43 protein-coding genes and 1 riboswitch are annotated in these 47,099 nt (G+C 29.4%); of the genes, 25 read left to right on the top strand and 18 right to left on the bottom strand.

Annotation, left to right across the window (positions count from 1 at the left end; translation table 11 throughout):
- Positions 1–378: 378 nt before the first annotated feature.
- The 3 genes from HXZ69_RS10680 to HXZ69_RS10670 all read left to right on the top strand — a co-directional run bounded on the left by HXZ69_RS10680 (position 379) and on the right by HXZ69_RS10670 (position 3,162).
- Positions 379–873, top strand: coding sequence for a hypothetical protein (locus HXZ69_RS10680; protein ID WP_038330389.1), 495 nt, complete (start codon positions 379–381; stop codon positions 871–873).
- Between the two features lie 320 nt (positions 874–1,193).
- Positions 1,194–2,492 (top strand): AAA family ATPase, encoded by a 1,299-nt coding sequence (locus tag HXZ69_RS10675; RefSeq protein WP_038330387.1) that lies wholly within the window; start codon positions 1,194–1,196, stop codon positions 2,490–2,492.
- A complete protein-coding gene (locus HXZ69_RS10670; protein ID WP_038330386.1) occupies positions 2,476–3,162 on the top strand; it encodes an RloB family protein in 687 nt (228 codons plus the stop codon). Before HXZ69_RS10675 ends, HXZ69_RS10670 begins: the two co-directional genes overlap by 17 nt.
- Positions 3,163–3,327: 165 nt before the next feature.
- On the opposite strand, the gene HXZ69_RS10665 is transcribed toward HXZ69_RS10670, so the two are convergent.
- A complete protein-coding gene (locus HXZ69_RS10665) occupies positions 3,328–3,948 on the bottom strand; it encodes a master DNA invertase Mpi family serine-type recombinase (RefSeq protein ID WP_038330384.1) in 621 nt (206 codons plus the stop codon).
- A gap of 122 nt (positions 3,949–4,070) precedes the next feature.
- Between HXZ69_RS10665 and HXZ69_RS10660 the strand changes: the two genes are divergently transcribed.
- Positions 4,071–4,679: a TaqI-like C-terminal specificity domain-containing protein gene (locus HXZ69_RS10660; protein ID WP_221854693.1), complete on the top strand. Its 609-nt coding sequence runs from the start codon at positions 4,071–4,073 to the stop codon at positions 4,677–4,679.
- Here the strand turns inward: HXZ69_RS10660 and HXZ69_RS10655 are convergent.
- Positions 4,663–8,388, bottom strand: coding sequence for a DUF7149 domain-containing protein (locus HXZ69_RS10655; RefSeq protein WP_286495930.1), 3,726 nt, complete (start codon positions 8,386–8,388; stop codon positions 4,663–4,665). The two genes, HXZ69_RS10660 and HXZ69_RS10655, sit on opposite strands and share 17 nt — an antisense overlap.
- Positions 8,389–8,690: 302 nt before the next feature.
- Positions 8,691–8,969 carry a hypothetical protein gene (locus tag HXZ69_RS10650; protein ID WP_038330380.1) on the bottom strand — a complete coding sequence of 93 codons (279 nt, stop codon included), beginning with the start codon at positions 8,967–8,969 and terminating at the stop codon, positions 8,691–8,693.
- Positions 8,970–9,036: 67 nt separating this feature from the next.
- Here HXZ69_RS10650 and HXZ69_RS10645 point away from each other — a divergent pair, with 67 nt between their 5' ends.
- Positions 9,037–9,621 carry an SOS response-associated peptidase gene (locus HXZ69_RS10645; RefSeq protein ID WP_286495929.1) on the top strand — a complete coding sequence of 195 codons (585 nt, stop codon included), beginning with the start codon at positions 9,037–9,039 and terminating at the stop codon, positions 9,619–9,621.
- Here the strand turns inward: HXZ69_RS10645 and HXZ69_RS10640 are convergent.
- The gene (locus tag HXZ69_RS10640; RefSeq protein ID WP_286495928.1) at positions 9,610–10,416 is read right to left on the bottom strand and encodes a GIY-YIG nuclease family protein; all 807 of its coding nucleotides are present in this window, start codon (positions 10,414–10,416) and stop codon (positions 9,610–9,612) included. The genes HXZ69_RS10645 and HXZ69_RS10640 overlap by 12 nt on opposite strands.
- Positions 10,417–10,506: 90 nt before the next feature.
- Between HXZ69_RS10640 and HXZ69_RS10635 the strand changes: the two genes are divergently transcribed.
- The 3 genes from HXZ69_RS10635 to HXZ69_RS10625 all read left to right on the top strand — a co-directional run bounded on the left by HXZ69_RS10635 (position 10,507) and on the right by HXZ69_RS10625 (position 12,662).
- A complete protein-coding gene (locus HXZ69_RS10635) occupies positions 10,507–11,775 on the top strand; it encodes a Y-family DNA polymerase (RefSeq protein WP_313349096.1) in 1,269 nt (422 codons plus the stop codon).
- Positions 11,776–12,234 (top strand): LexA family protein, encoded by a 459-nt coding sequence (locus tag HXZ69_RS10630; protein WP_038330372.1) that lies wholly within the window; start codon positions 11,776–11,778, stop codon positions 12,232–12,234.
- Between the two features lie 44 nt (positions 12,235–12,278).
- Positions 12,279–12,373, top strand: a riboswitch (SAM-I-IV-variant riboswitch).
- A 49-nt stretch (positions 12,374–12,422) separates the two neighbouring features.
- Positions 12,423–12,662 carry a hypothetical protein gene (locus HXZ69_RS10625; protein ID WP_038330370.1) on the top strand — a complete coding sequence of 80 codons (240 nt, stop codon included), beginning with the start codon at positions 12,423–12,425 and terminating at the stop codon, positions 12,660–12,662.
- A 45-nt stretch (positions 12,663–12,707) separates the two neighbouring features.
- On the opposite strand, the gene HXZ69_RS10620 is transcribed toward HXZ69_RS10625, so the two are convergent.
- The gene (locus tag HXZ69_RS10620) at positions 12,708–13,115 is read right to left on the bottom strand and encodes a hypothetical protein (protein ID WP_286495927.1); all 408 of its coding nucleotides are present in this window, start codon (positions 13,113–13,115) and stop codon (positions 12,708–12,710) included.
- A gap of 223 nt (positions 13,116–13,338) precedes the next feature.
- On the opposite strand from HXZ69_RS10620, the gene HXZ69_RS10615 reads away from it, so the two are divergent.
- The 10 genes from HXZ69_RS10615 to HXZ69_RS10570 all read left to right on the top strand — a co-directional run bounded on the left by HXZ69_RS10615 (position 13,339) and on the right by HXZ69_RS10570 (position 28,145).
- Complete coding sequence (locus HXZ69_RS10615; RefSeq protein WP_286495926.1) at positions 13,339–14,898, top strand: type I restriction-modification system subunit M; 1,560 nt, start codon at positions 13,339–13,341, stop codon at positions 14,896–14,898.
- The gene (locus HXZ69_RS10610; RefSeq protein WP_286495925.1) at positions 14,888–16,111 is read left to right on the top strand and encodes a restriction endonuclease subunit S; all 1,224 of its coding nucleotides are present in this window, start codon (positions 14,888–14,890) and stop codon (positions 16,109–16,111) included. Before HXZ69_RS10615 ends, HXZ69_RS10610 begins: the two co-directional genes overlap by 11 nt.
- A gap of 37 nt (positions 16,112–16,148) precedes the next feature.
- Positions 16,149–16,613 carry a DUF6998 domain-containing protein gene (locus HXZ69_RS10605; RefSeq protein ID WP_121934672.1) on the top strand — a complete coding sequence of 155 codons (465 nt, stop codon included), beginning with the start codon at positions 16,149–16,151 and terminating at the stop codon, positions 16,611–16,613.
- 94 nt (positions 16,614–16,707) lie between these two features.
- On the top strand, positions 16,708–17,049 hold the full coding sequence (locus HXZ69_RS10600; RefSeq protein ID WP_125350695.1) for a DUF3024 domain-containing protein: 342 nt from the start codon (positions 16,708–16,710) through the stop codon (positions 17,047–17,049).
- 96 nt (positions 17,050–17,145) lie between these two features.
- Positions 17,146–18,288 (top strand): PDDEXK-like family protein, encoded by a 1,143-nt coding sequence (locus tag HXZ69_RS10595; protein ID WP_286495924.1) that lies wholly within the window; start codon positions 17,146–17,148, stop codon positions 18,286–18,288.
- Positions 18,289–18,391: 103 nt separating this feature from the next.
- A complete protein-coding gene (locus HXZ69_RS10590) occupies positions 18,392–19,276 on the top strand; it encodes a HamA C-terminal domain-containing protein (RefSeq protein WP_286495923.1) in 885 nt (294 codons plus the stop codon).
- Between the two features lie 80 nt (positions 19,277–19,356).
- Complete coding sequence (locus tag HXZ69_RS10585) at positions 19,357–21,819, top strand: DEAD/DEAH box helicase (RefSeq protein WP_286495922.1); 2,463 nt, start codon at positions 19,357–19,359, stop codon at positions 21,817–21,819.
- A gap of 3 nt (positions 21,820–21,822) precedes the next feature.
- Positions 21,823–24,984 carry a type I restriction endonuclease subunit R gene (locus tag HXZ69_RS10580; RefSeq protein WP_286495921.1) on the top strand — a complete coding sequence of 1,054 codons (3,162 nt, stop codon included), beginning with the start codon at positions 21,823–21,825 and terminating at the stop codon, positions 24,982–24,984.
- On the top strand, positions 24,962–26,878 hold the full coding sequence (locus HXZ69_RS10575) for an McrB family protein (protein WP_286495920.1): 1,917 nt from the start codon (positions 24,962–24,964) through the stop codon (positions 26,876–26,878). Before HXZ69_RS10580 ends, HXZ69_RS10575 begins: the two co-directional genes overlap by 23 nt.
- A gap of 4 nt (positions 26,879–26,882) precedes the next feature.
- On the top strand, positions 26,883–28,145 hold the full coding sequence (locus HXZ69_RS10570; RefSeq protein ID WP_286495919.1) for an McrC family protein: 1,263 nt from the start codon (positions 26,883–26,885) through the stop codon (positions 28,143–28,145).
- Between the two features lie 56 nt (positions 28,146–28,201).
- Here HXZ69_RS10570 and HXZ69_RS10565 read toward each other — a convergent pair whose 3' ends face one another.
- From HXZ69_RS10565 to HXZ69_RS10540, 6 genes are read right to left on the bottom strand one after another with little or no spacing between them, the layout of a single operon-like run.
- Positions 28,202–28,522, bottom strand: a complete 321-nt coding sequence (locus HXZ69_RS10565; protein WP_286495918.1) for a hypothetical protein — start codon at positions 28,520–28,522, stop codon at positions 28,202–28,204.
- Positions 28,523–28,542: 20 nt separating this feature from the next.
- Positions 28,543–28,848, bottom strand: a complete 306-nt coding sequence (locus HXZ69_RS10560) for a cyclic-phosphate processing receiver domain-containing protein (protein WP_286495917.1) — start codon at positions 28,846–28,848, stop codon at positions 28,543–28,545.
- Positions 28,849–28,878: 30 nt separating this feature from the next.
- Positions 28,879–29,247: a hypothetical protein gene (locus HXZ69_RS10555; protein WP_286495916.1), complete on the bottom strand. Its 369-nt coding sequence runs from the start codon at positions 29,245–29,247 to the stop codon at positions 28,879–28,881.
- Between the two features lie 49 nt (positions 29,248–29,296).
- Complete coding sequence (locus HXZ69_RS10550) at positions 29,297–29,698, bottom strand: hypothetical protein (protein ID WP_286495915.1); 402 nt, start codon at positions 29,696–29,698, stop codon at positions 29,297–29,299.
- Positions 29,699–29,755: 57 nt separating this feature from the next.
- On the bottom strand, positions 29,756–31,000 hold the full coding sequence (locus tag HXZ69_RS10545) for a PD-(D/E)XK nuclease family protein (protein WP_286495914.1): 1,245 nt from the start codon (positions 30,998–31,000) through the stop codon (positions 29,756–29,758).
- Between the two features lie 10 nt (positions 31,001–31,010).
- The gene (locus tag HXZ69_RS10540; protein WP_286495913.1) at positions 31,011–31,895 is read right to left on the bottom strand and encodes a helix-turn-helix transcriptional regulator; all 885 of its coding nucleotides are present in this window, start codon (positions 31,893–31,895) and stop codon (positions 31,011–31,013) included.
- 83 nt (positions 31,896–31,978) lie between these two features.
- On the opposite strand from HXZ69_RS10540, the gene HXZ69_RS10535 reads away from it, so the two are divergent.
- The 3 genes from HXZ69_RS10535 to HXZ69_RS10525 all read left to right on the top strand — a co-directional run bounded on the left by HXZ69_RS10535 (position 31,979) and on the right by HXZ69_RS10525 (position 34,029).
- Entirely contained in the window at positions 31,979–32,332 is a 354-nt protein-coding gene (locus HXZ69_RS10535; RefSeq protein ID WP_286495912.1) for a beta propeller repeat protein, read from the top strand.
- 91 nt (positions 32,333–32,423) lie between these two features.
- Positions 32,424–33,029, top strand: coding sequence for a DUF6088 family protein (locus HXZ69_RS10530; RefSeq protein WP_286495911.1), 606 nt, complete (start codon positions 32,424–32,426; stop codon positions 33,027–33,029).
- A gap of 1 nt (position 33,030) precedes the next feature.
- Positions 33,031–34,029: a nucleotidyl transferase AbiEii/AbiGii toxin family protein gene (locus HXZ69_RS10525; protein WP_286495909.1), complete on the top strand. Its 999-nt coding sequence runs from the start codon at positions 33,031–33,033 to the stop codon at positions 34,027–34,029.
- Positions 34,030–34,101: 72 nt separating this feature from the next.
- Here HXZ69_RS10525 and HXZ69_RS10520 read toward each other — a convergent pair whose 3' ends face one another.
- Entirely contained in the window at positions 34,102–35,013 is a 912-nt protein-coding gene (locus HXZ69_RS10520; RefSeq protein WP_286495908.1) for an IS481 family transposase, read from the bottom strand.
- Between the two features lie 276 nt (positions 35,014–35,289).
- On the opposite strand from HXZ69_RS10520, the gene HXZ69_RS10515 reads away from it, so the two are divergent.
- Entirely contained in the window at positions 35,290–37,074 is a 1,785-nt protein-coding gene (locus tag HXZ69_RS10515) for a metallophosphoesterase family protein (RefSeq protein ID WP_286495907.1), read from the top strand.
- A 141-nt stretch (positions 37,075–37,215) separates the two neighbouring features.
- On the opposite strand, the gene HXZ69_RS10510 is transcribed toward HXZ69_RS10515, so the two are convergent.
- A complete protein-coding gene (locus HXZ69_RS10510; RefSeq protein WP_286495906.1) occupies positions 37,216–38,289 on the bottom strand; it encodes a phosphatidylinositol-specific phospholipase C1-like protein in 1,074 nt (357 codons plus the stop codon).
- A 295-nt stretch (positions 38,290–38,584) separates the two neighbouring features.
- On the opposite strand from HXZ69_RS10510, the gene HXZ69_RS10505 reads away from it, so the two are divergent.
- Together HXZ69_RS10505 and HXZ69_RS10500 are read left to right on the top strand one after the other, a co-directional pair.
- Complete coding sequence (locus tag HXZ69_RS10505) at positions 38,585–41,638, top strand: SusC/RagA family TonB-linked outer membrane protein (protein ID WP_286495905.1); 3,054 nt, start codon at positions 38,585–38,587, stop codon at positions 41,636–41,638.
- A gap of 17 nt (positions 41,639–41,655) precedes the next feature.
- Positions 41,656–43,419, top strand: a complete 1,764-nt coding sequence (locus HXZ69_RS10500) for a RagB/SusD family nutrient uptake outer membrane protein (RefSeq protein ID WP_286495903.1) — start codon at positions 41,656–41,658, stop codon at positions 43,417–43,419.
- Positions 43,420–43,486: 67 nt separating this feature from the next.
- Here the strand turns inward: HXZ69_RS10500 and ytxJ are convergent, their stop codons facing one another.
- The 4 genes from ytxJ to HXZ69_RS10480 form a co-directional block, all read right to left on the bottom strand.
- Positions 43,487–43,819, bottom strand: a complete 333-nt coding sequence (gene ytxJ / locus HXZ69_RS10495) for a bacillithiol system redox-active protein YtxJ (RefSeq protein WP_286495902.1) — start codon at positions 43,817–43,819, stop codon at positions 43,487–43,489.
- A 122-nt stretch (positions 43,820–43,941) separates the two neighbouring features.
- Positions 43,942–44,922: a type II toxin-antitoxin system HipA family toxin gene (locus tag HXZ69_RS10490; RefSeq protein ID WP_286495901.1), complete on the bottom strand. Its 981-nt coding sequence runs from the start codon at positions 44,920–44,922 to the stop codon at positions 43,942–43,944.
- 1 nt (position 44,923) lies between these two features.
- Positions 44,924–45,244, bottom strand: a complete 321-nt coding sequence (locus HXZ69_RS10485; protein ID WP_286495900.1) for a HipA N-terminal domain-containing protein — start codon at positions 45,242–45,244, stop codon at positions 44,924–44,926.
- Positions 45,244–45,450 (bottom strand): helix-turn-helix transcriptional regulator, encoded by a 207-nt coding sequence (locus HXZ69_RS10480; RefSeq protein ID WP_286495899.1) that lies wholly within the window; start codon positions 45,448–45,450, stop codon positions 45,244–45,246. The genes HXZ69_RS10485 and HXZ69_RS10480 overlap by 1 nt, the downstream gene beginning before the upstream one ends.
- 607 nt (positions 45,451–46,057) lie before the next feature.
- Between HXZ69_RS10480 and HXZ69_RS10475 the strand changes: the two genes are divergently transcribed.
- Complete coding sequence (locus HXZ69_RS10475) at positions 46,058–46,564, top strand: DUF6088 family protein (RefSeq protein ID WP_353655964.1); 507 nt, start codon at positions 46,058–46,060, stop codon at positions 46,562–46,564.
- 215 nt (positions 46,565–46,779) lie between these two features.
- Here HXZ69_RS10475 and HXZ69_RS10470 read toward each other — a convergent pair.
- Positions 46,780–47,099: integrase core domain-containing protein (locus HXZ69_RS10470; RefSeq protein ID WP_286495898.1), on the bottom strand; the 320-nt coding region annotated here is incomplete at its 5' end.

Raw genomic sequence — 47,099 nt, 5'->3', positions numbered from 1 at the left:
ATTTTTTATTCCTTTCATAATTGTAAGATAAGTATTATATACCTTTTCTTACTCTGGAACTTTCGTTAGGATATCCATTTGTTATTTATACGAAAGAATAGATATAGAGAGTTTTTTACGAAACTTGACTATATTTTACTTCGTAAATTACGATGATGTGACGCAATTCTCCGCTATGCTACGAATCGCGTCACATCGGTTGACGGATTACATCCGATAATGTACACATTTCATCGCTATCGCTCCGAACTGCGTACATCATCGAATTTGCTAAATAAAAAATACACGCAACTTCGTTGCTATATTTTTTATTTAGCAAATCCGTCAACCGTTAGCAGCAAGCTTTCTAAAACATTACTCTAAAATAATATTACTTTTATGTTTGAATTAATTTGGATTTTATTAAATATAGCAATATTTATATATTTCTTATTTATATGCTTTGAAGTATTAAAGTATATTAAAAACAAAATAGGAATTCTAAAAACTGTAATTTTAACGATTGGATTAATTTCTATAATTTCACAAAATTCATCAAATGAATATAATTTCATTGACTTATCAAATAAATCTAATACATATACAGAAAAGTTTAAAATTGATGAATTAATTGAAAATAAAATTATCTCAAAAATAAATCTATCTATATTCTATATTAAGAAAGATAATGAAATAAAATTTACAGATGTAAAAACAGAAAAGTTAGGTATTATTGGTGGTACAGAATTGGAAATTCATTCTATAGCTTTTAATAAAACTGAAATTAGTAAACAATACAATTATCGTTTGTATGCATCAAAAATATGGAAAATTCTTGGGTTTAGAATTTATACAGAAAGTAAAGAATATGACGGCGAGTTTATAATAAAATGATAAAAGCCAGCAGCTAACATAGGTAATTGTTGCACAACTCCAATTTTAGCTACAAAAACACAATATAGTACAAATAACAACCTCACTAAGTGTTTTAAGCGAGGTTTTTTGTATTACACAACAAGGTGTAAAATATAGTTTTTTTTATATATTTGAGTTTAATTTTACGAAATTTTTCTTATTATTTATTTCGTAAATTACGATGTTAGCGAAATACTTTAAGTATAAACATCCAAATTATTTAACATCCAAATATAGTACATATCCCAAAGCTTATTCTTATATTTGTAAAAAAAATACAAATTTTAAAATAAGAAGAAATGATTGAAGAATTTAATTTCGGAAACTTTTGGTCATTTAAGGATGAACAAACCTTAAATATGACTGCTGCAAAAATTAAATCATTTCATCCGTCAATTGATAAGCGTAATGTAATTGAAATTGATGATAAAATGTCATTAATTAAATCCAAAGCAATTTATGGTGCAAATGCTAGTGGTAAAAGTAATATTATTAAAGCATTAGTTACTTTTATTCGTATTGTAACATCATCTGTAAAAGACGATAAAATTTTAAATATTATTGAGCCTTTTAAATTATCAGTAGATAAATTAAAAGAGCCAACTTTTTTCCAATTGGTATTTAGAATTAAAAATATAAAATACAGATATGGATTCGAGGCAGATGAAAATTGCATTAAAAGTGAATGGTTATTCTATACTCCTAATAAACGAGAACAAACTTTGTTTATTAGAGAAGAACAAGAAATTCTAGAAGTCAATGATAAGCATTTTGAAGAAGGCAGTAAATTCATTTCGTTACTTGACGACGATGAAAATACTATTTTTAGAACTAATTCTTTGTTCTTAACATCATTAGCTTCATTTGGCTTTGGTAAAATGTCTAAATCAGTAATTAAAGCAATTTCTTCAATTATTGTGATCAATGGTTTAGGGCATAGTGGTATGTACTCAGCTGCTGGTGATGCATTGGATGATTTAAATAAAAAGAAATTTATTTTAGACTTTTTAAAAAATGCTGATACGGGGATTAATGATATTGAAAATATTGAAATAACTAAAGATAATTTACCAGAAGATGCTGATGATGATTTAAAAAAAGAATTTAAAAAGGGAAATATCATCGTTTCTAGTCGTAGTCAATATGAAGGAAATAAAAAAGTTGGCAACGTTCCATTTGTATTAAGTGGACAAGAATCAGAAGGAACTATCAAAATGTTTGAATTAAGTCCATTCATCTTTAATGCATTAAATGAAGGTCGCACTTTAATTATTGATGAATTTGATTCAAGATTTCATCCACTTTTAACTAAAAAAATTGTTGAACTTTTCAACTCTGAATCAAATAAAAATTCACAATTAATTTTTACAACTCACGATACAAATCTCTTAAGTTCAGAAATTTTACGAAGAGACCAAATCGACTTTGTAGAAAAAGACAAATATGGTGCAAGTCATTTATATACTTTAGTTGAAATTAAAGGTGTTAGAAACAATGCATCTTTTGAAAAGGATTATATTCAAGGTAAATATGGAGCTATTCCATTCTTAGGTAATTTTTCATCTCTATTAAATTTTGATTATGCCGAAACCAACTAGAGCTGTAAAAAAGACAGATAAGAACAAAGCTTGGAATAGAAAAGCTAAACCAAGTAGTTATCAAATAGAAACTATACCGATAAGAAAATCTATTTTAATAGTTTGTGAAGGCCAAACTGAAAAATTATATTTTGAATCATTTCCAGTTCTAGGTTTGAAGGTTGAAGCTGTAGATTTGGGAGGTCAATCAAAAACTAAGCTAGTTGATAGCACACAAAAAATAATAGAAAGCTCAGAATATGAATATGATGAAGTATGGTGTGTATTTGATATGGATTTTAAAAATGGTGCTGATGAATATGCTGATTTTGACAATGCAATTGAAAAAGCAAATACACTAGGTAACGAAGTTGCATATTCAAATGATTCTTTTGAATTATGGTTTTATTTACATTATAATAAAATCGAAGCTCAACAATTAAGAACATTTTATTATGAGCAATTGAGCCAAAAATTTGGTATTAATTACGAAAGAGAAGGAAAAAAATATGCATTTTGTCAAAAAGTTTATTCTATTCTATTAAATGATGAACATGCCTCTCAAGAAAGAGCAATCAAAAATGCTGATGAGTTATATGAGAGTCAAAAACATTTGATATATCATAAACAAAATCCAGTTACAACAGTATATAAATTAGTACAAACTCTGAATGAGAATGTAAGAAAATAAGTTCTTCCGCTAATAACTAAGCTTTCTTCTAGCCCGGAGGGGATGAGATGTTTTGCAAAATTATTTAAGACAGAAAATAATAAAATATAAACCTCGCTTAAAAACTCTAGCGAGGTTTTTTTACATTAATAACTAAAAATATAGTTAGATAATTTAGATGATTCCCTAAAAATCTGATTTATATGCTAATACTTCTGGGTTGTTTTTTATAAAAGATGTTACTGTTAATCTATGGACACCTAATATGCGACCGATGGCACTGTATGAAACATTCTTTTCTAATAACTCTTTAATTTGTTTTTCTTGCCCTGTTAATTTCGTTTTAGACGACTTTCTGCCTTTAGGGCGTCCAAGTATAACACCTTCTGCTTTTTTGCGTGCTAAAGCTTCTTTGGTACGTTGAGAAATTAAATTACGTTCTATTTCAGCAGAAAGACCAAAAGCAAAAGCTAATACTTTTGAATTAATGTCGCTACCTAATCTGTAATTATCTTTAATAGTCCATACTTGTATGTCTCTATTCATACATTCGTTTAGTACCCCCATTATCATTAGCAAGTTACGTCCTAAACGAGATAATTCGGAACATACTAAAATGTCGCCAGGTTTCATTTTTTTTAATAATTTACCTAATTTACGATCTTCTACTTGCTTGGCTCCTGATATTGTTTCTTCTATCCATTTGGTTACGAATAATTGTTGATTATCGCAGAACTGATTGATCTCGAATCGTTGATTTTCTACTGTTTGTTTGTCTGTACTTACTCTGATGTATCCGTAAATCATTCTTCATTTAATTTGATGCAAAAATGATGAGAAATTGTCTAAAAAAAATAAAGACTATTTTTTTATACAGAAATGAAACTACTTTAATTATTCAATAAAAAACTGATTAAAATAATCGACCTATTTTACGAGGCAGGGACATCAAAAAATACAGTTATGATTTTGCTGATTTATGGTTAATTACGTCCCATAATGGGATCAAAGAAAAGGGCATAAAACCAATAGATATAAATAATTACCCTGCGATTAAAGCACATTTAGATCAATTTTATTCTCAACTTGAAAAAAGATCAGATAAAGGAGATACACCTTACAACTTAAGGAACTGTGCTTATATGGACGATTTTTTTATGCAGAAAATCATATGGAAAAGAATAGGTTCTATTATACGATTTTCTTTCGATGAAAATCAAAATTACGGACTTGACAGTACTTGTATCTTAACAGGTAATATTAATCTTAAATATTTAGTTCTATTATTGAATTCTAAAATAGGGCATTATCAACTACGTGATGCACCCAAAACAGGAACTGGTGATTTACTTATTAGTGTTCAAGCTATACAACCTTTAAAATTTCCTTTATTTGATAATAAAGATGAATCAAAAGTAGATGATTTATATAATGGGATTAAGAATCAAAGAAAGAATATTGAATCAGATATCAATTATTTTATATATCAAAAATTTGAGTTTGATTCAAATGAAATAGAATTTATAGACTCTCAATAAATTCTATTTCATTTTCATTTAAATTATATAGATTATACAATAAATTATCAATTTTTAAATCCAATTCATCTGTTTTAATTTCATTATTTCTGTATTTATCAATTAGTACATTAATTTCATAATTGATATTATTTGAAACTTCTAATACTTTAATTTTTTCAAAAAAAATCTTACTTAATTCTCTAGTTCCCCCTTGAAGTTCTGGGAAGTTATCCTTAAAACAACATTTAAAAATTTTAGAATTAAAAAATGCAGTCAGATAAGCTATATTTTCACCTGTGATAATAAAACATTTTTGATTTACATAAACACCATCTAAGTCATATACAAAAGGTAAAAATTTTGTCATATTAGGATATATAATTTTTTGTATAGAAAAATCGTCCCAATAACTTATACTATCTTGGGTTTCAAACCACTTATTATTTGTCTTTTTTCGACATCCTTTATCTCCAGTTTGTTTTAATCTATCGTATCCAAAACTTAAAAGATGCTCTTTTACAGCAGGATATAGTTCAATATCTATTTTTAGGCTAGGATAGGTTGTTATAATGTATAAATCCGCAAAATCATAAGAATAACGCTTAATATCACGTCCACGTAGTAACGGTCGTATAATTTCGGCAGATTTTGGGTCTTGCTTAATCAGTTCTTCACGCTTTTTTCCATCAATAATAAAGGCATCATTAAATCCAGTTTTAATCCCGTAATTTATTCTAATATCCCAATCCTTTAAAGGTGTGCCAACTGCCTCAATTTTAGCTTTTATGCTTTGCTCTATAGGTGATAAAACTACCCAACTGTCAGATGAATTGAAGTCGATTAATGTTTGGTTTTGTCTAAAATAATCCCCCAAATTATTTATTACTTTTTCTTTTACGATACAAGCAAGAGTTCGGTATTGATTCTGTTGTTTTTTAAACATTAGAATATTAGTATCAACTGTTGCAGAATCAAATATTTGAATTCCTCCAAAATCAATTAAGACTTTAGGATTTGTTTGCTCAATAAAATATTTTCTTAAACTCTCTCCATAGGCAGCACGCATCCACTTATTGGAAGTAATAAAAATTAAGCATCCATTTTGTTTTAAAATATTATTTCCTAATTCGTAAAACAAACTATAGATGTCTCCCGTTTTTGCAAATGAAGCATAATTTAATTTTTGAAGCATATTACTTGCTTCTTTCATTTTTTGTAATTGAATATAAGGCGGATTCCCGATGATGACATCAAATCCTAGGTAAGAACCATCATCTGCTAATACTTCAGGAAACTCGAAGCGCCACTCGAAACTATTCTGAAACATGACATTGTCCAAAATTTCTTGTTTCTCTTTGGTTAATTTCTCTGCTTTTAGTTTCAATTTTTTTAAATTGTCTCTATCTGCTTTTTTAATCTTTTCTCCGAATAATGTTAAGTTATCTAAGCGTAATTTTTCGTTTTCATATTCACCTACGGCTTTAGATATTTTTTCTTTGATTTTAGCATCTAAAGTTGTTCTAAAATTATTTTTGATGTTTCGGATAATGGTTTCTACTTCAGCTTTTTTTGCTTTACTATTCGTGTGTTTGTACTCACTAACTGCAGTTTTATAGTCGTTTATTGAATATGTAACTTCTTTATTTTTAAACGCTTGTTTTAAACTGTCGTCTAACTTAAATCGGTGAACTAACGAATTACCACATTTAATATTGATATCGATATTTGGTAATGTTTGCAATTCGCCTTCAGTTGTGTAATATGCATTCTTTAACAGCTCTATCCATAGACGTAAACGACAAATATTTACCGAATTGGGATTGATGTCTACACCAAATAAACAATTCTCAATTAGGGTTTGTTTTTCATGAAACAATGTTTTTTGAATATGAAGACTATTAACATCTTGTCGATTATACTCGAATAATTCACCCTCGTTATAAGCAATATATAACTCATCATTTTCTATTGAAACTTCACACGGTATTCTTTCACCTTGTTCATTAGAAAGGATTCCTAATTCACTTTTTACAGCAATTAATTCATTTAAAGCAGAAACTAAAAAGTGCCCAGAACCTACAGCGGGATCACATATTTTTAAAGTATTGATGGTGTTATTTAATTTGATTCTATCCTCTTTTTTAAAGAAACTTTGACAATAAGCTTTTACATCTTCAAAAGTTTCGATAGAATGATGGTATTCTGCTTTGAATTTATCTACCACAGCCTCTCTAATCGCTTCTTTACACATAAACATTGTAATGTACCCAGGTGTATAGAATGAGCCGTCTTTGTATCCATTAATTTTCTCGAAGATTAGACCCAAAACCGAAGCATTAATTAAGGTTTTTCCATTTTGTTCATCTTCAATATCTGTATTGGCATCAGCCGAAAAATCGTATGAATCTAAAAATCGGAAGATATAATCGAGCGTATTTAATTTACCATTTAATTTTTTACCGTTATTATCTTTTAAAATTGTACCTGAAAAAACTTGCATTTCTTCATCTTTCAGTGCAGTAATATCAAATGTTAAACGCTCCATTTCACTATGTTCAAACAAACTACTGTTTAGATAAGGGATATTCTTGAAACGTTCCTTGTTTTTATCGTGTCTTTCATTTAATGGTCTTGCTAATGCTGAAAAGAATAAATCGTTTAAAGCATCATAACCATTTAGAAAATTAAAATTTAAGAATTTGTATTCTTTGGATTTGTTATAACTGACTAACTGTGATTCTAGTAATTTAAGAAATAGAATACGGTTGATCCAATTAATACATAACTCTAACCCTACATTGAAAGCTTTCTCTGGAGAATTTGGTATATTCGTTATACGATCTAGATAACTTTTATCTTCTAATGTATAAATTGTATTTTCTAGTATAGAAGCATAATCACGTTCTTTAGGATCTTTTCTTACAATTATCTTTTTAGACCCTGTTTTCTCTTTTATTTCTTCTAAACCGATAATATGAAGTAACTCTTTATAGAAATCATTGTTTAGCTTATTACTATCATTACCAAATGATTTACCTAATAAATGCGTATCAGAAAATAATTTATATAGGTTACTAATTTTAGTATCATTGTATTTTGTTATTTCTTTCGTGTCTAATTTAATGTGTACATAGGGAAGTTTGTCTTTTACCTTCTCAATATAAATTGCGGCTATTTCTTTATAGAATAGCTCGTTTTTAGCAGTGTCTTTTAATCCATCACGGAAACGCGCATATTCTTTTATTAATTCTGTATTTTTATAAAAATAATCGTAAAAGTCTTCCCCTTTGAAAAAGAACCATTCAATCCCATTGGTAACTATAATTTGCTTTATGTTATTATTCTTATAATCTATGCGTTCGCGTAAATAATATAATAAAACTTCTTGTAACGCTTTTTTATTGATATTATTCGTTGAAATAAATTCGGCTTTATTACTCGGTCTTTTGGCTTCTATAATAACACCAACATCACTTTTAGCTGTCTTATCTAAATAAATAGCTAAATCAATTCGATCTTTGGTATTGATTAAATTCTTTTGATAAAATGTATTGGTTAAGAACTTCTTTATAGGTTCTTTTAAATGTTCTTCAGATTCATTTCTACTATCACTAATTCCAATCGATTCTAAGCAAGCTAATAATTCAGATTTGAAATTTTCAACTTCTTTGCGGATTGGCTTAAATTGGCGATAAGCGGGATTTAATGCTTTAACGATAGATATCATTTCATATTAGTTTAGTTATTAAATATAACAATATATCTATAAAGAAATAAAATTTTAACATATAAAACTATCTAATAATTACTTATAAAGTTTAGTGTTTTTAAATATTTATCTCTATAATAATATTGTTATAATATTTTGGCCGCATCAAGAATGAATAAAACTAAGATTTATATCAAAAATGCTTAAAAAGCTCTTATCCTATAATTTTTTAGATATTCATCATAATTGGTGAGTTTGTTTAAAATGCACGAATTACATCAAACTCGTTGGAAATTCTTCTTCAATCATTTCAATTGATTCTATAGTTGATTTTCTTTTTCTGTTTTTATATAGTATTCTACATCTATTATTCCGTTATATCTAGTTAGATTAGAGTTCAATTCAGAATTACTATTTTCTAAACTAATAATCTTTTTTTCGAGTTCAGAAATTTTATCAAATTCTTTCTTTTTTAAAAAATCAAATATTCCCATCGCAATTAATTTTCTTGATACAACAAAACTACATAGAGCGTTACAATCTGATTTACGTGAAACCGTAAGTTTATAAAAAATTCGTTTTAATTCTTCTACAATCATTTTAATTAATTCAATTTTTAATTGTTCTTATAGTCGTAATCATTATCTTTATTCCAAAGTTGATGCTATGTGTTTTCATGTAAAAGTGACCAAAACAAAAGAACAGATTGAAAAGAAATCAAGGTTGAAATTCAAACCTGAAGTTACATTTGCGCCAAATCCTCATTTCAAAGGTTTTGATCATCCGAAATTACCTGTGATTACCAATCAACAAGATTATATTCATTTGTTGGAATGGGGTTTAATTCCGCATTGGGCTGGAAATGATTTTAATTCGAATAACACCTTAAACGCACGCATTGAAACTATAGATGAAAAACCATCTTTTCGAGATGCTTACACCAATCGTTGTGTGATATTGGTTGATGGCTTTTATGAGTGGCGACACGAAGGCAAAGACAAAATCAAATATGATATCGGAATCAACAATAATTTGATGTGTTTAGCAGGATTATATTCTGATGATACGTTTACGATTGTTACGACTGAAGCTGTCGGCATTATGGATTATATCCACAATACAAAACATCGTATGCCTGTAGTTTTAAATGATGATGAAAACTTAATGAATTGGTTAGATTGTAAACCAATTGTTCCGTTTACTGATTTCAGCTACCAGCGTGAAGATGGTCAAGTGAGTTTATTTGGATAATTCGGATTTTATATGTCGAAATAAGATTTTTCGGACATCCTTATTATCTTGTTTTTGTTCAATAAATGATTTCATTTCGTCTAGATTCTCAATTAAATGATCGCAATAGCCAAATCCTTTGTAAACTCCTTTTTCAATTAATACAATACCTTTTTCATTTTCAGTTCTTCCAACCAATTCAAATAAAAAGTCCTTTTTGGGTAAATGTATTGTTTTCAAAAATTGACGAACTCTTTTGTTGTAAAGTTTCACATCTTCCCTATTTATACAAGCTCCGTTACATTCTTCTAAACTATATTGAAAACAACTTGATTTGGTTTTATATAAACCATTTATTTTTTGACAAAGCTTATATTTATCTGTAATGTAAAATAAATAATCTTTTGCTTCATTTAACGATGTAAATGAGATAATTTCGTTCCCAGAGTTATCAATTTTCTTCACAATTAATGCATGATAACCATCCGAATTTATTTCTTTGTTCAAAGCATAGAAAAACTTAATTTTTCGTTGAGCTCGATTAAATAGTGGTAGATTTTGCTTAATTAGTTCAGATTCTCTCAACAAAGCAATTAATTCATTTCCTGTATTTTCAAATTGAATGGAATGCGTAAAATACTGTAGTTTGATTTCTTTTTTGTCAAGTGATTTGAAGTGCTGAATCAATCGTTTTCTAATGTCAATACTTTTTCCAATGTAGATAATATCTTGCTTGTCGTTGTATAAATAATACACGCCACAAATATTTTTTGGAACTTGGTCAACCAACATTTTCAATCTATCATTCAGTACCATGGCACAAATTTACTGAATCAATTTCTAATTATTATTTTTTAACACTTTTCCGCGACACCTTGTAGCGCTTTATTTGCTCAACTTTGTAACATGATGTATGCTTTAGTTGACTGCAATAATTTTTATGCTTCGTGCGAACGAGTTTTTAATCCAACCCTAAATGGAAAGCCAGTTGTGGTACTTTCTAACAATGATGGTTGTGTAATTGCACGTTCTAATGAAGCAAAAGATTTAGGCATTCCAATGGGTGCTCCTGCTTTTGAATACGAGAATAATTTTAGATTAAATAAAATTAATGTATTCTCATCCAATTATCCCTTATATGCGGATATGAGTAATCGCGTGATGATGATTTTAAAATCCTATTGTCCTGATATAGAAATTTATTCGATTGATGAATCTTTTCTTCTTTTCAAAGGCTTTGATAACTATGATTTGGTAAAGTACGCCCAAGAAATTAAACAAAAAATATATACCATTACCAAAATTCCAGTTTGTATTGGTATTGCTCCTACAAAGGCTTTAGCTAAAGTAGCAAATCGAATTGCGAAGAAATTTCCGAAACATCATAACGGCGTTTATATGATTGATTCGAAAGAGAAAATAAACAAAGCCTTAAAATGGTTAAAATGTGAGGATATCTGGGGAATTGGGCGACGTTTAGCTAAACGTTTATCTTATATCGGATGTCGTAATGCATATGATTTCACCTTGCTTGAAGATGAATACATCAAACGTAATTTCTCCATCGTCGAATTGCGTTTGAAAAAAGAATTATTAGGCGAAAGCGTTTTAAAATTAGATGAAGTTCAACGCAAAAAATCAATTGCGACCACTCGTAGTTTTGAGAAAACAATCAATGATTATGAAAATCTGAAAGAGCGTGTTTCTACTTTTGCTGTTTCTTGTGCCGAAAAGCTTAGAAAAGAACAATCTAAATGCAACATTATTACTGTTTTTGTGATGACCAATCGTTTTGATGAAAAGCAATCATTTGTTTCAAACTCATTAAGTACAACCTTAGATTTTGATTCGAATTCGAGTATCGTTTTGTCCAAATCTGCTTTATTTTTATTGGATAAATTGGTTCCTGCTGAAGGCAAAGTTCCTGATTATAAAAAAGCAGGCGTTATTGTTTCCGCAATTACGCCCGATAATCAAGCACAGATGAATTTATTTCATACAGAATCTCCAAAACATAAAGCGTTGATGAGTGTGATGGATAAATTAAATGCGAATTATGGCGATCATATGCTAAAATTAGCTTCGCAAGATGTTCGTAGAAAATGGAAAATGAAGCAAGAACGTTTATCACCTTGCTACACAACAAGATTTACAGATATTTTAAATGTTTATTAAATGGTACATTTTATTCAAGTTCCCAAATTCTCAGAAGAGTTAATCAATATCCCTATCAAAACAGATGGTGAAAAACGATTTGTTCAATTTTTTGGTGATGTTTCAGCAGGTTTCCCCTCTCCTGCTGCTGATTTTGTACAAAATAATATTAGTTTAGATGAAATTTTACTGAATCATCCCGAAGCAACTTATCTTAATCGTGTGGGTGGCGAAAGTATGTATCCTGAATATCTGAAAGGTGATTTACTTATCATTCGATCTGATATCGAACCCAGACATCATGATGATATTGTAGTATCGGTCAACAATTCCGAATATACTTTCAAACGTTATGATGCCATCAACAAACAATTGATTTCTCTTAATCCGAAATACAAAAATTGTATTCAATTACAAGATGAAGATGTTGTCATTATTTTGGGAGTTGTAACTGATTTGGTGAGGCATAAGAGGAATTAAATTAATTTTGAATATTAAATCATAATTAATACTTTTATAAAAGATTCAATCATCAAGAGTACATTAAGTACACCAACCGAGTTTAACAAACCACGGTGGTAAAGCGATGAGGGCTGTTCAGTCAAAAAATTGTCACTCTCTAAATTCTTAATGATTGATACTGTTTAATAAATTAAAGTATCAAAACAATGGAAAATTTAACTGAAAAATTTGAAAAAAACTTGATTTCACTTTCAGATCAAGAAGTAATTAACTCCTTCAATAAAGAGGTGGGTAATACTGGATGGGTAGCTGCACGAGCTCACTTTCTAAAAGCACTAACTAATCAATTCGAATCAAGAGAAATTGACTATTCAATCATTAAAAATGAAAATACAATTTCTTTCGCGAAAAAGGTTTTACTAAAGGAAAAAAAATTACACTATTAAAAAACATGAGCCGATTAGCATAAATAATCGGCTCATTTTATAAATTTATAACAATTCGTAAAGCTTTACCTCTCCTCCATTTTTTTCTTCGTAACTATTCGCCCAAGTAAAATAATCATATTCAATTTCTGACCAACTATTAGCTTCATATTCGAACCCATAGTTTAGGTTTACTTGATTCAATTCAATCGAAACGTGTAACCGATCTTTGTCTTCAAAATCAATTGATTTATCAAACAGCGTATTGTTATTTAGTTTTTTTAGTACAAGTTCAACCAAATTATTTGGATTATAATTTTTCAACATATCATCTAACATTATTTCGCCGACAATTACAAGGTCTAACGCTTCATTGAAACGATACAAAACCCAGTAATTTTTTAATGATTGAACTTGATCGATTTCAAAATCAGAACAGGTACAAAACGTGACATCAGAATAAACTTGACACATCAATTTAAGTTTTGATAAATATACTTTTTTATTTCAAAAGCTTCTATCCTATTCTACCTTTTTATTCGTTGTTTATTATCATAGCGTCTTATTTTGTCGCTATACTTCATTATATTTGAAAAAAAAGTACAAATATGGTTTTACGTAAAGTTTTATCCCTTAATAAGACTTTATTTGCAGTTATTGTATTTGTATATTTACAACAAAGAATTGATAAACAATTATGGCTAAAAAAGTACAAACCAAAAGTACAGAAGAAATCCTTTGGGATGCAGCAAATAAATTACGTGGTTCGATAGAACCGTCAGAATATAAACACGTGGTATTGAGTTTAATCTTCTTGAAATTTGCAAGTGATAAATTCATCAAACGCAGAGAAGAATTGATTGCAGAAGGTAAAGAAGCCTTCTTAGAAATACCCGAATTTTATCAGGCTGAAAACGTATTCTATCTTCCAGAAGAATCACGTTGGACGTACATCATCGAAAATGCCAAACAAGAAGACATTACCTTAAAAGTTGATACTGCACTTAAAACCATAGAACGTACCAACAAATCATTGGAAGGTGCGTTGCCAGATAATTATTTCTCAAGATTGGGATTGGATCAATCTAAGTTTTCGGCTTTATTGGATACCATCAACAACATCGATACGCTTCGTGATGAAGCCCAAGATATCGTGGGACGTGTGTACGAATATTTCTTAAGCAAATTTGCTATTGCCGAAGGAAAAGGAAAAGGTGAATTCTATACGCCGAAGTCGATTGTAAACTTGATTGCTGAAATGATTGAACCGTACAAGGGAAAAATCTATGACCCTTCTTGTGGTTCGGGTGGTATGTTTGTGCAATCGTTGAAGTTTATTGAGAAACACCAAGGAAACAAAAAAGACATTTCCATCTACGGACAAGAGTTAACGAATACCACATTTAAACTGGCTAAAATGAACTTAGCCATTCGTGGGATTTCTGCCAATTTAGGAAACAAAGCGGCCGATACATTTAGTGACGATCAGCACAAAGAACTGAAAGCCGATTACATCATGGCGAATCCGCCGTTCAACTTAAAAGATTGGCGCGCTGAAAACGAATTAACGGATGATCCACGTTGGACAGGTTACGAAGTTCCTCCAAAATCCAATGCCAACTATGCGTGGATTTTGAACATGATTTCTAAACTTTCCCAAAACGGTGTAGCTGGTTTTATCTTAGCGAATGGCGCTCTTTCGGGTGGTGGTGAAGAATACAAAATCCGTAAACAAATTATAGAAAACGACTTGGTAGAAGCAATTCTGATTTTGCCAGGAAGTATGTTTTATTCTACCGATATTAGTGTTTCTATGTGGATTATCAATAGAAACAAATTAGAACGTACTGTTGAGTTAAATGATGTTACAAAACATTATAGAGATAGAAGAAATGAAGTCTTATTCTTTGATTTAAGAAGAGAGGGAGTTCCTTTTGAAAAGAAATTTATCGAATTTGATGAAGTTACAATTTCTAAAATTTCACAAACCTATCATGATTGGCAACAAAAGGATTTTGAATCAACCTATCAAAATATTGAAGAGTTCTGTAAAAGTGTTCATATAGATGAAATTCGTAAGAAAGATTATTCTTTAGTTCCTAGTAAATTCATTGACTTCAAAAACATTGAAGAGAATTTCAATTTTGATGAAAAAATGAATGAAATTAAAACAGAACTATCATCTTTATTTGAACAAGAACAAACTTTAAAGAATGATGTAGTAAACGTATTTAAATCATTAGGTTATGAATTATAAACGACTTGGTGATTATATCATTGAAAAGGTTGAATTCAATGAGGGAAATAAATACGATTTATTACAAGGAGTAAGTAACAATAAATATTTTCAGAAAGCTAAGACAAACACAATAGGAGTAGATTTGTCAAAATATCGCGTGGCTCATCATAACCAATTTGTCTTTAACAGAGCTACTACTCGTAATGGAGATAAAATATCAATTGCATTAAGAAAAGGAGAAAGTTGTATTGTATCTCCTTCATATCGAATTTTTGAGGTTAAAGATGAAAATGTTTTAAATCCAGATTATTTATTGATGTGGTTTAAACGCCCAGAATTTGACCGATATGCACGATTTAAATCTCATGGTAGTGCCCATGAATTCTTTGATATGGATGAGATGAATGATGTAGAATTACCCATTCCATCCATCGAAAAACAACGCGAAATTGTAGCCCAATACCAAGCGGTAGCAAACAAAATAAAAGTCAACGAACGAATCTGTGAGAAGTTGGAAGCCACCGCTCAAACCTTATACAAACAATGGTTTGTCGATTTTGAGTTCCCGAACGAAGAAGGACAACCTTATAAATCTTCTGGCGGTGCAATGGTGTACAACCAAGAATTAGAAAAGGAAATCCCTGAGGGTTGGGAGGTTGGAACCTTAAAAGATATTTGTAATGTTTTAAATGGGTTTGCATTCGATAGCGATTTTTATTCTTTTGAAAATGGTATTAAAGTTTTAAGAGGAGAAAATGTTACTGAAAGAGCATTAAGATGGGATACATTGAAATATTATGATGGAGAAATGAATCCAAGAATTGAGAGATGTTTCTTAAAAACTAATGATATTGTAATTGGAATGGACGGTTCTAAAGTTGGTAAAAATTGGTCTTTAATAGGCGAGCATGAATTGCCTATGATTTTAGCGCAGCGAGTAGCATGCTTAAGAAGTGATTCACATATTCAAAATTTTATTTATCAAACATTAATTAATTTGAACTTTGAATATTATTGCTCACAAGTTCATACAGGAACTTCTATTCCTCATATAAGTAGTAAACAAATTGAACAATTTGAATTATTAATTCCAAATGAATTTATCACAGGATTATTTGAAAACACAATTTCAAAATTAAGAGATATAATAAATATTCACATCAGTGAAAACCAAAAACTGACTCAACTTCAATCGCTGTTGTTAAGTCGCTTAGCAACGTTGGAGGGGTAATTATGAATAATAAACTACTTAAAATTTATTAAAACTTATGAAAGATGAATTAGAGCAATTTTTTATAGCCATAGAAAAGTTACAACAAAAATATAGCCATCATAACAAGAAATTTACTTTAGATGGTAAGCTTGTAGGTGATATCGGTGAAGTTTTAGCCGCAGAATATTATGGTATTACCCTACATAAAGATAATAAAGCGGTATATGATGGTTTTCTTACCAGTGACTCAACTAAGGAAGTTCAAATTAAATCTTCATTCAACAACTATTTCTATTTTCCAAAGGACTTAACAAAAATGCCTGACTACTTTATTGCCATTAATATAAATAAGGATGGGACTTTTGAAGAAATCTTTAATGGACGTGGTGATATAATTTATAAACATTTGTTGTCTCACTTACCAACTGAAAGGAAGTATCCTTATCGATTATCTTTAAATAAATTGAAGGAGTTAAATTTATCGGACTTTAATATTGATAGAATAAATAGAATAGCATAATCAAAAACTCACACAACTTCAATCGTTGTTGTTAAGTCGCTTGGCAACGTTGGAGGGGTAAAGAAAAACTAAACTACTATAAAAATCAACACAAATGGGAAAAGAAATTAGTATTAGCGAAGCATATATTAAACAATTTGTAGAAGGCTTACGACCAGAAGATCACGAGATACGCAAACAATTAGATTTTGGGTATTCTTGGGAAAAGAATACTGCCATTTTATATACGATTCGTCCATTTTGGAATAATCCGAATGAGTTAATTCAGTCCGATTTTGCAAAAATACGTTTTACGAAAACCACAAATGAATGGAGACTGTATTGGATGCGAGCTTCTGGTAAATGGGAATTGTACGATCCACACCCAATTGCTGATAATTTACAAGATTTATTAGCGATTATAAAAGAAGATAAGTTCCATTGCTTCTTTGGATAAAAAATACAAAACACTCCCAACTTCAATCGTTGTTGTTAAGTCGCTTGGCGAGGTTGGGGAAAAACTAAAAACTAACTACTAAAAAAATACTTATATATGAATAATATTGACCAATTACTGAATGAAGTAAAATGGTTTAACAAACACAAGGAATTAAAATCTTCTGCTAATGGAGAAGATTTTAATATGTTTCGTATTTGTGGTGTGGATCATTATGAAAATACACATTCAGCTATTCTAGCAGAAATACTTAATCCGAAAGGTTCGCACAACTTTGGGGCTAAATTTCTAGAAGCTTTTGTTGAAACGCTTAAAAGAAGTGGATTAATCGAGGATAGTTTCGATTTTGGTATGCAAAATGTAGCCGTAATTACAGAAGACGCTTCTGTGTTTGGGCGTTTAGATATTTTAATTCGTAATTCGCAAAGTCAAGCTTTATTATTAGAAAATAAAATATATGCTGGCGATCAACATGATCAGTTATTGCGTTATCAAAATTTTGGAAAACGAGAATTTGGTGATCAATTCAAGTTACTTTATTTAACTCTACAAGGTAATGAATCAAGTAATGCTGATAAAGAGATTGTAGATTATATACAAGTTTCTTATAGCGAAGTAATATTGGATTGGTTAGAGCGTTGCATCGAGATTTCGGCTCGTTCTCCTATCGTTAGAGAAACACTTATACAATATGCTAATCATGTTAAATCATTAACTAACAACACAACTGCTAATACCATGTCACAAGAATTAATCGATAAACTATCTACATTAGAAAATTTAGAAGCTGCTTATACCATTGCAAATAATTTAAGTAAAGTAAGAAATAACATTATTAATACGGTATTAATACCTCAATTAAACGAATTAGCTGATGAATTAGGAATCATATTCGATAGTACAGAAGGAGATTATGTTAATACATCTTGGGCTGGTTTTAAATTTATTATTCCACATTATAAAAACTATAATATTTTCACAGAATTCGGAAAAAGAGGACTTGAAAATCATATTATTGGCTTTATGCCTAAAAGTAAAACAGGAGATAATACTTCTTTTTATAAGATCAAAGAAAAAGTTGGAGGAGGAAACAATAGATATGCTTTTCAGAAATTTCCAATGTATCCAAATTGGCATGCAGATGCGATGAAAGCAATTTTAACGGGTGAAATGAAGACAATCTTTAAAGATAAAATCCAAAACCTTTTGGAGGTTACAAAAGAGATTGAAAATATATAGCTTATGACTCACTCAACTTCAATCGTTGTTGTTAAAACGATTAGCGAGATTGGAAGGGTAGACTAAAACTAAACTACTATTAACTTAAGAAACACTATGAATTATGGATAAGTATTTAACTAATACTGAAAAATTAGTAAATCATATTTATTGGTTTTATGAAGATTTAGAAACGCTTCCAAAGAAAAAACATTATGGTTTATCTATAAATTACACAGATTTAAAAGAAAGAAAAGATGATTTCCTTTCAGAATTAATAAATACAGTTGTTAGTTGGGTTTATAACAATAATAAATCAAAAGAATTATTAAATAGTAGACTTGAAGAAACCAAAGACATAGGAAATGCAATGAATTTTGTAACAAATCAAGCCTACAAAAAATTTAGAAAAGGATATCCGCAAGGTCAATTCGGAGAATTGCTATTATTCAATTTAATACAGTATTATTATAAAGCGATACCGATTTTAAGAAAACAAAGAATTACAACCTCTGTTGGTCACGAGAGGTTCGGTGCTGATGCTATTCACTACAAAAAAGATGGCAATGATAATATTTTTATTTTAGGGGAGTCTAAATGTTATGAAAGTAAATATGGTTTTAATTCAGCATTTGAAACGTCATTAAATAGTGTAATAAATACTTTCAATTTGTTAGATAAAGAAATTGACCTATATCTCTATGACGATTTCATAGAATCTGAGTTGGAATCTGTGGTTAAGGCATACAAAGCTGGAGAATTAGAATCTGTTAAATTTGAATTAGTCTGTATGGTTGCTTACAATGAAACTAATAAAATTAGTGGTGATAACGAAACAAGTATTAAAAAAGCAATAAAAAAAATTATCAAAGATCGTTGCAAAAATTTTGATCAGAAAAAGTTTGAAATTATAAATAAAGCTCTGTTAACTCGGATAAATTATATAGTATTTCCAATCTGGGAATTAGATTTATTGTTAGATACATTTCAATCAAAAGTTGGTTCATAATGACACTTTTACCAAATATATGTGATAGGCACAAAGACTTAATTTATTATCTACTGAATTTTGAACACAGATCAGTGGCAATGAAATTAGGCTTTATTGAAGAATGTGATATTGTAATTACGGACGGGCGGTTATTTCAAGCTATTGGTGTCATAGATTATTATTCGAGAAATTCTGACGAAGAATCAAAGCAAATGGTTATTGTTTTATCTTCAATACTTTATACTTACAAACAAAACCATTGGACTGGATTGAATGAATTTTTAGTAATTGTTTTGTCAAGAATCGGATTTGCTCCATCAGCTATTATGGTTGATGAAAGCTATGATAAGGAAAGCAATCAATTCAGTGCATTGAGTAGTTTCATTAGTCAAATTAGCGCAACCATAAATCAACTAAAGAATGAGATTTTTATTAAGAATCAATTATATCTTTTAACAGATTTTCAAAAAAGGATTTGGGACATTAGCGCTAAGTCAAAATTTTTAGGGATATCTGCACCAACATCTGCAGGAAAATCATTTGTTATCCTTTTAAAGTGTATAGATAATATTATTAAGAAGGGGGGAAATATTGTTTATATTGTACCTACTTTAAGCTTAATTAATCAAGTTGTAAATGACTTCCATGACAAACTAAATGAGTTCTCTTTAGATGATTATGAAATACTTACCACTTATAATGAACAAAGAAATAGTAATATTATTTATGTTTTAACACCAGAGAGAGCTATTTCCGCTTATAATGAAGATACACTACCTTTTGGTAAAGTTAATTCTTTTATTGTCGACGAAATACAAAATATTGAGCGTCTTGAGAATAAGGAAGATGAGAGATCTAAAATATTATTTGATAGTTTGATTGAGTTAAGTTTTAGTTATAGTCCAGATTTAATTATTTTCAGTGGACCACGTGTATCAGGTCTTAAAAATATGGGATTTGATATTTTTCAAGAATTGAATTCAAACGAATTGAACACAATTTCTTCTCCTGTAACGAATTTCACATATAGTATTCTAAAAAAAGGAAATAAATATTATTTTAAACAATATTCTCAGATTAATAAGAACCATTCCTCGATTGAGATTCTAAATACAGACTATATTAAGATCGGAGGGAAACAGTACGATGATAAGTATTTATCATACCTTAGCAATATTATCAATAAATTAGGGATAGATAGTAAAAATATTATTTTTTCTCCCACTTCTGGAACTGCACGAAAAATAGCTATAGATTTAGCAAATAATAATGCTGTTGTAAATTCTAATAACAGATTGAAAAGCTTAATAAAATATGTGTCTTCTACCGTACATCCTAATTATGATTTAATTAAAACTTTAGATAATGGTATTGCTTATCATCACGGCAAAGTACCTTCACATATAAGAAATGTTTTAGAATATGCAATAAAAGAAAAAATGATTGATACCACTGTTTGTACAACTACATTAATGCAAGGAGTTAACTTGCCTGCACAAAATGTTATTATGCGAAATGGATATCTTTCTACAAGAAATATTGGAGGTGATATGCCGAAACTAACAAATTATGAGATTTCTAATTTAAGAGGGCGTGCTGGAAGACTTCTGAAAGATTTTGTTGGACGAACTTTTGTTTTAGATGAGAATGCTTTTGTTAATCAAACTGAAATACAAGGAGATTTATTTAAAGATGAAAATAAAGATCTACAGAGTGGATATGGCAAAATATTCACAAGTAATAAACGAACTATAACTGACGCTGTATTTAATAACAAGAGCAATGAAAACTTACCAAATGAGATTGGAAAAGATGGTAAGTTTTTAATAACCTATATCCGATTTAATATTTTAAAGCATGGTATGGAATGTTTGAAAAGATTAGATTCTGTCGGCATTGATTTTACAAGTGACGATATAAAATTAATAAAATATGAATTAGAGCAAGAACTCGAGGTTCCTACATCAATCTGTTTAAAGAACAGATATATTGATCCTTTAGTTATAAATGACATTTATATGAATATAAATTCTTTTATCATTCCTACTAATATTAATGAAAACAATCTATCTCATCAATTTTTTAAGCTAGTTAAACAAATTAAATCTAAATATCCTAATTATTATAGTAATTACTTTGATAGTGAATTGACTGAGTCATTTTTTTATACAGTTACAGATTGGATGAAAGAAAAACCTCTTAATAAAATTTTATCAGGAAATTATTTCAATGATTCTAATAATATAGATTCAAAAATTAATTCTATACAAAAGAAAATATGTTTTGATTTAACGTCTATGCTAAAGCCTTTTTATTCCATTAAAAATTCAGAATCAAACATTTTAAGTTGTATAGAAATGGGTGGATATAAACCACTTACATTACTATTAATTAGCTTAAATATTCCAAGAGAAGTTGCCTTAATCCTTAGCAAAACAATTTTTTCAAAATTAGATCTTAATATTGAAAGTTTAGACGATGCTTTTGTAAAAACATATATAAAAGAAAATATTAATAATATAGATTTTTGGAATAGAATCCAGTTACAACACTTATTATAACCTATGAAATACACTGAATCACAATTAGAACAGGCTTTTATAAGTCTTTTGGAAACAGAAGGCTACAACTATATCAATGGAAAAGGATTAACAAGAACATCTAACCAAGAGGTTTTACTCAAAGATAATTTACGTGCTTTTCTTTTCAACAGCTATCCTGACTTAGAAGAAATAGAAGCTGAAACTTTAATCAATGAGTTGGCTTTTCAGTCTACTTCTACCCTATACGAATCTAATAAGACAATTTGTAAGCTTTTGGCAGATGGTTTGATTTTTAAACGCAACGATCCATCAAAAAAAGATTTACATATTCGTTATATTGATATTGAAAATATCAATAAAAACTCATTCAAAATAGTCAATCAATTAGAAATTCAAGGTTCAGAACTGCGTATTCCTGATCTAATTTTGTACATCAACGGAATACCTCTGGTGGTTTTTGAGTTCAAAACAGCTATAGAAGAAGAAATTACCATTCACGATGCTTACAAACAATTAACGGTTCGTTACCGCCGTGATATTCCTGAACTGATGAAATATAATGTATTTTGCGTGATTTCGGATGGCGTGAATAATAAAGCAGGAACGGTATTTTCACCTTACGAATTTTACTACGGTTGGAATAAAATTACGGGAGAAGAGAAAAAAGCCTTATCGGGGATTGAAACTACAACATCTATTGTGCATGGAATGTTGAACCATAGTCGATTGGTAGATATCATTCACAACTTTGTTTTGTTCCCTGATAATTCAAAAAACGAACTAAAAATTTTGACGCGTTATCCGCAGTATTATGCGTCTAACAAATTGTATCAAAACATCTTGAAACATCGTAAACCTGAAGGCGACGGAAAAGGCGGAACCTATTTTGGAGCAACAGGTTGTGGGAAGAGTTATACGATGTTGTATTTATCGCGATTGTTGATGCGTTCTACAGAATTTTCAAGTCCTACGATAATCATTATTTCAGACCGTACGGATTTAGACGACCAATTATCAAAGGATTTTACAAATGCCAAAAAATTTATTGGTGATGAAAACATCATCAATATCGAATCAAGAGCCGATTTAAGAGATCGTTTGCGAGGTCTTGAAAGTGGAGGCGTTTATTTAACAACGGTTCAAAAGTTTGCTGAAGACGATGAAATCTTGTCTGATAGAACGAATATCATTTGTATTTCTGATGAAGCCCATCGTTCACAAGTCAATTTAGACTTAAAAGTAAAAATTGACGAAGAAAAAGGTGTAACCAAATCCTATGGTTTTGCCAAGTATTTACACGATTCTTTGCCCAATGCTACTTATGTTGGCTTTACAGGAACACCCATTGATAAAACCTTAGAAGTATTTGGAGATGTGGTGGATCAATACACCATGTTCGAATCGGTAAACGATGAAATCACCGTTCGTTTGGTGTATGAAGGTCGAGCTGCAAAAGTGAATTTAGATTACAATAAAGTTCAAGAAATTGAAAACTATTATAATAATGCTGTTGCTGAAGGAGCTTCGGAATATCATGTAGAAGCCAGCCAAAAAGCCATTGCGAAAATGGAGGTCGTTTTAGGAGATACCGATCGTATCAAAGCCATTGCTAAAGATTTCATCGATCATTACGAAAATCGCATAGAAGAAAATGCTACTGTTGCAGGAAAAGCCATGTTTGTGTGTGCTTCTCGTACCATTGCTTATAAATTGTACCAAGAGATTTTGGCTTTACGTCCTGAATGGGGAAAATTGATGTTACCAGAGGATCTAAGCGAAAAAGAGCAAAAGGAAATAAAACCAATTGAGCGTGTAAAAATGATTATGACACGCAATAAAGATGATGAAAAGGATTTGTGGGATTTATTAGGAAGTAAAGATGATCGTAAAGAATTGGATCGACAATTCAAACAAATAAAATCCAATTTCAAAATTGCCATTGTAGTTGATATGTGGCTAACAGGTTTCGATGTTCCTTTCTTAGATACGATTTACATTGATAAACCTTTGCAAACGCATAACTTAATACAAACCATTTCTCGTGTTAATCGTAAATACCAAGGAAAAGACAGAGGTTTAGTGGTCGATTATATTGGGATTAAAAAGAATTTGAATCACGCTTTGGGATTATTTAATAATCAAACAGCAGAGGACGATTTTGAAGATTTAGATCAAGCAGAAATTATTGTACGTGATCAGTTGGATTTGTTGCGACAATTTTTCCATCAATTTGATACAAAAGATTATTATGAAGGTAATCCTGTTGAACGTTTACAATGTTTAAATAAAGCTTCTGAATTAGTTTTAAAGACTGAAGAATCAGAGAAGTTCTTTGTTAATATAACGAAGAAATTAAAATCGGCTTATAATTTAGTCAGTGGTTCAGAATTGTTTACGCCGAAAGAAGTAGATGAAATTCATTTCTATTTTGCCGTGAAATCTATTGTGGTAAAATTGACAAAAGGTGAAGCACCTGATACCGCTCAAATGAATGCGAAAGTGGCTAAATTGGTAGAAGAAGCTATCATTTCGGAAGGAGTTGAAGAAATATTTAAGCTCGATGATAATAAGGCAAATGCGATTGATTTATTCAACGATAAATTCATTGAGAAAATCTCTAACCTAGAATTACCGAATACCAAAATTAAAATCTTAGAACGTTTATTAAAACAAACCATCAACGATTTTAAAAAGGTGAATAAAGTAAAAGGACAAGATTTTTCAGAACGTTTACAATCCATCATCAACCGTTACAACGAACGTAGCGAAGGTGATATTTTAGATTATGAAGGCATTCAGTTTGATACAGCAGAACAAATGTTGGACTTAATTATCAAACTTCGAGTTGAAATGGATTCGTTCCAAGATTTAGGCATCGACTATGAAGAAAAAGCTTTTTACGATATTTTGGACATGATTTGCAAACAATACGGTTTTGAATTCGATAACGACAAAATGCTAGAGCTTGCTCGTGAAATAAAAATAATTGTAGAAAATACAGCCAAATATCCCGATTGGTGCGACCGTGATGATATTAAAGCACAACTTAAGATGGATATCATCGTTAAATTACATCAATACGGCTACCCTCCTATTACGCAGGATGATGTGTATAAGAATGTATTAGAACAAGCAGAAAATTTTAAGAAGAATAGTAAAAATGGAACAGAAAAAATTACTTGAGATTTCAGATGAATTATTGGATTTACTTCTTGATTTTAAGAAAGATCATCCAGATTTTACTTTTTCACTAAGAGAAAGAGATAGCCCGCAAGCAAAAGATGTAAAACGATTAGAAAAAGGTCAATGGTTTCAAGGTTCAAACTATATTTATGTACCACTTTTCAGAAAAGGGGATAATGCGCGTAAAATAAAAACAATTGGATTTGTTGTAGGTTCAAATAAAGAAGGAGAACAAACTAATTATATCGAAATTTCATTTAAAAAAGGAAACTTTACAAACGAAGAAATTAATTTCCATAAAGAACTCTCTGAAATTTTCGACATAAAGCTAAATAACGAAAATGTGGGATATTTTCTATTCGACGATCCTAAAAACTATATTGAAAATCTTGGCTTTTACTTAAACGAGTTTAGATCTAAAGCTTTAGAATTATTAAAATCATATAAATTAGAAGATCGATTTTTAATCACAGAAGATAATTTTCAAAAAAGATTAGAGAAGATTAATGAAATTAAGAAAGTTTTAGGTGATCCTAGTTATAGTATAAACAATCTAAATACAATTATTAAAGAATCTGAAGAAAAAATAATGAAACAGCCTCTTAACCAAATACTTTACGGTCCTCCTGGAACAGGAAAAACGTATTCTTTAAAACAAAAATTCTTTGATTTATTTACCGTACGAGAAAACTCGTTATCTAGAGAGCAGTTTTTGAATGAATTAGTTAAACCTTTGAGTTGGTGGCAAGTTATTACAATTGTATTATTAGATATTAATAAAGCAAGAGTAACTGAAATATATGATCATGAACTAATTAAAATTAAAGAGTCTCAATCTGCATCAAAGACAATAGTTCCAACAATTTGGGGACAATTACAAGCTCATACAATAAAGGAATGTCAGCATGTTAATGTAGAAAAGAGACAAAACCCTTTATATTTTTCAAAGGACGAGAATTCAAATTGGACAATTGATATTAAGCTAGTTGAAGAATTATATCCTGAAATTATTGAAATATTTAATTCTTTTAAAAATTTTAATCCTTCTCCAAATAAATTAATAAATAACTATGAGTTCGTTACTTTTCATCAATCTTTTACTTATGAAGATTTTATAGAAGGTATAAAACCTGATTTAGAAAATGAAGATAGTGAACTAAAATATAAAATTGAAGATGGTATATTTAAACGTGTTGCTGATAGAGCTAAACGTGATCCATTTAATAAGTATGCACTTTTCATCGATGAAATAAACAGAGGAAATGTATCACAGATTTTTGGTGAATTAATTACATTAATTGAAGAAGATAAAAGGTTAGGAAATGACGAAGCAATTGAAGTTACTTTACCTTATTCGAAAGAGAAATTTGGTGTTCCGCGTAATCTTTATATTATTGGAACAATGAACACAGCAGATCGTAGTGTTGAAGCACTAGACACTGCTCTTAGACGCCGTTTTGTTTTTGAAGAAATTCCTCCAAAATATAACTTAGAAGGTTTACAACAAGATTTATTTGGATTTACAGCATCTCACCTATTAGAAACAATTAATAAAAGAATTGAAAAATTACTAGATAAAGATCACCAAATTGGACATGCCTATTTTTTAAATAAAGACGAAAACACAATTGTCAATTCTTTTTACAAAAATATTATTCCTCTTTTACAAGAATATTTTTTTGGTGATTATGGGAAAATTGGATTGGTTTTAGGTTCTGGATTTGTTGATGTTGATAATCAAAATCAAGAAAATCAAAGAAAATCAATTTTTGCAAGTTTTGGATATGAGGACGATATTTCAGCTTATGAAGAAAGAAAATCTTATAAAATCTTAGGCTTAAATGATGAAGACTTTGACTTTGGAAGTGCAATCAAATTATTAATGAATCAATAGAATTTTGACTAAACAAAATCTCATCACTGTATTTGAACATGAAAAACTTTTCTTTAATCTAAAAAATGAGCAAGAAAAGCAACTTCATGATGCTTTAGAAATTTACCATGGTCACCAAACTCCTTTCTTTAAATTGATTAGAAATGGTGTGCAATTCAATGAACATGTAGGTATTATTCAAATAGGTAAAACGACCATTGAAGTTTTACCAAAAGCAGATAAGTCTGGTGAAGAAAAATGGCGTGATTTATTGATTGGAATGATCAAAACAGTTTGGGGATTTGATGTTAAATCAACGGGTTCAAGTTCATTGAAGTTAAAATCAAATTCAATTTTAGAGCTTTATTTTGAATTGTTTATTTCAAAAGTAGAATACTTACTTCATAGAGGTTTGATTAAAAGATACCGTAAAAATGAAGGAAATCAGACTTCATTAAAAGATGCTTTACAGTTCTCAAAACATATTGCTCATAATTTGGTTCATAAAGAACGTTTTTATGTGTCTTATACGCAATATTCTCAAGAACATACAATACATGAAATTCTTTTTAAAACCATAAAACTTTTAGCTCATATAAATTCCAACTCTCTTTTAAAAGGAAGAATTGGTGCATTGACTTTAGACTTCCCTGAAATGAAAGAGATTAAAGTAAATGAATCTACATTCAAAAAAATAGTTTTTGACCGAAAAAATCAGCATTATAAAACTGCTTTAGAAATTTCTAAATTATTATTGTTAAACTATCATCCTGATATTTCCAAAGGTCGAAATGATATATTGGCTTTAATGTTTGATATGAATAGTTTATGGGAACAGTTTATTTTAGTGACGTTGAAAAGAAAATTAAAAACACATCTTGTTTCATCACAAGTAACAAAGAGTTTTTGGAAACCAACTTCGGGATATTCATCAAAAATGCGACCTGACATTATTTTAAAATGTAAAGAATCTCAAGAGAATTACGTCTTAGATACGAAATGGAAGAATCTTAACGGTTATAATCCATCGCCTGAAGACCTTCGTCAGATGTATGTATATCATCGATTTTATCAAGCTAAGAAAGTAGCACTTGTCTATCCTTCTGATCAACATTTCATTCAGAACGGAAATTACTACAACTCTAATAATCAACTTGAAATGTCAGATAAAGAATGTAGTATTATGCAAATTGCTACATCAACGGATATTAAAACTTGGCAAGAGGAGATTGTGAAAAACATATCGAAATTGTTTTTATCAAAGAGAGATTCTAACTCTATAAATTAAAAAATAGTAAAGCTGATAATAAATTATCAGCTTTACATTAATCACTTTTTGAAGAATTATTTCTCTAATAAATATCGAATTTCTATTTCGTAAGTACCAATTTCGGCAAGAGGCTTTTCTTCAATATTCATAACCATTGAAGCTTGATTACCAATTCCTTTCTGAATTGCATCATGAATCAAACCAATTTCATCCATTGTTACTTCCCTAGATGGGTCATTTTTTATATTTAAAATAATTAGGTTTTTGAATTTATTCTCAAGTTGAGCATCAATGAAAAATGAATTCATTTCATCAATTATTTGTTCTATTGTCCCAATAAAGGATTTTTTTAAACCGTTTTCTAATACGTTTTTTTCAAGTTCTTCGTTCATCATTTTTTATTTTTATTAATATATTATTTGTTTAGTTTTCGAAAATTATAAAGTAGTTTTTCAATATTCTCTTTTCCTACAGGATTTTGACTATGTACAGTAAAATTTGGGATTGTAAGATTATGATCTAAACAATATTCGACCAAAAATTTCGCACAATCATAACCCGTTTCTTCGATTCCTAAATCGTGATCAAAAGATATAAAGTCAGGAATTCCGTTATTCAGAATATACTTTACGAACTCCTTAAAAGAGTAAACTCGCAAATATCCGTTTGGAGTTGGACGCAAATCGTCAAGATATAACTTTACCAATACATTGTTCTTCATTTTCAGCATATCTTTTATTTACCAATTCCATTAAATGTTTTTTTTATGCCGTTCTTTATAAGCTAATTCATATTGTTGCAACTTAATTAATCGGGTTAATTCTTCTTGATTATATTCTTTTTGATTTTCAATTTTATCTATCATTCTTGATTGATAATTCTTTTGATCAAAATACCTATAAATATCCTCGAATAACTGAAAATTATTTACAGTAATAGATTCGTTTAACACATAATTCCAAAGTTTAATTTGTTCATAATAAATAATACGTTCTACTTTCCGAATTTGTATGTGCAAATTTCTCGCTCTCGAGTAACATCTTATTTGTAAAGCGTATTTTTTTTCAGACTGTAATTCTGTTTTCAAAAGCTCCAAATGTCTTATCTTAATAGTATCCATACTTTTTAAAAGATTAATTAAAAGACCATTTTTAATCAAAAAAGAGCTACTAATGAAGCTCTTTTTCTGATATAAATTTTCTTAATTGTTGAAGTTCATTAATTTTAATCGTTGATTTTTCGAGATTATCTTGTAAAAAAAGATCATCTATTTCTTTATTAACAATTGATAATTGAGCTAATATTTTACCGTATAACAACGATTTATAATTAAACTGATCAAAGTATTTGTAAATTTCAATTAGATAATCAATACTATATGTGTTTACTTTTACCGATAAAGTATAATTCCAAAGCTTGTTTTGTTCTTGATTGATTGTATTATTTATGTTTTTAAGCCTGATATGACAATCCCTTGCTTTTGCATAATTCTTACAATAAATCGCATGTTTTTTATCAACTTGAAGTTTTGCTCGAATAAATTCTAAATATTTGATTTTCTTTGTTTCCATAGTTTTAAAAAAATAAATTACAAGCAAGTTTTTTCAACGTCTAAAAACCACGGCTAATTATTTTACTTCATTACTAATTTTTTGAAACAATTCAATCACATCATTGTTATAGGTATATTTTTCTAAAATAGCCGATAGTTTATTCATCAGAATCTCCGAATTATTCGCAATTTCCCAAGCCGCTTCTTCTTCAGTTTCAAACTTGATGTTATCTTTTAAAACCATAGCATAATTGCTGTCATTATCCAAATATTCAAAATCGTTAGAAAAAATATGCTCAAACTCATTTTTATAATTATTTTTATGGGTGTAAAAATTCTTTTTCCATATTCGTAATCCTTCTAAGGGCTCGTAAATAAAACAGATTTGCCCCCTTTCTCCTAAAGTCCATCTAAAGTCATTATGGTATTTAGCATCATAATAATCTCTACTAAAATTAAATTTACTTGAATAATAATTTATTTGACATAATTTATCTGAGAATAAGTTTAACCATTCTCCTTTTAAATCATTAATGTCAGCAAGAGTTTTATTCAACGTTTTCCAATCTTCTTTGTTATTATTTTCTTTAAAGTAATTATTTAAGTTTTCCATATAAAATTTATTTTTTAGTGATTGTATTTCCCAAAATTGGATGTAATTCTTTAAAAAGAATTTAAACCAACTATTCTCTTCAAGTTTATCAGTACATTCTGTTAACCAATCTCTTAATTCAGTAACAAATGACCAATTTGTTATAAACTCTTTTGATTCATCCAACTTTTGATAATCTAAACTAATATTTTCGGGTTTTTCTAATGATAATTCTGTGTAAGTTTTTTCGCTAAATCCGCTGAGATAAACCAAATGTGATATATGCTTATTTTCAGCTTTATTTAAATCATTACCATGAAATGTGTAAATATGATCATACCAATAGCGATATAACTGATTTGCCTGATCTTTCGCTTCATTGGATTTATTCTCAATCACTACAGAAATTCTTTGTGGAATTGTTGCTTTGATCACAATGTCAGCATTCTTATCTTCTGAGGTAATTTCCCAATTGTACTTTATATTTTCGTCAAAATCAATTTCTATTTTCTTTAGAAATGAATTTAAAAATAAAGTTCCTAAACCGTGATTAGCAGAAGGATTTAAGAAATATGCAACAATTTTAGAGTGTTTTGTTTCTGTAATTCCAAAAACAGAATGCATAAAATCAAATACATTGAAGTCATCGCCTTTTGTTTCTTTTTCGCTCCATTGCTTTTCTATTGACTTATATTCTTCAATAAAATTGGTTATTAATTCATTGTTCATTTATAATTTTTTAAAGGTTCTTTTTATATTTTTTGTATAAATTATTTACAGTATTTTTAAAATCTTCTCGATAAATTTCTGGTTCTAAAACTTCACAGTTATCTCCAAATTTTAAAATTTCCATTTTCAATTCATGTGTTGGATGAACAAATAAATTGATCGTAAATGTATCAGCTTCTTCTTTGATAATTTCTTGAGAATGATGCAAAGGCAAAGATGTTAAATAATTGAATTGCGTATTGTCAAACCGTAAAACAATATTCACAGGATTACCATAGTTTTCAATTCCAAAAGCGTGTTGATACATTTCGTCTACATCATAATCAGCTGGAGAAAACTTTTCGTCTAATACTCTGAAATTTGATATTCTATCCAATCCATAATTTCTTATTGCTTTTTTTTCAAGATCATAGGCGATTAAATAGAATCTTTTCATTGCTTCTTTTATCGCAATTGGCGCACATGTTCTTTTTGTTGCTTCCTTCCAATAACTATTCAGTGTAAATGATAAAACATGCTTATTTTCTATGGCTTCAATAATATCAGTTAGATATTCTGTACCTCTTGTTTGCTTTTGCTCCAAATGTATATATTTATTTACATTTTTAGATTGTTGCAAAATATTCATTAAAGCAATAGATTCTAATAATTTATCTTTATAAACGTCGTCAATTACTTTTTCAATCTTATATACTCTTAGACTTTTATCGTATTCTATTTCATAACCAAACAACTCTTCAATACTCTGAAAATCACGTCGGATTGTTTTTTCATTTCTAACATAATTTGAATTTAATCTTGATAAATAATCCTGAATCTCAACCATTGTTGATGGTTTATTTTTAAGAAATCGAATGACGTTATACATTCGTTGTATAGAATAGCTATTTGACATAAAAATCATTTCTACAAATATATTTATTGACTCGTACATTTTATGTCCTATCAAGAAAATAATTTTGAAATAAAATTTAATATATGTCACAAATTATTCAAAAAGGAAAAGAGTTAATCAGAATTAATCCTTCCAACAAAAATGAAATTCAGTATTCCGTTAACAATGGAGAAAATTGGAACAGAAGATCTTTGCAATCAGATGATTTTACTTTTTTATTAGATTGTGGAGAAGAATTATTAGCGATAACCAAAAATGGAAAACAAATTTCTTATTCTAAAAATAATGGAGAAAATTGGTTTAAAAGAGGAGTTGCAAATTCAAGCTTCAATGAATTTCACAATTTAACTTTAAATGGTTCAGAAATTTTAGCAACAACAGACAAAGGATTATATTACTCAAGAAATAAAGGGGAAAATTGGAATCTGAGAAATTAATCTTATAATCACAACAGAATAATCCTTATTGTGAATTATTTATTTTGTCACAAATTTTCATTAAATTTGTGACAAATATTACAATAAAAATATGATAGAAACATCTAAAAATAAGATACAAACAAAGATTTCAAAATCATCATTTGGCGAAATGTTTTTTTTAGATGATTTTTCAAAATATGGTTCTTCAGATAATATCCGTAAAGTACTCTCTCGTTTAGAAAATGAAGGTTTAGTTGAGCGTTTAACTCATGGTATTTATCTTAAACCTAAAAAAGATTTGCTATTAGGAAAGATTTATCCGACTATAGATGAAATTGCTAAACAGATTGCTAAACGGGATAAAGCTCGTATTGCGCCAACAGGAGTTTTAGCTTTGTATTTATTAGGTTTAACAACTCAAATTCCTTTGAAAGCTGTTTACTTGACCGATGGTTCGCAACGCGAAATAAAAATAGGAAATAGAACTATTCAATTCAAAAAAACAGTTCCTAAAAGCTTTGCTATTAAAGACGAATTATTACACTTGATTGTTCAAGCTTTTAAAGAAATAGGGCAAAAAGAAATAACAGATGATTTTTTAAATCAAATAAAACCTTCAATCCTTCACCTAAACGAACAAGTTATTCAAAAACAATTGAAATATGCACCTGTTTGGATTCAAAAAATAATCAATAATCTTTATACAACTCGTTAATATGTGGATTAATCTAACTAAAGAGCAACAAATACAAGTTCTGGATCAAACGGGAATTTCAAAAGGTTTACCTGCCTTTGTTGTAGAGAAAGATTGGTGGGTTTGCATTTTATTAAAAGCTATTTTTCAATCTCAATATGCGGATTCAATTATCTTTAAAGGAGGTACATCATTAAGTAAAGCTTATCATTTAATTGATCGATTTTCTGAAGATATTGATCTAATTATTGATCGACATTTATTAGGATTTGATAAATTAAATTCAAAATCTCAGATTAAAAAATTGCGAAAAGCTTCAGGTGGATTTATAATCAATGAGTTTAGAGAAGAATTAATTCGACAATTAGATCAATTAGAAATTAGCAGAGATTTATATGAAATCAAATACAACGATCATGTTGATGATACGAGTGATCCCAATACATTAGAAATTCATTATCATTCAGTAGTACCTGTAAGCAATGCTTATATTCAACAAAGAGTTTTATTAGAAATTGGGGCTCGTTCCTTAACAGAGCCATCTGAAACAAAATCTATTATTTCTTTCATTGATGAAAATTATAAAGATTTACCTTTTACCGAACCTAACTTTAATGTCCAAGTAGTAATTCCAACACGTACATTTATAGAAAAGGTTTTATTACTTCATGAAGAATTTTCTAAACCAATTGATAAAATCAGAACAGATAGATTAACTCGTCATTTTTATGATTTAGATAAAATGATGCAAGCAGGTTTTGGTAAAAAAGCGATAGCTGATGACAATTTATTTCAGACTATTGTAAATCATCGTAAAACTGTAAATCCATTAAGAGGTTTAGATTATTCAAATCACGAAAAAGGAAAATTGAGCATTATTCCGCCTGATGAAGTTCTTTCAAAATGGGAACAAGACTATAAAACAATGCAAGAACATATGATTGTTGGAGAAAGTTTGAATTGGTCAAATTTGTTAGATCAAATAAAAAAGATTCAAGAATTATTTAACCAACAAGATTAAATTGTAATAAATAAGACTGATTCTTTTATCGGATATTGTTGTACTTCATCACCTGCTAGACTTTAAATATAATTATTTTAGTTTAAATTTTAGTATTTCATAGGGTGTTTTTCCTTTAAATGAACCATGAGGTCTATTGAAATTATAAAAGTTTTCCCATTGCTCTAATTTTTGATTTAAATCCACATCATCTGTGTAATTTAAAAGCTGGTAAAATTCTTTTTTATCTGTTAAATGAGATCGTTCAACTTTTCCATTCAACTGAGGTGTTCCTACCTTTATAAATCGGTGTCTCATTCCTAAATCTTGAATATGCCAATGAAATTTTGATTGAAATTCATGTCCGTTATCTGTTTGAATTGTATTAATTCTGAAGGGAAATTTTTCTACAACATAATTTATGAAATCAATTGAACTTAATTGATTGTGCTTTTCACAGATTTTAAGTGCTCTAATTCGAGTAGCATCATCAATCACTGTATATTGAAATCGCTTGATTTTAGTACCATTTACATCATGGAAAATTAGAGATTTAACATCAACTTGTACATGATGACCAGGCGTTTCTTTTTCATATCTTATACTATGCATAGCTCTTCTAGTTACTTTTCTGTCTAACCTAGTAACATTATTACGCTTTAGAATACGATAAACACTTGATTCTGATATAAAAATATCATGATAACGTTCTAAATACCATTTAATTCGCCAAGTCCCTAATTTATACTCTTTTCGAAGTTCTAGTACTTTATTTACAATCTCTTGCTTAATTTGGTTAGGAAAAGTACGAGGAATTGTTTTTTTTCTAAGTAAACCTTCTTCTCCATGTTCTTCATACGCTTTTTTCCATTTGTAAAATGTACTCTTTTTAACGCCATAAAATTTATAAGCTATAGCATTATTTCCATATTCTTTAGCATATTTTAAAACTTGTATTTTTTTACTATAAGTTAAATAATTTTGGATTTCTTTGGTCTTTTTCATGATCATAACATTATATTAGTTTTTTACTAATTTAGTCTACGATGATTTGACGTACCTACACATAAGGGCTAAAATCATCTTAACGTTACATTCAATTATTTTCTTAACGTAATAGATTTAATGCCGGATTCTTTTAATTCGTATTCAGAAATAAATTTTGTCATATTGACTTTAACATTAAAACTTATTTCTAAAAACTCAAATTAACTTATCGTTATAAATTTCATTTCAAATAAAACGAATTTAATATTACGTTAGTTTTGCTGTTTTACAGACATGAAAAAACAAATTTTATTTATCTTAATTCTTCTCTTTTCTATATTGAATGCACAAGAAAAAGAAGTTAAAGTAGCCTTTCTTTCTGATGTTCATTTTCAAGATTTGTATGGCAACTTTTCGGATAATGATTTTAAAGGAATTATCAATCCGAAAACAGGAAAAGCAACTATTTTGAGAACGATGGAATCTCAATTGCACTCGACAAGAATTTTTAATGAAAACTATTTTGCATTTATTGCAGCACTAGATGATATTGTATCTAAAAATATAAAAATTGTAGCAATGCCAGGCGATTTTTCAGATGATGGCCAAGCATATAATCTCAGAGGTTTACATAAAATTTTAGAAGAATATAAACGCAAATATAACATGAAATTTTACTTAACAACAGGTAATCATGACCCAGTAGGTCCATTTAGGAAAGATGCAGGAAAAGATGACTTTTTAGGAGAAAATGGAAAACCATTTGGAATTTATAGTAAAGAAATGATAGGAGAAAAACCTTCAAGAATCTATACAAAAGACATTGCTGAGTCGGGATATTTAGAAATTTTAAATGAATTGAAAGACTTTGGATTTTATCCGCAAAAAAATGATTTATTTTGGAGTACACCATTTAATAAAAATCTAATTTCCTCTTATTCTTTTGATGATGCTTTAGTAGCAGCTGATTATACTAAAAGGATGTATGAAGTAGAAAAAGGATTTTCGGTCCCTGACCTAAGTTACGTTGTCGAACCGATAGAAGATGTTTGGCTATTAGCCATTGATGGTAATACCTATATTCCAAAGAATTTAAACGAAAATTCATCTAATCCTTCTAATTATAAGGGTGCAAGTATTGGTTATAACAATGTTTTGACAAACAAGAAACACTTGATAGAATGGGTGAAAAATATTACTGCTGAAGCAAAAAAAAGAAGTAAAACACTGATTGCTTTTACGCACTACCCTATGATTGATTATAATGATGGTGCTTCTTCAGAAATAGAAAAATTATTGGGAGATAAAAAATGGCAATTGGAACGTGTTCCACAAGAAGAGGTTGCAAAAATTTTCTCAGAAGCAGGAATTAAAATTCATTTTGCTGGGCATATGCATATTAATGATACAGGAAGTAAAAAAACAGAAAATGATTTTTTAGTAAATATTCAAGTACCTTCTTTAGCAGCTTACATTCCGGCTTATAAAATTTTGACAATAAAATCAGCTGATAAGATGGAAATCGAAACACAAATCTTAGATGATGTACCTCGTTTTGATGAATTATTTCCATTGTATGAAAAAGAATTTTTGGCTTTACAAAAAGACAGTAATAAATTAATTTGGAACAAAGATATTTTGAAAACGAAATCCTACAGAGAATTAATGCTTTTTCATCTAAAAGAATTGGTTCGTTTACGAATGATTCCGAATGATTGGCCTAAAGATTTTATAGAAAAAGGACAAAACTTGAATGGAGAAGATTTGTTACTTCTAGGTTACAAAGGAATAAATAGAAAAATAATTCAGTCTAAAGATTATAAAAAATGGACATTTGACGATTTAATTCTTGATCTCTATAAATTTCAGTCGGCAGATGAATTGGCGAAAAGAGATATTCCAAAAGAGCGATTGGAACAATATAAAGTGCTGGAAGAATTATTTGCAGATAATCAATCGCAAGATGAATTTGTCTTACAATTGAAAATGCTATTTAAAATACTTTCACATTTATCAAATGGTGAACCTTCAAATCATTTTGAAATTGATTTCAAAAAAAAAAGAATCAAAAATATATAAGCAATAAAAGCTCATTCAACGAAAGACAGCGAAATATTGTGTTTTAATATTACGATTTTAGATTAACGAATAATCCTTGTCAAGCTTGAAACCCTTGACAAGGATTTTATTTCAATACATCTTATATTAAAAATAGATTATTTACTTTCCTAGAACAGGATTTTTTCTTTCGTAAGTATTATCATCGAAACTAATTTTGAAATTAGATTTGAATAATTTACTTGGTTGATAATAATCTGTTGTGATGATTTGAGCACCACTTTTTTTCGCATTTTCAAAACGAGAATAGTCTTCACTTCTAGCTTCCATCGTATCAGCATCTGCTCTTGTGCGGACAATGTAACCTTGTTTTACTAAATTTTTAATTTCATCTGTTTTCTCAGGGTCATTTCTAAATACTATAGCAGATTCTGCTGTTCCTGGAGTTGAATTTGTAAAAATCATTCTGTTTTTTAAAGAAGGATGTCCTTTTGCATATAAATCTCGGTTTGCTCCATTATTATCTAATACAAAAATAAATTTCCCTTTCACATCTTTTACTTTAGGCCAATTTCCTTTGGTAATGGCTTCGTTTAAAGTTTTGTAAGAACCCCTTATATCATCTGGAGTGATGATTTTATTTTTTCCTAAATATTTTCTCAATTCATTATCCAAATCATCAAATAATTTTTCTGTGTAATGTTCAGGCTCTGTTTTAAATTCATTTTCTTTGCCATCTTTTGGCTCTAATGTAATAAATACAGGTGTATGATTAGGATTTGCATCAGACCACTTTTTTAAATCTTTTAAACAATCTTCAAGTGTATAATACCATGTCATATAATCGATATCAGTTATATGGATCATTTTATAACCTGGTTTATTCATTTTTTTGTCAGGATCGAAAGGCTGAGTTGTTTTTACAAAATCTAAAATTTTAGGATGCGCATATTTTCCTCCTTTACTATCTGCGTAAACATCAATTTCTAGATTTCGTAAACCTAAATCTAATTGTTGAGGAATTGGAATATGTTCGTACTGAATTCTTGGTAAAAAATTCATAGAATCTCTTTCTGATAAATAGTTATAAACCTCTGGTAATATAGCTTTCTTATAAGAGTTATGCGAACCAATAACTTGAATTTCATTGATTTTTAAATCTTCTAAAGTTTGTGTTTGCGCCAAAGAAAAACTAAAAGGAAGTAAGTATAAACTAAATAAAATGGTCTTTTTCATTGCTCTAATTTTTATAAGAACCGAAATTACATTGTTTATTCTCAAACAATTTTTAGTTATTGTTAAGTCTGTTTTATAGTATTGTAAATTTTCTGTTTGATTTTCAGGAATGTAATCGATTATTTTACCTTATGGTAATGTTTTGATGATTTTAAATTAAAGTGTTTTTAAAGAGTAGAGGCTTACTTTGTATTCCGAAAAACAAATCAACAGCTAGCTTAACAAAAACCACTGCTGCGACAACAACAGTGGAATCTAAGTTAAGCATCGTAAATGTGATACTTTACTTAATAATATGTACCATAAAATTAAACATTTTAAACTGAAAAAACTAATTCCTTTGGCATTTGTTTTCTTGTATTGTAACAAGGCGGAAGCAAAGGTTTTAAACGACAATTCTAATTTCGGAATACAAGCAGCAGATGCTACTGTAAAAGGAATTGTACAAGACGAGAACGGATTTGCTGTTTCGGGCGCAAAAGTTATTATCGTAGAAACTGGAAAAGAAGTAATAACAGATGAGAACGGTTTATTTTCTATTGAGGCAGAGGTTGGACAAACTTTAACTGTACAATTAGAAGGATTTACCATTCAGAAAGTTGTAATTGATTCGGCAGAAATGACAATCCATATTTCGAGTGAAACAAGTATTTCTGATGAACATGCTTTACAAGAAGTAACGTTGGTTGGATATGGTACTCAGAAAAAATCTGATCTAACAGGATCTGTAAGTCAATTAAAATCTGAACAATTTAAAGAAGGAATGAACATTTCTGTGGATAACTTAATCCAAGGAAAAGTAGCTGGTGTTCGTGTTGTGCAAACAAGTGGAGAACCAGGCGCTGGAATGAATGTTTCTATTCGTGGAGTTGGATCTATTCGAAGTGGTAGTACACCTTTATTTGTTGTAGATGGTGTGCCGTTAAGCAATGAAAATGTAAGTTCTGGTGGACCCAATGTTGGTTTAGGAAGTTCAAGCGCAAAAAATCCATTAAACTTTCTAAACACAAGTGATATAGAATCGATAACTGTTCTTAAAGATGCTTCTGCCTCAGCAATCTATGGAGCAAGAGGTTCTAATGGTGTTGTTTTAATTACAACGAAACAAGGAAAAAAAGGTGATGCACTTTTTACGTATGATACTTACTTCGGTGTTTCGAATGTGATTAAAAAATTAGACTTGATGAATGCTGATGAGTATAGAAACGCCGTAGATCCTTCTTACGATCATGGTGGAAATACAGATTGGCAAGATGTATTGTTTCGTTCAGCAACTTCTCAAAATCATGCCTTTTCATTTTCTAAGAAAACGAATACAGGAAGCTACTATGCATCAATTTCTCATATGGATCAAGATGGAATTATTGAAACAAGTAATTTCAGAAGAACTACAGCTCGTTTAAATGCAGAAGAATCTTTCTTAGACGATCAACGTTTAAAAGTTAAATTCAATTTAACAGCTAGTGATATTAGAGAAACCGGTTTACCAAATGGTTCAAATGCTGGTTCAGATGGACAGTTGGTTATTCATGCCTTAATGGCTAATCCTACACGTTCTGTTTTTGATAAAAATGGTGATTACACAAATTTCAACATGAACGCTCATTACAACCCAATGTATTTATTGAGTAAGTATAATGATCATACAAATACATTTAGAGTTTTAGGAAATGTTGAAGCTACTTTACGTATTCTTCCTGGATTAAATTATAAATTAAATTACGGTATTGACAGATCAACTTCGGAACGTAATACAACGATGTATCCAAACATTACTGATAGAACGCCGAGAGGAATGTACACGCAAAGTAATTTAGAATCGTTGAGTACTTTAGTTGAGCATTATTTAACTTTTGACAAAACATTCAACAGACATAATATCAATTTATTAGCAGGTTTTTCTTACCAAAAATTTAAATTTTCAGGAACTTATTTTGGCTTGACTAATATTGCAGAACAAGGAAGTGGTGTTGCACCAGAGAATAATCCTGGTTATTCTGGAACTGCATTTATTCCAAGTCCTGGTTACGCACAAGAAAATGAATTACAGTCTTACTTTGGACGTGTAAATTATAACTACGATAGTCGCTATTTATTTACAGCATCTTTACGCGCGGATGGTTCTACTCGTTTTGGAAAAAATAATAAATATGGCTATTTCCCATCTTTAGCAGTTGCTTGGTCCATTAATAAAGAAGAATTTTTAAGAGGTTCTTCTGTTGTAAATGAATTAAAATTAAGAGCAAGTTGGGGACAGACAGGTAACCAAGAAGTTCAGAATAAATTAACGCAAGCGAGTTCATCATTATCTTCTTCTGCGGGATATTGGTTATATAATCAAAATGATTTGATTAACGGAGTAATGGTAAACAGAACTGCAAACCCTGATTTGAAATGGGAGGTTGTTGAACAAACAAATTTTGGAGTTGATTTTAGTTTATTCAACAGTAAATTATATGGGTCGTTAGAATACTATAATAAAACAACTTTAGATCCGATTTTAAATATTCCTTCTGGGCCATTAAGTCCAACGAGTACTATTTGGCAAAATGTAGATGGAAAAATAGAAAATAAAGGATTTGAATTGACTTTAGGTTCTCAAATTATCGATCAAAAGGATTTTACGTGGTCATTAGACGTAAATGCAGCAACATTATCAAATAAAGTAAAAGACTTACCAGTTTCCGAAATATATTCAGGACAAATTTCTGGTCCAGGAATGTCAGGTGTTTATGCCAATGTTTATAAAAATGGATACCAAGCAGGATCATTTTATATGCTAAAATATTTAGGAATTGACGAGCAAGGTAAATACATATATGAAGATACTGATGGTAATGGTTCAGTAGGAACTGAAGATAGACAAATTTTCGAAGGTCCACTTCCAAAAGTAACATACGGGCTTAATAGTTATATGCGTTATAAAAGGTTTGATTTTGCATTCTCTTTTATTGGTCAAGCAGGAGGATATTTAGTCAATAATACTAATCTCAATTTAAATATTAACAATTTAGCATCAGACCGTAACTTGTTAAGAGATTTTTACACTTCTGGAGCAAGTGCTGAAAATTTACCGCAATTATCATCACTTTATTTAGAGAAGTCAGATTTCTTACGTTTAAATAATGTTCGTTTAGGATATAATTTTGGAGTTGAGCAATTAAAATGGGTAAAAAGTTTAAACTTATATGTAAGCGCTCAAAACTTATGGACAATCACAAATTACAGTGGATATGATCCATTGATTGACACATCAAAAGCTGTATCAGGAAATCAATCATTAGGAATTGATTATGCAACTTACCCATCTGCGAAAACATTTATGGTTGGAGCAACTTTAAAATTTTAATACCAGAATTTATTATCATGAAATTAAAAACAATAAAAATATCTTATCTATTTTTCGCATTACTTTCTGTGAGCATTTTAAGTTGTACAGATTTAGAAGAGCAAGTAGTTGATGAAAGATTAGGATCAGAATCACCAAGTCCAGAAAACGCAATTGCCGCAGCCTATGGACAATTAGGAGACGGAACTTTCGTAGATCACGGAAATGTTTTCGGTTTACAAGAATACTCTACTGATGAAGCAATTTTACCTACACGAGGAAGTGACTGGGGAGATGGTGGAAAATGGAGAGCATTATCTGAGTTTACTTGGGACGCTTCAAATCCTCAAATAAAATCAGCTTGGGATAATTTAAATTTCGGAATAACAAAATCTTTAACAGCAATACAAGCAATAGAGAAAAGTAGTGTTACTAACAAACAATTATTTTTAGCTGAAGCAAAAGGTTTATTAGCATTTTATACTTATCATACATTAGACTTATACGGACAAGCTCCATATAGAGATCCAATGGATGTAAATGCAGAAATTGTGGTAAGAAAAGCAGATGTAGCCATTGATGAATTAATTACAGAAGTAGAAGGTATCATACCAAATTTAGCAAATATTGGAGAGCAATCTACACATATGGGAAGATTCACTAAACAAGCAGCTTATGCTTTATTAGCTGATATGTACATGAACAGAGCTGTTTTAAAAAATAGATACTCCAACACTTTCGATTTTAATGAGAGTGCTGTTAGTGGTGGTGTTTCTGATATGGATAAAGTAATTGAATATTCTTCAAATATAATCAATTCAGGACGTTTTAAGTTAGAATCTAATTTCTTCCGTAATTTTGATATTAGTAATGATGACGGAACAGAATTAATATTTGCGGTAGTACAAAAAGCAACTGCAAATAGTTTAAGAAACAGTTCAAACAGTTTTGCATATATGCCTGTTGAACGTGCACAAAAACCTTCTCCAGATAATAGAGGAACTAATGCTACAGGAACGACACCAGAGTTTTACCACAGTTGGGATGGAAATCATGAAGACCCTCGTTTTCACAGACATTACCAATATGAAGATGGAACTTGGTTTATGAATGATGGAACTGATGTTAGTGTTCCTGCTACAAGTTTAGTAGAAGGTACGGGAAAACCTTGGTTTCATTTTAATAGAGGTATTCAAGCAGGTGTTCAATATGGTCCAACTATTTTAGCGAATGGATCTTTTGAGATGGTAAATGGACGTATAAAAGTAAATCAACTAAAAATGGAAAAAAACACCAATTTACTTGTTAATTTTACTCCAGAATATAACTTTGACAATCCTTTGCAAGCTGTTCTTTCTCAAAATCAAATTAACAGAGGAGCGCGTGTATTTAAATACGAGTTTGATCCTAGTTTTGGAAACAATGGAAATGGTAGTGTAAATATTTCATTGTTTCGTTTAGGTGGAATTTATACATTGCGAGCTGAAGCTTATTTCCGTAAAGGAAATACAAGTGCAGCATTAGCAGATATTAACATGCTAAGAACCAGTAGAACAAGAGAAGCATTATTTGGTAATGCGCCAGGTGTTGCAATCACTACTCTTGATGAGGCTACTTTAGTAAAGGAAATCGCTTTCGAAACATATTGGGAATTAGTAAGAAGAAAACAATTAATTCGTTTCGGAAAATTTGAAGAAGCAAGAACTTCAAAATCAGTAACTGCTCCTACAAGAAGAATTTACCCGATTCCACAAGCAACAATTGATGCTTCGAATGTATTTACACAAAATAAAGGGTATTAAGTGATACTGTACCATATGTTTAAGTATAAAAATCTACTTGGTTAACAAGTAGATTTTTTTTTATACATTACAAACTAACCAGTTGATCTAGTTCCTTTTGAATTTCTTCATTTTTTATTTTACGATGTGAAGCATTGTACACACACTTTCCGTCTTTTATTATTAAGATTTGTGGTGATTCGTGTTGAACATTGTAACTACGTTCAATTTCATTAGATATTGGTCTATATGTTAATAAATCTAAATAATTCAGCTCAAAATCGCTTTCCTTTATTATATTCCAAATAATATCGCATAACCCACAAGTTGTACTGTGTTTATAAATAATTTTTGGTTGATTAAAAGATGCTTGATCAATTTGATCTAAATGATCTAAAGTTGTAATATCTATTTTTTTCATTTTTGATTCTATTATTTCGCTTCTAAAATTACGTTGAAAAGAAAGAATAACCTATTCTATTTTCCTTATATTATAAATCATAAAAAATGTTTTAAGGAAATCTCCTTGTTCATTTTTTCAATCTATAATATTCTCAGTTTCTTCAATCGACGCTGATAATTTTGCAAATAATTACGTTTTAACTTATCAGATAAAAACGATTTATTGATTAAATCTTCCACTTGATCTTCTTTGGATGTTAAATTTTGAATGACTTTTATAATTGATTTTTCTGTCATTTCAGCTTTCTCTCCTAAAATAAATAATTGGTCTATTATTTTACCTTTTGAGATTGATTTAGGTAATAATCCTTCTTTTAATGCAAAATCTGCATCGTCAATATGAATTTTGGTATTCAATAAATCATAAGCTGGACTTAGTTTAAAATCGCCTTGCTGAGTTTCTATCAACGAAAAATTCTTTAAATGTGCATCTCCATTAGAAAACAGATAATTGAAAACAATCAAAGCGAATAACTTTGGAGTTTCTACTTTCCAAGCAGGGACATATTTTTTCAAGGCTTCAAATAATTCGAGATAATTTCCTTCATACTTGTATTGTTCTCCATCAGTTGCAGGAGATTTCCCTAATAAAGAAGCGAAATCCTCTACTGCTAATTTATTTCCATATCCATCATAATCAAAACGCTTCGTAAAGTATGCTGGACTTCCATCTTTAAAAAAAACTAACGCATTTTCTGCTGTTTCAATTTTAAAAATTTGTTTAGCAATTTGCATCGTCAAATGTTCGTTAGCTGGTGCAAATTCACTGTTTTTAGGTAAATCAGAAATCGGTTTCAGTATATATTGACCGCTTTCCTTTTCATTCGTTAATCGTAATTCATTTCCATCAAGAATTAAAGAATATTTCTCTTGAAATCCCGAAATAGAAATATGTGTTTGATTTTGGTTAAAACTACTTTTATCCTTACGATCAGTTGGCGAAGTATAATTTAAAATTGGATTCACTTTTTTTCCATTAAACAACTTCTTTAATACACTTGGACTGTACGCATTAAAATTTTCTTTTAAAGAACCGGGACAATTAATTAATTCTAATTTCATTTTACACTCTTTCTATTGTTACTGCACCAATTGTATCTATTTTAGATGCTTTCAATAATATTCCAAAAGCATCATCTTCATCAATCTTATATGTTTTACAAATCATTCGTTTATTTACCCCTTCTGGTAATAAATGATAGAAAAAAGGAAACAAAGTTTCAGAATCAAACTCTTTTTGATTTTTAGGCAATGTTAAACTTATAGAAGGTTTAGAATCATCCGATAACCAATCTTGAATATAGCTAAAATGAAAGCTACCATTATCTAATTGAGATAATATGCCTGCTTTTTTGCCTTTGTATAGGATATTTGCTACTCTCATTATTCAATCGTTTTAACTTCTAATTTCAACTCTAATCCCAATGCATCACATAACTTTTGCAATGTTTCTAAGGTTGGATTACCTTTACCGCTTTCAAACTGTTTAAGTGTACGTAAGCCAACACCCGAAATATCTGCTAATGATTCTTGTGTAATATCTAAAACTTTACGACGTTCTTTTATCTGTTCGATTATTAATAGTGTCATTTATTGCACTTTTAATGTAAATTTAGAAAGAAATTTGATACAAAACAAGAAAAGTGCAACTAAATGCACTTTCTAAAGAGTGTTGCTCGTTTTTAGTCTAAAAGCATATAAATAGTGCAATATATTGCACTTAATAAATCTTAATTTGAAAACAGAACTAAATAATGGGGAGGTTAGATGGATTTGAAAAAGCTAACCCAAGCTATATTTGTAAACTTATACACTTTAAAAGACAGTGCATTTTTAAAGAAATAGGCCAAAAAAACGTGAAAGATGAATTCATAAATCTAATACATTCTACTGTGCTACAATTAAATAATGTAGTCATTCAAAAAACAATTAAAGTACACTCCTAGGTTTACAAGATGATATTTTCAAATTAACAGTAGATGAATGATGAATTTGGGCGAAAGTTACAAGATATAGAATTACTATAATTATATATAATGTCACAAATTTAGTAAAAATTTGTGACAAATATTACAGTATAAATATGACAGAAACATCTAAAAATCAAATAGAAACAAAGATTTAAAAATCTCCTTTTGGCGAAATAGTTTTTGGATGACTTTATTGATTATAGTTCTTCTGATAATGTTCGTAAAGTATTATTGTACTTAGAACTAGAAAAAAAGGAAAACGTATAGCACATGGTATTTATCTTAAACCTAAAAAAGATCCGTTGTTAGGTACTATTTATCCCACAACTGAAGAAATAGCGAAACAAATCGCACAACGAGATAAGGCACGTATTTCTCCCTCAGGAGTTTTGGCTTTATATTTATTAGGATTAGCAACTCAGGTTCCTTTAAAAGCTGTATATCTAACTGATGGATCACAACGCGAAATAAGAATAGGAAATCGTACCATTCAATTAAAAAAAACAGTTCCTAAAAGCTTTGCCATCAAAGATGAATTATTACACTTAATTGTTCAGGCTTTTAAAGAAATAGGTCAAAAAAACGTGACAGATGAATTCTTAATTCAAATACAACCTAACGTGCAACAATTAAATAATGAAGTGGTTCAAAAACAATTAAAGTACGCTCCTGTTTGGATTCAAAAACAAATTATTAATATCATTAAAGAGCAAAACAAATCAAGAATTATTTAATCAGTAATATTAAATTGTAATAATTAAGATTGATTCTTTTATCGGATATTGCTAATATTTCGTTAAAATATTAATACTTTTTGTACACCAATAGTACACCACACTCCCCTACACTATTGATAAATAAAGGCTTTTATACTTTCTGCATCTGGAAGTAACACTTATTAAAAATTATGTTATGTCGTACTTCATGACTTCGTAGACTTTAAATATAATTATTTTAGTTTTAATTTTAGTATTTCATAAGGAGTTTTTCCTTTAAAAGATCCATGTGGTCTATTGAAATTATAAAAATTTTCCCATTGTTCTAATTTTTGATTTAGATCAACATCATCAGTATAGCTTAAAAGTTGATAAAACTCTTTTTTATCAGTTAAATGAGATCGTTCAACTTTCCCATTTAACTGAGGCGTTCCTACTTTTATAAATCGGTGTCTCATTCCTAAATCTTGAACATGCCAATGAAATTTTGATTGAAATTCATGTCCGTTATCTGTTTGAATTGTATTAATTCTGAAAGGAAATTTATCTACAA

This window comes from Empedobacter sp. R132-2, from assembly GCF_030324375.1.
In the GTDB taxonomy this organism is placed as follows: Bacteria; Bacteroidota; Bacteroidia; order Flavobacteriales; family Weeksellaceae; genus Empedobacter; species Empedobacter falsenii_B.
Note: the sequence above shows the minus strand (reverse complement) of the source record. Positions and strands in the feature narration are given on the sequence as shown.

Excerpts from the sequence above, each read along its gene's own strand:
- HXZ69_RS10680 (WP_038330389.1), top strand. The coding sequence starts at position 379 with ATGTTTGAATTAATTTGGATTTTATTAAATATAGCAATATTTATATAT.
- HXZ69_RS10675 (WP_038330387.1), top strand. The coding sequence starts at position 1,194 with ATGATTGAAGAATTTAATTTCGGAAACTTTTGGTCATTTAAGGATGAA.
- HXZ69_RS10670 (WP_038330386.1), top strand. The coding sequence starts at position 2,476 with ATGCCGAAACCAACTAGAGCTGTAAAAAAGACAGATAAGAACAAAGCT.
- HXZ69_RS10665 (WP_038330384.1), bottom strand. The coding sequence starts at position 3,948 with ATGATTTACGGATACATCAGAGTAAGTACAGACAAACAAACAGTAGAA.
- HXZ69_RS10655 (WP_286495930.1), bottom strand. The coding sequence starts at position 8,388 with ATGATATCTATCGTTAAAGCATTAAATCCCGCTTATCGCCAATTTAAG.
- HXZ69_RS10650 (WP_038330380.1), bottom strand. The coding sequence starts at position 8,969 with ATGATTGTAGAAGAATTAAAACGAATTTTTTATAAACTTACGGTTTCA.
- HXZ69_RS10645 (WP_286495929.1), top strand. The coding sequence starts at position 9,037 with ATGTGTTTTCATGTAAAAGTGACCAAAACAAAAGAACAGATTGAAAAG.
- HXZ69_RS10640 (WP_286495928.1), bottom strand. The coding sequence starts at position 10,416 with ATGGTACTGAATGATAGATTGAAAATGTTGGTTGACCAAGTTCCAAAA.
- HXZ69_RS10635 (WP_313349096.1), top strand. The coding sequence starts at position 10,507 with ATGATGTATGCTTTAGTTGACTGCAATAATTTTTATGCTTCGTGCGAA.
- HXZ69_RS10630 (WP_038330372.1), top strand. The coding sequence starts at position 11,776 with ATGGTACATTTTATTCAAGTTCCCAAATTCTCAGAAGAGTTAATCAAT.
- HXZ69_RS10625 (WP_038330370.1), top strand. The coding sequence starts at position 12,423 with ATGGAAAATTTAACTGAAAAATTTGAAAAAAACTTGATTTCACTTTCA.
- HXZ69_RS10620 (WP_286495927.1), bottom strand. The coding sequence starts at position 13,115 with ATGTGTCAAGTTTATTCTGATGTCACGTTTTGTACCTGTTCTGATTTT.
- HXZ69_RS10615 (WP_286495926.1), top strand. The coding sequence starts at position 13,339 with ATGGCTAAAAAAGTACAAACCAAAAGTACAGAAGAAATCCTTTGGGAT.
- HXZ69_RS10610 (WP_286495925.1), top strand. The coding sequence starts at position 14,888 with ATGAATTATAAACGACTTGGTGATTATATCATTGAAAAGGTTGAATTC.
- HXZ69_RS10605 (WP_121934672.1), top strand. The coding sequence starts at position 16,149 with ATGAAAGATGAATTAGAGCAATTTTTTATAGCCATAGAAAAGTTACAA.
- HXZ69_RS10600 (WP_125350695.1), top strand. The coding sequence starts at position 16,708 with ATGGGAAAAGAAATTAGTATTAGCGAAGCATATATTAAACAATTTGTA.
- HXZ69_RS10595 (WP_286495924.1), top strand. The coding sequence starts at position 17,146 with ATGAATAATATTGACCAATTACTGAATGAAGTAAAATGGTTTAACAAA.
- HXZ69_RS10590 (WP_286495923.1), top strand. The coding sequence starts at position 18,392 with ATGGATAAGTATTTAACTAATACTGAAAAATTAGTAAATCATATTTAT.
- HXZ69_RS10585 (WP_286495922.1), top strand. The coding sequence starts at position 19,357 with ATGAAATTAGGCTTTATTGAAGAATGTGATATTGTAATTACGGACGGG.
- HXZ69_RS10580 (WP_286495921.1), top strand. The coding sequence starts at position 21,823 with ATGAAATACACTGAATCACAATTAGAACAGGCTTTTATAAGTCTTTTG.
- HXZ69_RS10575 (WP_286495920.1), top strand. The coding sequence starts at position 24,962 with ATGGAACAGAAAAAATTACTTGAGATTTCAGATGAATTATTGGATTTA.
- HXZ69_RS10565 (WP_286495918.1), bottom strand. The coding sequence starts at position 28,522 with ATGATGAACGAAGAACTTGAAAAAAACGTATTAGAAAACGGTTTAAAA.
- HXZ69_RS10560 (WP_286495917.1), bottom strand. The coding sequence starts at position 28,848 with ATGAAGAACAATGTATTGGTAAAGTTATATCTTGACGATTTGCGTCCA.
- HXZ69_RS10555 (WP_286495916.1), bottom strand. The coding sequence starts at position 29,247 with ATGGATACTATTAAGATAAGACATTTGGAGCTTTTGAAAACAGAATTA.
- HXZ69_RS10550 (WP_286495915.1), bottom strand. The coding sequence starts at position 29,698 with ATGGAAACAAAGAAAATCAAATATTTAGAATTTATTCGAGCAAAACTT.
- HXZ69_RS10545 (WP_286495914.1), bottom strand. The coding sequence starts at position 31,000 with ATGAACAATGAATTAATAACCAATTTTATTGAAGAATATAAGTCAATA.
- HXZ69_RS10540 (WP_286495913.1), bottom strand. The coding sequence starts at position 31,895 with ATGTCAAATAGCTATTCTATACAACGAATGTATAACGTCATTCGATTT.
- HXZ69_RS10535 (WP_286495912.1), top strand. The coding sequence starts at position 31,979 with ATGTCACAAATTATTCAAAAAGGAAAAGAGTTAATCAGAATTAATCCT.
- HXZ69_RS10530 (WP_286495911.1), top strand. The coding sequence starts at position 32,424 with ATGATAGAAACATCTAAAAATAAGATACAAACAAAGATTTCAAAATCA.
- HXZ69_RS10525 (WP_286495909.1), top strand. The coding sequence starts at position 33,031 with ATGTGGATTAATCTAACTAAAGAGCAACAAATACAAGTTCTGGATCAA.
- HXZ69_RS10520 (WP_286495908.1), bottom strand. The coding sequence starts at position 35,013 with ATGAAAAAGACCAAAGAAATCCAAAATTATTTAACTTATAGTAAAAAA.
- HXZ69_RS10515 (WP_286495907.1), top strand. The coding sequence starts at position 35,290 with ATGAAAAAACAAATTTTATTTATCTTAATTCTTCTCTTTTCTATATTG.
- HXZ69_RS10510 (WP_286495906.1), bottom strand. The coding sequence starts at position 38,289 with ATGAAAAAGACCATTTTATTTAGTTTATACTTACTTCCTTTTAGTTTT.
- HXZ69_RS10505 (WP_286495905.1), top strand. The coding sequence starts at position 38,585 with ATGTACCATAAAATTAAACATTTTAAACTGAAAAAACTAATTCCTTTG.
- HXZ69_RS10500 (WP_286495903.1), top strand. The coding sequence starts at position 41,656 with ATGAAATTAAAAACAATAAAAATATCTTATCTATTTTTCGCATTACTT.
- ytxJ (WP_286495902.1), bottom strand. The coding sequence starts at position 43,819 with ATGAAAAAAATAGATATTACAACTTTAGATCATTTAGATCAAATTGAT.
- HXZ69_RS10490 (WP_286495901.1), bottom strand. The coding sequence starts at position 44,922 with ATGAAATTAGAATTAATTAATTGTCCCGGTTCTTTAAAAGAAAATTTT.
- HXZ69_RS10485 (WP_286495900.1), bottom strand. The coding sequence starts at position 45,244 with ATGAGAGTAGCAAATATCCTATACAAAGGCAAAAAAGCAGGCATATTA.
- HXZ69_RS10480 (WP_286495899.1), bottom strand. The coding sequence starts at position 45,450 with ATGACACTATTAATAATCGAACAGATAAAAGAACGTCGTAAAGTTTTA.